The sequence below is a fragment of the Methyloceanibacter superfactus genome, from assembly GCF_001723305.1.
In the GTDB taxonomy this organism is placed as follows: domain Bacteria; phylum Pseudomonadota; class Alphaproteobacteria; order Rhizobiales; family Methyloligellaceae; genus Methyloceanibacter; species Methyloceanibacter superfactus.
This window is the reverse complement of record NZ_LPWF01000006.1, coordinates 1-54,065: the sequence shown is the minus strand read 5'-3', so window position 1 is coordinate 54,065 and position 54,065 is coordinate 1. Positions and strand designations below refer to the sequence as shown.

47 protein-coding genes, 1 tRNA gene and 8 pseudogenes are annotated in these 54,065 nt (G+C 64.9%); 43 read left to right on the top strand and 13 right to left on the bottom strand.

All coding sequences use genetic code 11. The features are described from left to right. Nucleotides 1-696 precede the first annotated feature (696 nt). The 9 genes from AUC69_RS02755 to AUC69_RS02715 all read left to right on the top strand — a co-directional run bounded on the left by AUC69_RS02755 (nucleotide 697) and on the right by AUC69_RS02715 (nucleotide 10,117). A complete protein-coding gene (locus AUC69_RS02755; protein WP_069440802.1) occupies nucleotides 697-2,280 on the top strand; it encodes a 2-isopropylmalate synthase in 1,584 nt (527 codons plus the stop codon). 406 nt (nucleotides 2,281-2,686) lie between these two features. Next, nucleotides 2,687-3,724 carry a rod shape-determining protein gene (mreB, locus tag AUC69_RS02750; protein ID WP_069440801.1) on the top strand — a complete coding sequence of 346 codons (1,038 nt, stop codon included), beginning with the start codon at nucleotides 2,687-2,689 and terminating at the stop codon, nucleotides 3,722-3,724. 93 nt (nucleotides 3,725-3,817) lie between these two features. Continuing rightward, complete coding sequence (gene mreC, locus AUC69_RS02745) at nucleotides 3,818-4,825, top strand: rod shape-determining protein MreC (protein ID WP_083239028.1); 1,008 nt, start codon at nucleotides 3,818-3,820, stop codon at nucleotides 4,823-4,825. A gap of 210 nt (nucleotides 4,826-5,035) precedes the next feature. Beyond that, nucleotides 5,036-5,329 (top strand): hypothetical protein, encoded by a 294-nt coding sequence (locus tag AUC69_RS02740; RefSeq protein ID WP_069440799.1) that lies wholly within the window; start codon nucleotides 5,036-5,038, stop codon nucleotides 5,327-5,329. Beyond that, on the top strand, nucleotides 5,326-7,194 hold the full coding sequence (gene mrdA / locus AUC69_RS02735; RefSeq protein ID WP_069440798.1) for a penicillin-binding protein 2: 1,869 nt from the start codon (nucleotides 5,326-5,328) through the stop codon (nucleotides 7,192-7,194). The genes AUC69_RS02740 and mrdA overlap by 4 nt, the downstream gene beginning before the upstream one ends. After that, nucleotides 7,191-8,345 carry a rod shape-determining protein RodA gene (rodA, locus tag AUC69_RS02730; RefSeq protein WP_069440797.1) on the top strand — a complete coding sequence of 385 codons (1,155 nt, stop codon included), beginning with the start codon at nucleotides 7,191-7,193 and terminating at the stop codon, nucleotides 8,343-8,345. The genes mrdA and rodA overlap by 4 nt, the downstream gene beginning before the upstream one ends. Before the next feature lie 131 nt (nucleotides 8,346-8,476). Continuing rightward, nucleotides 8,477-8,552: transfer RNA gene (locus AUC69_RS02725), tRNA-Lys, on the top strand. A gap of 373 nt (nucleotides 8,553-8,925) precedes the next feature. After that, the gene (gene lpxD, locus AUC69_RS02720; RefSeq protein ID WP_244500053.1) at nucleotides 8,926-9,795 is read left to right on the top strand and encodes a UDP-3-O-(3-hydroxymyristoyl)glucosamine N-acyltransferase; all 870 of its coding nucleotides are present in this window, start codon (nucleotides 8,926-8,928) and stop codon (nucleotides 9,793-9,795) included. A 37-nt stretch (nucleotides 9,796-9,832) separates the two neighbouring features. Then, the gene (locus tag AUC69_RS02715; protein ID WP_069440796.1) at nucleotides 9,833-10,117 is read left to right on the top strand and encodes a hypothetical protein; all 285 of its coding nucleotides are present in this window, start codon (nucleotides 9,833-9,835) and stop codon (nucleotides 10,115-10,117) included. 30 nt (nucleotides 10,118-10,147) lie between these two features. Here the strand turns inward: AUC69_RS02715 and AUC69_RS02710 are convergent, their stop codons facing one another. After that, nucleotides 10,148-10,972, bottom strand: a complete 825-nt coding sequence (locus AUC69_RS02710; RefSeq protein ID WP_069440795.1) for a quinoprotein dehydrogenase-associated SoxYZ-like carrier — start codon at nucleotides 10,970-10,972, stop codon at nucleotides 10,148-10,150. A 38-nt stretch (nucleotides 10,973-11,010) separates the two neighbouring features. After that, the gene (locus tag AUC69_RS02705; protein ID WP_069440794.1) at nucleotides 11,011-11,964 is read right to left on the bottom strand and encodes a quinoprotein relay system zinc metallohydrolase 2; all 954 of its coding nucleotides are present in this window, start codon (nucleotides 11,962-11,964) and stop codon (nucleotides 11,011-11,013) included. Nucleotides 11,965-12,128: 164 nt separating this feature from the next. Between AUC69_RS02705 and AUC69_RS02700 the strand changes: the two genes are divergently transcribed. From AUC69_RS02700 to AUC69_RS02665, 8 genes and pseudogenes are all read left to right on the top strand, one after another. Continuing rightward, nucleotides 12,129-12,341 carry a hypothetical protein gene (locus AUC69_RS02700; protein ID WP_069440793.1) on the top strand — a complete coding sequence of 71 codons (213 nt, stop codon included), beginning with the start codon at nucleotides 12,129-12,131 and terminating at the stop codon, nucleotides 12,339-12,341. A gap of 264 nt (nucleotides 12,342-12,605) precedes the next feature. Next, nucleotides 12,606-12,959, top strand: a complete 354-nt coding sequence (locus AUC69_RS18905) for a PAS domain-containing protein (RefSeq protein ID WP_069440792.1) — start codon at nucleotides 12,606-12,608, stop codon at nucleotides 12,957-12,959. Beyond that, on the top strand, nucleotides 12,956-14,461 hold the full coding sequence (locus AUC69_RS18900) for a PAS domain-containing protein (protein WP_069440791.1): 1,506 nt from the start codon (nucleotides 12,956-12,958) through the stop codon (nucleotides 14,459-14,461). The genes AUC69_RS18905 and AUC69_RS18900 overlap by 4 nt, the downstream gene beginning before the upstream one ends. Before the next feature lie 10 nt (nucleotides 14,462-14,471). Then, nucleotides 14,472-14,732: pseudogene (locus AUC69_RS18895) on the top strand (SpoIIE family protein phosphatase); the annotation flags it as partial. Beyond that, nucleotides 14,732-15,067, top strand: coding sequence for a SpoIIE family protein phosphatase (locus AUC69_RS18890; RefSeq protein ID WP_158007987.1), 336 nt, complete (start codon nucleotides 14,732-14,734; stop codon nucleotides 15,065-15,067). The pseudogene AUC69_RS18895 and the gene AUC69_RS18890, both read left to right, overlap by 1 nt. Before the next feature lie 9 nt (nucleotides 15,068-15,076). Then, entirely contained in the window at nucleotides 15,077-15,646 is a 570-nt protein-coding gene (locus AUC69_RS02675) for a SiaB family protein kinase (RefSeq protein ID WP_069440788.1), read from the top strand. A 102-nt stretch (nucleotides 15,647-15,748) separates the two neighbouring features. Then, nucleotides 15,749-16,042 (top strand): annotated as a pseudogene (locus tag AUC69_RS02670) (DUF1987 domain-containing protein); the annotation flags it as partial. Beyond that, nucleotides 16,042-17,019: an adenylate/guanylate cyclase domain-containing protein gene (locus AUC69_RS02665; RefSeq protein ID WP_069440787.1), complete on the top strand. Its 978-nt coding sequence runs from the start codon at nucleotides 16,042-16,044 to the stop codon at nucleotides 17,017-17,019. The pseudogene AUC69_RS02670 and the gene AUC69_RS02665, both read left to right, overlap by 1 nt. Nucleotides 17,020-17,097: 78 nt before the next feature. Here AUC69_RS02665 and AUC69_RS02660 read toward each other — a convergent pair whose 3' ends face one another. Together AUC69_RS02660 and AUC69_RS02655 are read right to left on the bottom strand one after the other, a co-directional pair. Then, nucleotides 17,098-17,343 carry a ribbon-helix-helix domain-containing protein gene (locus AUC69_RS02660; RefSeq protein WP_069440786.1) on the bottom strand — a complete coding sequence of 82 codons (246 nt, stop codon included), beginning with the start codon at nucleotides 17,341-17,343 and terminating at the stop codon, nucleotides 17,098-17,100. A gap of 109 nt (nucleotides 17,344-17,452) precedes the next feature. After that, nucleotides 17,453-18,298: pseudogene (locus tag AUC69_RS02655) on the bottom strand (D-amino-acid transaminase). A gap of 403 nt (nucleotides 18,299-18,701) precedes the next feature. Between AUC69_RS02655 and AUC69_RS02650 the strand changes: the two are divergent. Further along, entirely contained in the window at nucleotides 18,702-18,899 is a 198-nt protein-coding gene (locus tag AUC69_RS02650; protein ID WP_069440785.1) for a hypothetical protein, read from the top strand. On the opposite strand, the gene bioB is transcribed toward AUC69_RS02650, so the two are convergent. Then, nucleotides 18,900-19,910: a biotin synthase BioB gene (gene bioB, locus AUC69_RS02645; protein ID WP_069440807.1), complete on the bottom strand. Its 1,011-nt coding sequence runs from the start codon at nucleotides 19,908-19,910 to the stop codon at nucleotides 18,900-18,902. A 398-nt stretch (nucleotides 19,911-20,308) separates the two neighbouring features. Between bioB and AUC69_RS15910 the strand changes: the two genes are divergently transcribed. Next, nucleotides 20,309-21,574, top strand: a complete 1,266-nt coding sequence (locus tag AUC69_RS15910; protein WP_204377243.1) for an aminotransferase class I/II-fold pyridoxal phosphate-dependent enzyme — start codon at nucleotides 20,309-20,311, stop codon at nucleotides 21,572-21,574. 200 nt (nucleotides 21,575-21,774) lie between these two features. Then, a pseudogene (locus AUC69_RS19565) lies at nucleotides 21,775-22,257 on the top strand (methyltransferase); the annotation flags it as partial. A gap of 255 nt (nucleotides 22,258-22,512) precedes the next feature. Here the strand turns inward: AUC69_RS19565 and bioA are convergent. Next, entirely contained in the window at nucleotides 22,513-23,871 is a 1,359-nt protein-coding gene (bioA, locus tag AUC69_RS02625; RefSeq protein ID WP_244500052.1) for an adenosylmethionine--8-amino-7-oxononanoate transaminase, read from the bottom strand. After that, nucleotides 23,868-24,502, bottom strand: a pseudogene (bioD, locus tag AUC69_RS02620) (dethiobiotin synthase). The gene bioA and the pseudogene bioD overlap by 4 nt, the downstream one beginning before the upstream one ends. A 115-nt stretch (nucleotides 24,503-24,617) precedes the next feature. Between bioD and AUC69_RS02615 the strand changes: the two are divergent. The 14 genes and pseudogenes from AUC69_RS02615 (at nucleotide 24,618) to thiD (ending at nucleotide 38,967) form a co-directional block, all read left to right on the top strand. Continuing rightward, complete coding sequence (locus AUC69_RS02615) at nucleotides 24,618-26,171, top strand: ABC transporter substrate-binding protein (RefSeq protein ID WP_069440781.1); 1,554 nt, start codon at nucleotides 24,618-24,620, stop codon at nucleotides 26,169-26,171. 31 nt (nucleotides 26,172-26,202) lie between these two features. Beyond that, nucleotides 26,203-26,736, top strand: coding sequence for an SRPBCC family protein (locus tag AUC69_RS02610; RefSeq protein ID WP_069440780.1), 534 nt, complete (start codon nucleotides 26,203-26,205; stop codon nucleotides 26,734-26,736). A 192-nt stretch (nucleotides 26,737-26,928) separates the two neighbouring features. Further along, the gene (locus AUC69_RS02605) at nucleotides 26,929-27,555 is read left to right on the top strand and encodes a hypothetical protein (protein ID WP_069440779.1); all 627 of its coding nucleotides are present in this window, start codon (nucleotides 26,929-26,931) and stop codon (nucleotides 27,553-27,555) included. Between the two features lie 7 nt (nucleotides 27,556-27,562). Further along, nucleotides 27,563-28,555 carry an ABC transporter permease gene (locus AUC69_RS02600; protein ID WP_069440778.1) on the top strand — a complete coding sequence of 331 codons (993 nt, stop codon included), beginning with the start codon at nucleotides 27,563-27,565 and terminating at the stop codon, nucleotides 28,553-28,555. After that, a complete protein-coding gene (locus tag AUC69_RS02595) occupies nucleotides 28,552-29,472 on the top strand; it encodes an ABC transporter permease (RefSeq protein WP_069440777.1) in 921 nt (306 codons plus the stop codon). Before AUC69_RS02600 ends, AUC69_RS02595 begins: the two co-directional genes overlap by 4 nt. Nucleotides 29,473-29,617: 145 nt before the next feature. Beyond that, nucleotides 29,618-30,613, top strand: coding sequence for a class II fructose-bisphosphatase (gene glpX / locus AUC69_RS02590; RefSeq protein WP_069440776.1), 996 nt, complete (start codon nucleotides 29,618-29,620; stop codon nucleotides 30,611-30,613). Nucleotides 30,614-30,650: 37 nt separating this feature from the next. Next, nucleotides 30,651-31,580 carry a phosphoribulokinase gene (locus AUC69_RS02585; RefSeq protein WP_069440775.1) on the top strand — a complete coding sequence of 310 codons (930 nt, stop codon included), beginning with the start codon at nucleotides 30,651-30,653 and terminating at the stop codon, nucleotides 31,578-31,580. A gap of 73 nt (nucleotides 31,581-31,653) precedes the next feature. Beyond that, the gene (gene tkt / locus AUC69_RS02580; RefSeq protein ID WP_425283499.1) at nucleotides 31,654-33,618 is read left to right on the top strand and encodes a transketolase; all 1,965 of its coding nucleotides are present in this window, start codon (nucleotides 31,654-31,656) and stop codon (nucleotides 33,616-33,618) included. Nucleotides 33,619-33,632: 14 nt separating this feature from the next. Next, nucleotides 33,633-34,640, top strand: coding sequence for a type I glyceraldehyde-3-phosphate dehydrogenase (gap, locus tag AUC69_RS02575; protein ID WP_069440773.1), 1,008 nt, complete (start codon nucleotides 33,633-33,635; stop codon nucleotides 34,638-34,640). Nucleotides 34,641-34,654: 14 nt separating this feature from the next. Beyond that, nucleotides 34,655-35,905, top strand: a complete 1,251-nt coding sequence (locus AUC69_RS02570; RefSeq protein WP_141700547.1) for a phosphoglycerate kinase — start codon at nucleotides 34,655-34,657, stop codon at nucleotides 35,903-35,905. A 75-nt stretch (nucleotides 35,906-35,980) separates the two neighbouring features. Further along, nucleotides 35,981-36,658: a ribulose-phosphate 3-epimerase gene (rpe, locus tag AUC69_RS02565; RefSeq protein WP_069440804.1), complete on the top strand. Its 678-nt coding sequence runs from the start codon at nucleotides 35,981-35,983 to the stop codon at nucleotides 36,656-36,658. 328 nt (nucleotides 36,659-36,986) lie between these two features. After that, nucleotides 36,987-37,361, top strand: a complete 375-nt coding sequence (locus AUC69_RS18885; protein ID WP_083239023.1) for an HAD family hydrolase — start codon at nucleotides 36,987-36,989, stop codon at nucleotides 37,359-37,361. A 9-nt stretch (nucleotides 37,362-37,370) separates the two neighbouring features. Then, nucleotides 37,371-38,102, top strand: coding sequence for a cytochrome c biogenesis CcdA family protein (locus AUC69_RS02555; RefSeq protein ID WP_069440772.1), 732 nt, complete (start codon nucleotides 37,371-37,373; stop codon nucleotides 38,100-38,102). A gap of 57 nt (nucleotides 38,103-38,159) precedes the next feature. Further along, nucleotides 38,160-38,967 (top strand): annotated as a pseudogene (gene thiD / locus AUC69_RS02550) (bifunctional hydroxymethylpyrimidine kinase/phosphomethylpyrimidine kinase). Nucleotides 38,968-38,973: 6 nt separating this feature from the next. Here thiD and AUC69_RS02545 read toward each other — a convergent pair. After that, on the bottom strand, nucleotides 38,974-39,819 hold the full coding sequence (locus AUC69_RS02545) for a fumarylacetoacetate hydrolase family protein (protein WP_069440803.1): 846 nt from the start codon (nucleotides 39,817-39,819) through the stop codon (nucleotides 38,974-38,976). Nucleotides 39,820-40,073: 254 nt separating this feature from the next. Between AUC69_RS02545 and AUC69_RS02540 the strand changes: the two genes are divergently transcribed. Further along, entirely contained in the window at nucleotides 40,074-40,436 is a 363-nt protein-coding gene (locus AUC69_RS02540) for a hypothetical protein (protein WP_069440771.1), read from the top strand. A 560-nt stretch (nucleotides 40,437-40,996) separates the two neighbouring features. Here the strand turns inward: AUC69_RS02540 and AUC69_RS02535 are convergent. Continuing rightward, a complete protein-coding gene (locus AUC69_RS02535) occupies nucleotides 40,997-41,863 on the bottom strand; it encodes a fructosamine kinase family protein (protein ID WP_069440770.1) in 867 nt (288 codons plus the stop codon). 115 nt (nucleotides 41,864-41,978) lie between these two features. On the opposite strand from AUC69_RS02535, the gene AUC69_RS02530 reads away from it, so the two are divergent. Continuing rightward, nucleotides 41,979-42,767 carry a UDP-2,3-diacylglucosamine diphosphatase gene (locus tag AUC69_RS02530; protein WP_193427394.1) on the top strand — a complete coding sequence of 263 codons (789 nt, stop codon included), beginning with the start codon at nucleotides 41,979-41,981 and terminating at the stop codon, nucleotides 42,765-42,767. Next, complete coding sequence (locus tag AUC69_RS02525) at nucleotides 42,767-43,930, top strand: glycosyltransferase family 4 protein (protein ID WP_069440768.1); 1,164 nt, start codon at nucleotides 42,767-42,769, stop codon at nucleotides 43,928-43,930. The genes AUC69_RS02530 and AUC69_RS02525 overlap by 1 nt, the downstream gene beginning before the upstream one ends. 70 nt (nucleotides 43,931-44,000) lie before the next feature. On the opposite strand, the gene AUC69_RS02520 is transcribed toward AUC69_RS02525, so the two are convergent. Beyond that, nucleotides 44,001-44,753 carry a protein phosphatase CheZ gene (locus AUC69_RS02520; RefSeq protein WP_141700544.1) on the bottom strand — a complete coding sequence of 251 codons (753 nt, stop codon included), beginning with the start codon at nucleotides 44,751-44,753 and terminating at the stop codon, nucleotides 44,001-44,003. A 190-nt stretch (nucleotides 44,754-44,943) separates the two neighbouring features. Between AUC69_RS02520 and AUC69_RS16830 the strand changes: the two are divergent. Next, nucleotides 44,944-46,861: pseudogene (locus AUC69_RS16830) on the top strand (MFS transporter). A gap of 60 nt (nucleotides 46,862-46,921) precedes the next feature. Beyond that, nucleotides 46,922-47,259 (top strand): annotated as a pseudogene (locus AUC69_RS02510) (DUF302 domain-containing protein). 3 nt (nucleotides 47,260-47,262) lie between these two features. Here AUC69_RS02510 and dgcA read toward each other — a convergent pair. Further along, the gene (gene dgcA / locus AUC69_RS02505; RefSeq protein ID WP_069440766.1) at nucleotides 47,263-48,282 is read right to left on the bottom strand and encodes an N-acetyl-D-Glu racemase DgcA; all 1,020 of its coding nucleotides are present in this window, start codon (nucleotides 48,280-48,282) and stop codon (nucleotides 47,263-47,265) included. Between the two features lie 205 nt (nucleotides 48,283-48,487). On the opposite strand from dgcA, the gene AUC69_RS02500 reads away from it, so the two are divergent. From AUC69_RS02500 to AUC69_RS02485, 4 genes are read left to right on the top strand one after another with little or no spacing between them, the layout of a single operon-like run. Next, complete coding sequence (locus AUC69_RS02500) at nucleotides 48,488-49,555, top strand: MlaE family ABC transporter permease (RefSeq protein WP_069440765.1); 1,068 nt, start codon at nucleotides 48,488-48,490, stop codon at nucleotides 49,553-49,555. After that, entirely contained in the window at nucleotides 49,552-50,352 is an 801-nt protein-coding gene (locus AUC69_RS02495; protein ID WP_069440764.1) for an ABC transporter ATP-binding protein, read from the top strand. Before AUC69_RS02500 ends, AUC69_RS02495 begins: the two co-directional genes overlap by 4 nt. A gap of 24 nt (nucleotides 50,353-50,376) precedes the next feature. Then, nucleotides 50,377-51,213 (top strand): MlaD family protein, encoded by an 837-nt coding sequence (locus AUC69_RS02490; RefSeq protein ID WP_069440763.1) that lies wholly within the window; start codon nucleotides 50,377-50,379, stop codon nucleotides 51,211-51,213. 49 nt (nucleotides 51,214-51,262) lie between these two features. After that, nucleotides 51,263-51,853, top strand: a complete 591-nt coding sequence (locus AUC69_RS02485; RefSeq protein WP_069440762.1) for an ABC-type transport auxiliary lipoprotein family protein — start codon at nucleotides 51,263-51,265, stop codon at nucleotides 51,851-51,853. 144 nt (nucleotides 51,854-51,997) lie between these two features. Here AUC69_RS02485 and AUC69_RS02480 read toward each other — a convergent pair whose 3' ends face one another. After that, on the bottom strand, nucleotides 51,998-52,435 hold the full coding sequence (locus AUC69_RS02480; protein ID WP_069440761.1) for a hypothetical protein: 438 nt from the start codon (nucleotides 52,433-52,435) through the stop codon (nucleotides 51,998-52,000). 75 nt (nucleotides 52,436-52,510) lie between these two features. Continuing rightward, nucleotides 52,511-54,065 (bottom strand): hypothetical protein (locus AUC69_RS17250; protein ID WP_158007985.1); only part of this gene is annotated, 1,555 nt, incomplete at its 5' end.

Genomic DNA, 54,065 nt, shown 5'->3' with positions numbered 1-54,065 from the left:
CCCGCCCGGCCCGGACCCCCGCGCCAGGAAGACGCGTTCCGGCCTCGGGGGTCCCCGCTCCGCCCACCTGCGCTGGAACGCGTGGGTCGTCGGGTGAGGCGCGCGAACGATCTGCGCGCCTGTGCCACTGGTGAGAAGCCGTGCGGAAGGGGGCCTGATATCGCCGGATGTGGCGCGCCGTGACGGCGCCCGCCGCGGGTCTCGCAAAGCCCGCGGATACCTAAAGGATCTGCGCCAAGCGGCGCGCCACCCCCCTCATCGCGAGGGGATTTCATGGGAGCCACGGGGAGGTGCGCTCAAAGGCCGGAAGCGCAAACGCGCTCAAGTAGGCCGGAGGCCGGTAGCGCAAAAATGAAGCCCGGGCGCCCTGCGTCGCGGCAACACAACCGCTTGCCCTTGCCCCCACGGCGGGTTCGCACTATTTTCCTGGAAACGCGGCGCTCTCGGGCCCGCGCAAGAGGTGAGACATGCAGCGCCTGAACGACCAGATGTGGCTGAAAACCGGCGGTTTCCCGCTGGCCGCGTCTGCGTGCGCGCTTCCCCTCAAGCTCCTCCTCCTTAGCCGCCCCTGAGCTCCGGCGGTCTTGGTTTCGGCCGAGGCGGGCGTTCAGGGGATGAAAGCAGCAGCCGAGCAACGGAACATTAGCGGCTGCCGATCATGATAGATTGGCGCCCAGAAGCCTAAGGACGAGACATATGGGATCCGACGAGAATCAAGCCCCGCAGGCCGCGCCGCGCGATGAGAAGGACCGCGTGGTCATCTTCGACACGACCTTGCGCGACGGCGAGCAATGCCCCGGCGCCACCATGACCTTCGACGAGAAGCTGGAGGTCGCCGAGCTTCTCGACGAGATGGGCGTCGATATCATCGAGGCGGGATTCCCGATCGCCTCTCAGGGCGATTTCGAGAGCGTGCAGGAGATTGCCCGCCGCGCCGAAAATTCGGTGATTTGCGGCCTGGCGCGCGCGCAGATGAAGGACATCGACGTCTGCGCCGAGGCGATCAAGCCCGCCAAGCGCGGCCGCATCCACACCTTCATCGGCACCTCGCCGCTCCATCGCAAATATCAGATGGGCATCGAGAAGGCGGAGGTGCTGGAGCGGGTGACCGCGTCGGTGACCCGTGCGCGCGGCCATACCGACGATGTCGAGTGGTCGGCCATGGATGCGACCCGCACCGAGGCCGATTTCCTGTGCGCGTGCGTCGAGGCGGCCATCAAGGCCGGCGCCACCACCGTCAATATTCCCGACACCGTGGGCTACGCCACGCCCGACGAGTTCGCGGGCCTGATCCGCATGCTGATGGAGCGGGTGCCGGGTGCCGACGAAATCGTCTTCTCCACCCATTGCCATAACGATCTCGGCCTGGCCGTCGCCAACTCCTTGTCCGGCGTCGGCGCCGGGGCCCGTCAGGTGGAATGCGCCGTCAACGGGCTGGGCGAGCGCGCCGGCAATGCGGCGCTCGAAGAGATTGTCATGGCGATTCACACCCGCGCTGACGCCATGCGGGTATGGACCGGCATTGACACCACCATGCTGACCCGGGCCTCGAAGCTTGTCTCCCGCGTGACCGCGTTCCCGGTGCAATACAACAAGGCCATCGTCGGCCGGAACGCCTTTGCCCATGAAAGCGGCATCCACCAGGACGGCATGCTGAAACATGCCGGCACCTTCGAGATCATGACGCCGGAAAGCGTCGGCCTGAAGGAGTCCTCCCTGGTCATGGGCAAGCATTCCGGGCGCCACGCCTTCCGCGAGAAGCTGAAGGAACTCGGCTACGAGCTGGGCGGCAATGCCTTCGAGGACGCCTTCGTGCGCTTCAAGGCTTTGGCCGATGCCAAGAAGCATGTCTATGACGAGGACATCGAGGCTTTGGTGGATCAGGAGATCGCCTCCGCCCATGACCGCATCAAGGTCGTGGCGCTGACCGTGATCGCCGGCACCGGCGGGCCGCAGAAGGCGACCATCACGCTGGACGTGGACGGCAAGCAGCACACCCACGAGGCCGTGGGCGATGGCCCTGTCGACGCCACCTTCCGGGCCATCCGCGCCTGGTGCCCAGAGGCACGGCTGGCGCTCTATCAGGTGAGTGCGGTGACCGAGGGCACCGACGCCCAGGCCGAGGTCATGGTGCGCCTCGAGGCCGACGGCAAGATCGCCACCGGCAGGGGCTCCGACACCGACACCATGGTCGCCTCGGCACGGGCCTATGTCAGCGCCCTGAACAAGCTCATGGCCCGCGGCGCGCGGCGGAAGCCGGAGACCATGCTCGCCTCGTAATGCGCGCGTCATGCGCATCTGCCATATGGCGGGGCAAGATCGGCGGCGGCCGCTCCCGACCGGGGCGGCCCCACCGCCACAATTTCGGATTTGGTCGGCTGACGGCGGACGACTCTTCGCCCGCGTCTTAACGGGCCGCACTAAGCCGCTCATTGGCAAAGCGCCTCTCGCGTTTCGCCTAAATTCGCTGCTCGGCCGGTGCTGACCGCCTCGGCTGTCCGTCAAGCGAAGAGTTTTTTCAAAACGGGCGCATCACGCATTGCCCGTCACTAAGATTTGACGCAACATGTGCTCGCGCGCGGCTGCGGGCGGAACCCGTTGGAACTGCCTTATTTTCTGCCTCGCGCGAGTATCCGTGGCGTTTTAAGGGCTCCCGTGATGCGGCGAGCCGATTGGGGCGGGTTGCATGTTCTCGTGGGTCTTGGGCTCTGTCTCTGCGGACATGGCCATCGACCTTGGCACGGCGAACACGGTCGTCTACGTGCCGGGACGGGGGATCGTTCTTGACGAGCCTTCCGTGGTCGCCATTGAGCTGCGGGGCGAGGACCGGAAGGTCATCGCCGCCGGCCATGAGGCCAAAACCATGCTTGGGCGGACGCCCACCAAGATCGAGACGGTCCAACCGCTGCGCGACGGCGTGATCGCCGACTTCAACGCAGCGGAGGAGATGATCAAATATTTCATCCGCCGGGTGAACAAGCGGCGGCTGTTCGGCAGCCCGCGCATTATGATCTGCGTGCCGGCAAGCGCGACCTCGGTCGAACGTCGCGCCGTGCATGAGGCGGGTCTCTCGGCCGGCGCGCGGCGCGTCTATCTCATCGAGGAGCCGGTGGCGGCGGCGATCGGCGCCGGCCTGCCGATCAAGGAGCCCCGCGGTTCCATGATCGTCGATATCGGCGGCGGCACCACCGACATCTGCGTGATGTCCATGGGCAGCGTCATCTATTCGAAGTCGATCCGCACCGCCGGCAATTCCATGGACGAGGCGATCGTCAATTACGCGCGCTTCAAGCATCACCTGCTGATCGGCGCCACCAATGCCGAGGCCATCAAGAAAGAGGCCGGCTCCGCCGTTGCCAAAGCGAACGGCACCCATGTGGCCATTACGATTAAGGGGCGCGACCTGCAGCGCGGCTTTCCCACCGAGATCACGCTGGGGCCGCACGAGATCGCCGATGCGCTCACCTTGCCGATCCAGCAGATCGTCGGCGGCATCCGTCAGGCCTTGGCGGATGTGCCGCCCGAGCTCACCGCGGATATTTGCGACGCCGGCATCTATCTGACCGGAGGTGGCGCGCTTCTCGACAAGCTCGATGTCAGGCTCCAGCAAGAGACAGGAGTGAAGTTCAAAATTGCCGAAGATCCGCTGCGCTGTGTGGTCCGGGGGACCGGCATGGCTCTGGAGCGGCTGGATGAGATGACCGAACTGCTGATCAAGCCCTAACGGGCGGCCAGAAGAAGCGGCTGTCGGCTCTGTGGCCGGCGGCCAAGAGGGGGGTGGAACGCCGTCGGGGCGTTCCCACGAAGTGAACGCAAGATGCGCGAGCGCGGCTCACCACTGTTTCGCAGGCACCGGCCCTCTTGGCAGGCTCCGGTCGAACTGCTCAGTTTTGGGCTCTATTTCCTGTGTGCCGTTCTGCTTGTGTTGAGCCGTATCGGCCACGGCGTCATCGCCGATACACGCGACGAACTGGTCGACTTGACCGCGCCGTTGCTCGAGGTTGCATCCGTCCCAGCGATCGAGGCGCGCCGGGCCATCGACCGCGCCGAGCTCTATATGTCCTCCTTTGAAGAGGTCGATCGTCTCAAGAAGGAGAATGAGGAGCTCAAGCAATGGGAATGGCGCACGAAGCTCCTCGAGCGCAAAGTCGCTCACTTACGGGCGCTGCTGAATGCCGTGGAGGAGCCCGGCCTGATGTTCGCCACGGGCCGCGTCATTGCCGATGCGCGGGGACCCTTCGTGCGCAGCGCCCTGATCAATCTCGGACGCGAGGACGGATTGCGGATCGGCTATGCGGTCATCAACGGTGATGGTCTCGTCGGCCGTACCGTCGACGCCGGCGAGTCCGTGGCGCGCGTCCTCCTGCTCAACGACCTCAACAGCCGCATTCCGGTTCTGGTGGGACCGGCCGGCGTGCGCGGCCTCGCCTCGGGCGCAAACAGCGCCGAGCTGCAGCTCGATTTCCTTCCCGATGGCGCGGCCCTCTATGCCGGCGACGAGGTGTACACGTCCGGCAGCGACGGTGTGTTGCCGCGCGGGCTTAGGGTCGGCGTGGTGAGCGGCGCGGAAGGCGCCTTCAAGGTGCGCCCCTATGCCGAGCTGAACTCGCTCGATGCTGTCAGTGTGCTGTTCTTCGACACACCGGCCCTGACGCGCTCCGATCCGACGAGTGTCGGCGGCGCAGGTGCACTGTCGGCGATTCCCGACACCAAAACCAACGCGGCCCCGGCAACCGCGGCGGCGCTACCCGTCGCCACCGTGGTCAAGCACGCCGGCGCGGCCGCCGGCTTCTCACCAGGGGGGCGGGCGCAGGCTGAGCGATGACGAAGTTCCTCCCGGCACTGTCTGTTTTGTTTGCGGTGGTTGCGACCGCGGTGCGTGGGGATTGCCAGCCGATGCAACCTTCATCCTGCCCCTCATCGTCGTGATGATGGTGTTTTGCTGGCGCGCGATTCCCGGTGCGGCGCTGCCGCCGGCCGCCGCTGCGGGGCTTGGACTCTTGGCCGATCTGATGAGCGGCGGACCGCTCGGCTATTGGGCCCTCATGAGCTTGATCGCGCGACCGTCGGCGGCCGCACCGGCTCACTCGGCGAGGGCCGCGATTTCGTCACCCATTGGCTCATCTGGATCGTGCTGGTCAGCCTGCTGGGGTGTTTCGGCTGGCTGCTCGCCTCGCTCTATTACTTCCGGTGGATCGACTGGTGGCCGATTGCCTTCGGTGCGCTTGCCTCCATCGCGCTGTTCCCCGTGGTGCTGCACGGACTACTGTGGGTGAGGCATGGCCGCTTGGGTCCCGAGCGCAACGCGATCTTCCGAGGCGGCTCATGACCAAGAAGCGTCCCGACTATGCGCGCCGCCAGCGCCACCGCTTCTCCCGCCGGGCGCTGCTCGTCGGCGTGGGCCAGGCGGGCCTCTTCGGGCTGCTCGGCTGGCGGCTGCATCAACTCCAGATCCTCGACTCCTCCGACTATCGTCTGTTGTCCGACGAGAACCGGATGACGATGCAGCTCGTCGCGCCGTCGCGCGGCGCCATCTACGACCGCTACGGCACGGTCATCGCCCAGGACCGTGAGAATCTGCGCGTTCTCGTGCTGCCGGCGTTCTGCAAGAGCCTGTCCGGCACGCTCGACGCGCTGGCCACTGTCGTACCCGTCACGGACGCCACGCGGGATCGCATCGCCCGGGCCGCGCGCCGCCAGAGCGGCTATTACCCCGTGCTCGTCGCGGAGGGGCTGTCGTGGCGCCAGTTCGCGCTGCTCAACGTCCTGGCGCCGCAGATCCCGGGCATGCGGACGGATCGTTCCGCCTATCGCCTCTACAACCACTCCCGCCCCATGGCCCACGTGGTCGGCTATGTCGGCATGGCCGGCAAGGACGAGGTCAACGACGACCCGGTGATGCGGCTTCCGGGCTTCCGCACGGGCCGCACCGGCGTTGAGAAGACCTTCGACCGCGAGCTCAGAGGAAGCCCGGGTTCCATCAAATACGAGGTCGACGTGCGCGGCCGCGTCGTCCGCGAGCTCGGCTCGAAGCCGAGCACGAAGGGGAGGGACCTCGTCCTCACCATCGACCACCATCTCCAGACCGTGGCGCTCGATCGAATCAAGGAGCATCGGGTGGCGTCGATCGTCGTCATGGACGTGGTCACCGGCGGCATTCTCGTCATGGCCTCGACGCCGACCTTCGATCCTAACGATATCGCCTTCAAGGTCGATATGGAGAAGTGGAAGGAGCTGGCGCGTAATGGCGACCATCCGATGCACAATCGCGCCGTGCGCGGGCAATACCCGCCGGGTTCGACTTTCAAAGTGGTGACCGCGCTCGCCGGTCTTTCCGCCGGCGTCATTGACGCCCATGAGACGATGCGCTGCCCCGGCAGCTATGCGGTGGGCCGCAAGCGCTTCCGCTGCTGGAAGAGCCATGGCGGCGGCATCGACGTGCATCAGGCGCTCAAGCAGTCCTGCGACGTCTATTTCTACGAGACGGCCAAGCGCATGGGTATCGACCATCTCGCCAAGGTGGCCCGCGAGCTTGGCCTGGGCCAGACCTATGACTGCGGCTTGTCGGGCCAGAAGCCGGGCCTCATTCCCGACCAGGCCTGGAAACGGGCCAATCTGTACGACGCTTGGTATACCGGCGAGACCGTGATCGCCGGTATCGGCCAGGGTTTCGTTTCGACCACGCCGCTCCAGCTCGCGGTGATGACGACGCGGGTGGCGACCGGACGTGCCGTGCAGCCGAGCCTGGTGATGTCGCCCAAGGCTAGGACCGAGCCCTGGCCGTTGCTCGACCTCGACCCGGTGCATTTGGAGATTGTCCGCAATGGCATGATCGCCGTGGTCAACGAGAAGGGCGGCACGGCCGGCCGTTCGGCCCTGAAGCTTGGCGATGTGCAGATGGCGGGTAAGACCGGCACCTCGCAGGTGGTGAGCTCGCGCAACGAGCACAAGCTGTCGGCCTATGAACGCGAGACCCACGCGCTGTTCATTGCCTTCGCCCCGGCCGATGCGCCGCGCTATGCGGCGGCTTGCGTCGTGGAGCATGGTGGTGGCGGCTCGCGTGCGGCGGCGCCCGTGGTCAGCGACGTGATGATGGAGCTTCTGCTGCGCGATCCGGCCGGACGCCCGGCGTTTGTGAGCGAGAGCGACAGCGAGACGCCGTCCGCGGTTGCCGCTGCGGAGCCGGTCCGATGAAGATGCTCTTTGCCGAAACGCCGGCGCCGAAGCTCAACCTGACCAAGAAGCTCCTGCTGCTCAATTGGCCGTTCCTGCTGTTGGTGACGGCGATTGCGCTGGTCGGCGCCGGAGCGCTCTACTCCGTGGCCGGCGGCGCGCTCGATCCCTGGGCGAGCCGCCACGTGGTCCGCTTCTGCTTCGGGCTGGCGCTGCTCTTCGCCGTCGCCTTTTCGGACATCCGTTGGTGGTTGCGCGGCGCCTATCCGCTCTATCTCGTCGCCTTGTTTTTGATGTTGCTCGTTCCACTGATTGGTGTGGAGAGCGGTGGCGCCCGGCGCTGGCTCGGCTATGGCGAATTCAGTTTCCAGCCCTCGGAGATGATGAAGATCGCGCTGGTCCTGGCGCTGGCCCGTTATTACCAATGGTTGCCGCCGGAGAAGATCTGGCGCCCGGACGCGCTTGTTCCGCCGGTCCTGATGATCGGCTTGCCGTTGTTGCTCGCCCTGGCCCAACCCGATCTCGGCACGGCAATGCTGTTCGCGGTCATCGGCGGCGGCCTGCTGTTCCTCGCCGGGGTGAGTTGGTTCTACTTCGGCGCCGTCATTGTCGGCGTCGTCGTGGCCTTGCCCCATGCCTGGGAGAAGCTGCACGACTACCAGCGCGAGCGGGTGCTGACCTTCATCGATCCCGAGCGCGACCCGCTCGGCTCCGGCTACCACATCCTGCAATCGAAGATCGCCATCGGCTCCGGCGGGTTCGCGGGCAAGGGCTTCATGCAAGGCACGCAAGCGCAGCTCAACTTCCTGCCGGAGAAGCACACCGACTTCATTTTCACCATGTTCGCCGAGGAGATGGGCTTCATCGGCGCGGTGGCGCTGCTCGCCCTCTATCTCCTGACGCTGGTGTTCATCACCTATATGGCGCTCAGATGCCGCAGCACCTTTGCCAGGCTCGTGGCGGCCGGCATGGGGCTGTGCCTGTTCACCTATGTGTTCATCAACGTGGCCATGGTGACCGGGCTCGTGCCGGTGGTGGGCGTGCCGCTGCCGCTCGTCTCCTACGGCGGCACCTCGATGCTGACCATGATCGTTGGCCTCGGCTTTGTGCTCAACGCCCACGTCAACCGCAGGGTCACCTTCCGGCGCGAGGAGGCCGGGACCCTTTGGTGAGCCGCCGGCCAAGTCATTTTCCGACAAAGGCAAACTGGACAGGCCAACCGGGGCAATGCTAAGGGGAGCACCCTTGGGTGTTCACGAACACCCATCCCGGATGCGTCTCGCGAGGGCAGGCCGCATTCTTAGGGCGCATAGCTCAGGTGGTAGAGCAGCTGACTCTTAATCAGCGGGTCCAAGGTTCGAGTCCTTGTGCGCCCACCAATTCCCAAAGCGGTGGTTGTCGGCGGCCGATCTGGCCTCGGCACGCAATCCTTGAGGCCTCCATGTGGCGTGCCGGCGAAGGCCGCCCAGAAAATGCCGCTATAGGAAGGCGCCTCAAGGGTCTATGATCCTCGGCGCCACGCGCCCGATCCCCCACCGCTGGCCAAGCGCGCGGCATCTTCCCGCAAACTGGAGAAAAGAGTGAATCACCCCGGATTCTTCGAGCGTGCACGCCCTATCGCCTTGCAGGTCATCGCAGATGCGGTCGGCGCCGAACTTGTGCTCGCCAGCGACGGGGCGACGGAAATCGACGATTTGCGCCCTCTCAAGGAGGCCGCGGCAACCCATCTCACCTTTTGCACCGGGCCCAAATATGCGGTGGACTTGGCGGCGACGAGCGCGGCCGCCTTGTCTGATCAAGCGCCGCGATGCCGGTCTGGTGCCCGCCGGGGCGGCGGCGGTGATGACCGACGCCCCGCATCGCGCGTTCGCCATGGCTGTCGGCCTGCTTTATCCCTCGGCGCTGGAGCCGTGCGCGGCCGCCGCGTCGGCGCGGGAAAGCGGCGAGCTCATTCACCCCACGGCCGAGATTGCCGAGGGCGTCACCATCGAGCCGGGTGCGATCGTCGGCCGGGAAGCGCGCATCGGTCCCGGTACCACCATCGCCGCCGGCGCCATTGTCGGTTATCGCGTTTTCATGGGAGAGCGCTGCTATGTCGGCCCGGGCGCCTCGGTGACGCACGCCCTCATCGGCGACCGCGTGACCCTCCATGCCGGCTCGCGCATCGGCCAAGATGGTTTCGGCTATGACATGAGCGCCGAGGGACATTTCAAGATTCCGCAGATCGGCCGCGTCGTCATCGACGATGACGTGGAGATCGGCGCCAACTCGACCGTGGACCGCGGCTTCCTGTCGGACACCAAGATCGGCGCCGGCACCAAGATCGATAATCTGGTTCAGATTGCCCACAACGTTGTCATCGGCCGCCATTGCATCATCGTCTCTCAGTCCGGCGTTGCCGGTTCCGCGCAGCTCGGTGACTTCGTGATCATGGGCGCCCACTCGGGTGTGGTGGAGCACGTCAAGATCGGCGACGGCGTGCTGATTGCTGGCATGGCGCACGTCAAGGACGACGTGCCGGCCGGCGCGCGCATGGGCGGCACGCCCGCCCGCCCATTCAAGGAGTGGGCCCGCGAGGTCGCCGCTCTCAGGAAATTGGGCAAGAATGGGCGAGATGCGTAAATTTCCACGGCGTCTGGATGAGCAGACGAGGAAGAGAATGAAGAGGGGCGTCTTCATCGGCCTCGTGGCCGGTGCCGCCATGGTGGGAATCGCCGCCAATCCCGTGTTCGCGGCGGAGACCGCGGAGGGAGAGTTTGACGGGGAGTGCGTCATGGGCCTTGCGCTCGGCAAGGACATCCAGACCGATTGCTCCGTCAACACCGTCTACAAGGGCAAGACCTATTGCTTCGGCAATGAGACGGCGAAAAAGCTCTTCCTCAAGCGCCCCGAGGACTTTTTGCTCCAGGCGCACATCTATTACTCCAGCAAACAGCCGCAGTAGCGCCGCCGAGCGATTGCGCGGTGGAGGGCCTCAAGAGCCCTTCGGATGGGTCTGGCCCTCGAACACCGTCCCGTCTGTATCGACGATCACGACATCAAGGTCGTTCTCCTCGCCGCGACTGAAAGTGAATCGGAAGTTCGGATTGGTCGAGATCGAGAACGTCCCATCCAACTGAAACACCAGCTCGCCGTCGCGTTTCACCGTCATCTCCTTGACGAAGCGCGCCGGGATGAACTTGGCCGTGTTGATATCGAGCTGCATGCCGTTGTGGTTCGGATGCTTGATCATCACTTGCGCCGCCCAGATTGGGTTCGAGTCAAGCGCGGGCGGAAAAGTCCTGACGATCACCTTGCCCATATCCGCCGAGTCGGCATCGGGATCCTTCGCCTGCATGGCGGCACAGCCGCCGGCGGCCGCGAGGAACTTCGTTGTCATGTGCAGGCTACCGTCCGCGGTCTCCAGGATGGCGCGCACATGCGAAAAATTATCGACGCGCACGCGGGTGGAGAAGCTGCGCTCACCGCTGGTGCCGGCCGCGGGGCCGAAGGTGAGGGTGGCCACCTTGGGATCGGGATTCTTGTCGATGAACAGCGTGAGCGACTTGAGCTCACCCTTGACCGACGGCGGCACCCGCACGGTCAACGGAACGATGGCGGCATCCTCCACCTTCGATGGGGTCTCGAGCACCACCATCCCGTCCTCTTCCTGGATCGGCCGGTCGCCGAAAGCCTGCTCCTTGAGGATGGGCCAGACATTCTCTTCGGCGCGTGCGTCCGGCAGGCCGAGGACGAGGAGGGATGCCGCCAGGGCGGCGAGGCCGCAGGCTTTGGCTAGGCTTATGAAAGTGTGAGGCATTGTGCCGTGTTCCTCATTGCATGATTGGGAACAGTATATCATTCCCATTCCAGTTCTGCGAATGCCGCGGTGACGTTGCGGACATGATACTGATCGAACAACTTCCAGGCGTCTTTTTCGGAGAATCCCGCCGTTTTCGTCGCTTCCGCTAGCGTCTTGCCTTCGGCGATCTGACGGCGCACATCGGCTGCGATGGTCGCCAAGTATCGCTGCTCCGGCTCAAGTGCCTCCGGTAGCTCCATGGTCTGGGGGCCGTGGCCGGGAACCACCCGGGCGGCCTTTCGCTTGCCCATCTCATCGAGCAGCGCGAGCCATCCCTTGATGGAGCCGTCGATCGTCGGGACATGCACGGAGAACAGCAGGTCGCCGAGAAACAGCGTGTTGGTCTTCGAATCGGTGACGATGAGATCGTTGTCCGTATGCGCCGTTGGCTGCGGCTCCAGCAGCAGCGTGCGGTCGCCGAGATCGAGGGTCGTGGGTTCCTTGATCGAGAGTGTCGGCAGGATGATCTCGCTGCCTTTGAACGTCGCCTCGCCAAGCATCTGTTTGTTCGCGGTGATATAGCCCTGGCTGCGCGTGCCGAGCGCGCGGGCGAGCTTGTAGTGGCCCACAAAGGTCGGGTTGTCCTGGACGAAGGCCGCATTCCCGAACACGTGATCGGGGTGCATATGGGTGTTGATCACGTATTTGATCGGCTTGTTGGTCACGGCGCGGATGGCGTCACGGAGTTCGCGTCCCATCACGGCGCTTCCAGAGGTGTCGATGACGGCGACCCCCTCGCTCCCGACAACGAAGCTGGCATTGGCCATGTCGCCGCGATTCTCGGGCGACTGAACCTCGTAGCGGCCTTGATGCACGAACACGCCAGGCGCCACCTCGCTCACGTCGGCCGCGGCGGCGTGGGCGGGGACGTAGCGCAGCAGCGGCGTCGCCGCCAGGGCAAGGCTGGCTTTCAGGAATGTCTGACGCGATATGAGCTTAGGTGTGCACATCTGCTTACGGCAATAAATCGAACTGGGACAACAACCTGCACCCCGTCTATCAAGGTCATATCGTGTGACGAATACGTAAAAACAAGAATCGGCGGCAAGCCGCCCCTTTTTGTTTTGGCTCCGTTCGTATAGTTTACGCGGGCGCGAATAGGGAGGGAACGTGCATGCGGATTATTCTCATTCTTATCATTATTGCGGCCATTTTTGCCTTCGTTCAGAGCAAGAGGCATGGTTGCGAGTGGGGCCAAGACGGGTGGTTTGACTGCGTCATCGGCAAGACGGCCAGCGACATGCCGGCGACCACACCGGCCGCGGCGCCAGAAACGCCGGCCGCCGAGGCACCTGCCGACGAGGCGCCTGCAACTGAAACGCCGTAAGCGCTCGCCTACGCGGTACGTGCCCCAGGACGATGGGGCAATCGACCGGCGACCTATGATCGGGCGTCCTCCGCGCTGGCCGTTGGCCGGCGTGGAGCACGACCGGCAGCCTGTTGAGATGACGCGGGGCCGGTAACCTTCCGATGAGTTGTGGGCCGGCGGATCGATGCCTTGGCATTGATTCCCTGTAGCATCCCCGACACTATCGCCTTCATGTCCCCGCACTTAGGCACGTGTCCTCATGTGGACTGAGACCCCCATACGATGACCGCTTCGAAACAGCATGCCCAGCGGGCGGCCGCCGCCTTGGCTAAGCTGCTACGGCCGGACGTCGATGCGGGCGAGGTCACCGCCATCCTTCAGAACATGTTGGATCTGGCGGCGCGGGAGCGCGACAAGAGCGCCAAGGCGAAAGCGCGTGAGCAGGCGGCGCGCCTGTTGGCTGCCTCGCCGGCGGTGATCTACAGCTTCAAGGCACGGGGCGACTTCGCGCCGACTTTTATCAGCGACAATATCGAGACTTTGTTCGGCTACGCCTCGGGCGAGTATCTCGACAACCCGAATTTCTGGCAGGAGCGCGTGCATCCTGACGATCTCGCGCGGGTCGATGCGAGGTGAACCGCCTTTTCGACGTGGGCCGGCAGACCCTCGAATATCGCTTTCGCCGCCGGGATGGCTCTTATTGCTGGGTGAACGACGAGCAGCACCTTGTCCGCGACGATGCGGGGGCGCCTCTCGAAGTCGTCGGCTCGTGGAGCGATATCGGCGCCCGCAAGGCCGCCGAGGATGCCGAGGACGCCGCGCGGGCGCGCCTGTCCGTGTTGCTGGAGACGGCGCCGTCGGTGATTTACAGCTTCAAGGCGCGGGACGACTACGCCCCTACCTTCATCAGCGAGAACATCAAGCGGCTGCTCGGTTACTGCCCCGAGAAATATCTGGAGCATGCCGACTTCTGGCGGTCCCACGTGCACCCCGAGGATCTCGCTGCGGTCGAGGCCGAGCAGGCGCGGCTTTTCGATAAGGGCCGCCACGTCGCCGAGTACCGCTTCCGCAAGCGTAACGGCACCTATATCTGGGTGAGCGACGACCAATATCTGCTGCGCGACGACAAGGGCGAGCCGACCGAGATTGTCGGGTCGTGGAGCAACATCACCGCGCGGAAAGCGGCGGAGGAGGCGAGCAACGCGTCCCGGGCGCGCTTCGATATGATGCTCCACAGCGCGCCCGCCGTGGTCTACAGCTTCGCCGCGACCGGCAATTTCACGCCCACCTTCGTCAGTGACAACATTCAGCGTGTTCTAGGCTACGAGCCCGACGACTATCTGAAGCAGCCCGATTTCTGGCGCGCCCGGGTGCACCCGGAGGACCTGGCCGCGGTGGAGGCGGAGCAGGTGAAACTGTTCGAGGACGGCCGGCACGTGTCCGAATATCGCTTCCGCAAGGCCGACGGCGTTTATTGCTGGGTCAGCGACGAGCAGACGCTCGTGCGGGACCAGAATGGCAGTCCGCTCGAGGTGATCGGCACGTGGAGCGAGGTGACCGCGCGCAAGACCGCCGAGCAGGCGGCCCTCCAGCAGAGTGAGCAGCGTCTGACCGACGCCATCGAGACGATCTCCGAGGGCTTCTCCCTCTACGACGCGGAGGATCGGTTGGTGCTTGCCAATCACAACTATGCCGAGCTGTTCGATTTCGGCGAAGGCCCCCGCGCGGCGTCCACCTATGAGGAGATCATCCGCAAGGCCGTGGCCCACGGTCTCATCGCCGACGCCAAGGGCGGCGGCGAAGGCTGGATCAGGCAACGTCTGGCCGAGCATCGCAATCCGGGCGAGCCGATCCTCCAGCGCCGGTCGGATGGACGCTGGCTGCAGATCAGCGAGCGCCGCACCGAGACCGGCGGCACCGTCGCCGTCTATAGCGATCTCACCGAGGTCAAGGAGAGCGAGCAGCGGGCCGCGGCGGCCAATCAGCTGATCCTGCAAAGCCTGCGCTATGCGAGCCGCATCCAGTCGGCCGTGCTCCCCGCGCGGCGCGAGCTCGAGGCCTTGGCCGCCGATCATTTTCTGATCTGGGACACGCGACATTGTCGGTGGCGACTTCTTTTGGTTCCAGCCGATCAATGACGGCTACGCGGTGATGGTCGGCGACTGCACGGGGCACGGCGTGCCCGGCGCCTTCATGACGCTGATTGCGTGGGGCTTGCTCGACCGCATGCTCATCAGCGCGCCTGGCGACAAGCCGAGCGAGGTGCTGGCCGGATTGCATGAGGGCGTGCAGAGCCTGCTCGGTCAAGATGAGATGCATGGTGAGACCGACGACGGGCTTGAGGCCGGTATCTGCTTCATCGATCCGAAAAAGCAGCTGATGACGTTTGCCGGCGCGCGCTTCTCCTTGTGGCGGGCGAACCAAGAAGGCGTCATCGAGATCAAGGGCGATCGCGAAGGGCTCGGCTATCGCCGCTATCCGCGCGCACGCGCTTCAGCAACTACACCTTTCCGTTCGATGCCCGCGACTCGTTCTATCTCACCACGGACGGCTTGATCGACCAAATCGGCGGTCCGCGCGGCCGCTCCTTCGGCAAGCGGCGATTTAAGGATCTCTTGCGCAAGCTCGGCGATGCGCCCATGAGGGAGCAGGAGGTATCGCTGCGCAAGGCACTTGAGAAATACCAGGGCGATCAGCTTCGCCGCGACGATCTCACCGTCTTGGGCTTCATCCCCCACGCCTAGGAGGATCCGATGCTTGCCGGCCAACTCATGGATTTGCGGTCGATGCTGCACACGCAAGGCGTGATCTTCGCCTATAGCGGCTACGTGACCGAGCCTGTGCTGAGCGGCGTGGGCGAGGCGTTGAAGCAAAAGCTCACCATCGATGATGCCGACACCAAGACGCTGCGCAGCGTGTTCGCCATTTTCGTCGAGCAGATGCAGAACATCATTCGCTACTCCGCCGAGATGCAGCACCTTCCGCCGCCACCTGCTTCCGACGCCGGTGCGCTCAAGGAAATCCGCTACGGCATCCTCACCATCGGCAGGGAAGGGGTCGATTACATCGTTTGTGCCGGCAACCTGGTTCGCCAAGCCGATGTCGAACGCCTCAGGGAGCGGCTGGAGAGAATCAGGGGTATGAACAAGGAGCAGCTGAAAGCTCTCTATAAGGAGAAGCTCAGGGCGGACCCGGAGGAAGGCAGCAAGGGCGCTGGCCTTGGCTTCATGGAGATCGCACGGCGCGCCACCAAGCCCATCGAGTTCGATTTCGCCGAGATCGATTCCGACCATTCGTTTTTTGCGCTCAAAGCGACGATCTGAGGGAGTAATGCGAGACAAGCTGGATATTGAGCCGACCTCCCGCACGCCGGCCGTGGTGTTCGATTTCGCCAACAACCATCTGAGGATCTCGGGCGAGTCTATCCCGAGGACGTGACCGAGTTCTACCGGCCCGTGTTCACCGCGCTGGACGAGTATCTCGGCGCGCTCGGCCAGGGTAGTTGCCGGTTCGACTTCGAGCTCATCTATCTCAATAGCTCGAGCGCCAAGGCGGTGATGATGCTCATGGACAAGCTCGAAGCCGCCGCCGCAGGCGGCGCGACGGTCGACATCTATTGGCTCTACGACAAAGAAGACGACACCATGCAGGAATTGGGCGAGGAGTTCGGCGAGGATCTCGAAGCCGCCAAGTTCCATCTCGAGAAGATGGCCGGCTAATGCCGTCGCACGACCTCTTCGGCGCGGAGGAGCAGACCCTCGCATCGGCGCAGGAGCTCATCGAAAGTGGCCGCTTCGCCGACCTTGCGGACGGCAAGCTCTATGCGGCGCTGGTCAAGGACTATCAGAAGCTGCTGCGCGCCACGCGCCGGCTCATGCGGCTGAGCGACCGCAACGAGGAGCAGCTCAATGCGTTGACACAGGAGCAGCGCCGCGCCAACGAGATCATCGCCGAGAAGAACAAAGAGCTGGAATCGCTTTCCAAGAAGCTCTCGAAATATCTGTCGCCGCAGATTTACCAATCGATCTTCACCGGCGCTCAGAACGTCGAGATCACGTCCAACCGCAAGAAGCTGACGATCTTCTTCTCCGACGTGGTGAACTTCACCGAGACCACGGACAAGATGGAGTCCGAAGATCTCACCAATCTGCTCAATCGCTATTTGACCGAGATGACCAATATCGCGCTGGAGCATGGCGCGACGATCGACAAATATATTGGCGATGCCATCATGGTGTTCTTCGGCGATCCCGAGTCGCGGGGGGTGAAGGAAGACGCGCGCTGTTGCGTGCGCATGGCCATCGCCATGCTGAAGCGCTTGCGCGAGTTGCAGACCGAATGGCTGGAGCTCGGCGCCGAGCAGCCGTTCCACCTGCGCATCGGCATCAATACCGGCTACGTCACCGTGGGCAATTTCGGCAGCAACGACCGCATGGACTACACGATCATCGGCAGCTGCGTGAATGCGACGGCGCGGCTGGAATTCCATGCTGAAACCGACGGCATCCTCATCGGCCACGAGACCTATGCGCTGGTGAAGGACGAGGTGAATACGGAGGAGCACGAGCCGATCAAGGTGAAGGCTTTGCCGAACCCTTGCGCTGTTACAAGGTGCTGGGGCTGTACGACGACCTGGTTGGCGAGGGATCCGTCATCCGCGAGGAGCAGGACGGCTTCAAGCTGCTACTGGATCTGAACAAGCGCGACCGGGCCGAGGCCATCGCCGCGCTCGAGTCCGTCGTCGCCCGCCTCAAGAAATAGCTCTGAGCAAAACCTAGGTGCCGTGCCGTTTTGGCGGGCTATCGTCGTTAGCCGGCAAGCGGCGCGCGCTCTCGCGCAAGGCCTCTTTCAGCGAGGTCGGCCGGTGATATTTGCGCAAGAGATCGAGGAACGCCTCGTCGGCCAGCGACTGCACGCTCCTGCCGCTGTCGAGTGCCAACAGCTCGAGCGCTTGCCAGATCTCGGGCGCGAACGCGATGAGCTTGCGCCGGATGTCGGCCTTTTGTGAGGGCAGGGACATGTTGCCGAATCATAGCTGATTCGCGGTGGACGCGGCACGGCCAAGCGGAAGACGACCTCGCGCAAAAGGATGACGGGATGACGGAGCCTGTTAGCGGCTCCGGCCAGCCCTAAGCCTTCCGCGCTTCGTCGATATAGAGCTGGCGAAAGGCGCGCGCGACCGGTCCCGGCGTTCCATCGCCGACCGGGCGACCATCGATCTCGACGATCGGCAATACGAAGGCGGACGCCGCGGTGAGAAAGGCTTCGCGCGCCGCGTAAGCCTCTTCGACGCTGAACGGACGTTCCTCCACGCGCAAGCCTTCTTGGCTCGCCAGCCGCAGCACCGCGCGGCGCGTGACGCCGGGGAGGATGTGCGGTCCGAGCGGCTGGGTTCGCAGCGCGCCGCCGGCGCGAGAATGAAGGCCGACGACGAGGTGCCCTCGGTCACGAACCCGTCCTCCACCATCCACGCCTCGTAGGCGCCTTGTCGCTTGGCCGCCTGCTTGCCCATGGCCTGGGCCAGCATCGCCGTCGATTTGATATCCCGGCGCTCCAGCGAATGTCGGGGATGGTGACCACCTTGATCCCGCGAGAGACATAAGGGTTGTCGAGCAGGGCGCGCGTTTGGGTGAAAGCGACGACGGTCGGCTCCGGCGCTCGGGATAGACGAAGTCGCGGTCCGCAGGGCCCCGGCTGATCTCGAGATAGACGATGCCCTCGTCGACCTTATTCAGCGCGATCAGCTCCTCATGCACTTCGAGCAAGCCCTCATGGCCAACCTGGGGATCGAGATCGATCTCCCTGAGCGACCGGTCGAGGCGCGAAAGATGGGCGTCGAAATCCACGAGCCGTCCGCCGAGCACCGCCGTCACCTCGTAGACGGCGTCCCCGAACAGGAAAGCCCGGTCGAAGATGGAGACCTTGGCCTCCTCCTCGGGCACATAGACGCCGTTCACATAGACGGTGCGGGACAGGGTAAGGGCACTCCGGGCAGGGCGTTTGGCAGGACGGTGCGGTGTGGGTAGCGCCGGCTCAGGCCGAACGCAAGGCGGCAGGCTAGCTCGCTTTCCGAGGGGTGGCTTGCTTTCCATGCCATGGCCCCTGCGTCATACTCAACCCTCTGGAGAATCGAATCGGCTCCACAAGCAGAGCCATCGAAAATGGGAGGCACAACATGACATCGGCAAGCCTGTTGATCGTTCTTTTCGTGGGAACGGTGGTCGGCGCGTTGACCGGCATGGTGGTGGGGGGCAGCTTCGGCGCCGACCCTCTCGCTATTCTCGCGGGGTTCCTCGGCGCCGTTGCCGGCGTCATCATCCGCAACCTCATCATCGCCAAGGGCGCGGGCGTGGCCGGCACGATTCGAAGACGCCCGTCTTGGTGGCGGTCTACGCGATCATCGCGTCGCTGGCCGGCAGCCTGGCGGCCAAGGAAGTCCTCGATGTCAGCGATCTCACCGCGCCGGTTGGCGTCGGCGCTTTGGCGGGTTTGTTCTCGGCCGTGCTGCTGGCGATGCTGATGATCACCTACCATACCAACCCGGGCGAGCCGCCGAAGCTCCACAAAAAGCGCTGATCAAGCGCTGCACGCCTTCACCCGCAAGCCGGCCTGCTCGATGAGGGCGAGGTCGTCGTCCGCGTCGTTGTTCTCGGTGGTGAGCAGCTTGTCCCCGTAGAAAATCGAGTTGGCCCCGGCGAGGAAGCAGAGGATCTGCGCCTCGCGGGTCAGGGACGAGCGCCCGGCCGAGAGCCGCACGAAGGTCGTCGGCATAAGGATGCGCGCGGTCGCCACCATACGCACGAGATCGAGCGGATCGACCGGCGTCTGATCCTCGAGCGGCGTGCCCGCGACCGGCACGAGCGCGTTGATCGGCACGCTCTCGGGATGAGGGTCGAGGGTGGCGAGGGTCCGGAGCAGGCTCGCGCGATCCTCGATGGTCTCGCCCATGCCGATGATCCCGCCGCAGCAGATCTGCATGCCGGCGCTGCGCACGTTGGCAAGCGTATCGAGGCGGTCCTGATAGGTCCGCGTGGTGATGATCTCGCTATAGAATTCGGGCGAGGTATCGAGGTTGTGGTTATAGGCGGTGAGCCCGGCGTCGGCCAAGCGCGCGGCCTGGGTCTCGCTCAGCATGCCGAGGGTGACGCACGCCTCCATGTCGAGCGCCCGCACGCCCCGCACCATGTCCAGAACGCTGTCGAAAGCGTCCCCGTCCTTCACCTCGCGCCAGGCCGCGCCCATGCAGAAGCGGGTGGCGCCGGCGTCCTTGGCGATCTTGGCCTTGGCCAGCACATCGTCCACGTCCAGCAGGGCCTCGCGCTCGAGTCCGGTCTTCTTGGCGTAATGGGCCGATTGCGGGCAGTATTTGCAGTCCTCTGGGCAGGCCCCGGTCTTGATCGACAGCAGGCTCGCGAGCTGCACCTGGCCGTCCGCGTGGAAGCGGCGGTGCACGGCCCGCGCCTCGTCCACCAACTCGAGCAGGGGCGCTTGCAGCAGCCCCACGATCTCGTCCAGGCGCCAATCGTGGCGGCTCTCGACCGAGGAATTCGTGCGCGGCGTCTCCGCCCGGCGGGCGTTGCCGTTGATAGGATTCACGCTTTCAAAGGTTTCTGACACGGGATTCCAAGCGATTGATTGCTGGGGATAAGGCCCTTCGCTAAATACAGGATCATGGTTGGAAGCGAAAGCCGGTACCGGGCCTTTCTCGATGCCCTGGGCCAGGATCGCCTGCGGCGGGACCTGACCTCGGTTGTGGCGCGGGACGCGCGCACCCTCGAGACCGGCGGCCGCTCCTACCTCAATCTGGCGAGCAACGACTATCTGGCCTTGCGCTTCCATCCGGCGCTCATCGAGCGGGCAGCCGAATGGGCGGCGCGCTACGGCACGGGCTCGGGCGCCTCGCGTCTCGTCACCGGCAATCTCGACGTCTTTGCCGGCATCGAAGCCAAGGTGGCGCGGCTCAAGCAGAAGCCGCAGGCCTGGTCATGGCGTCCGGCTTCCAGGCCAACGCCGCGGTGCTGCAAGCGCTGTTCGATCGCACCGTGCTCGGCGCCGAGCCGCTGGTTTTCGCCGACCGCCTCAACCACGCCAGCATGCATTTCGGCTGCAAGGCGGCGGGCGTGCGCCAGCAGCGTTACCGCCACGGGGACGCCGATCACCTCGCCGAGCTTCTGACTCAGTTTCAAGGCGATAGCCGCCCGAAATTCATCCTTACCGAGAGCGTGTTCTCCATGGATGGCGACGTGGCGCCGGTCCCGGAGATCGCGCGTCTGGCCCGCGCCCATGACGCGACGCTGATCGTCGACGATGCCCATGCGACGGGCATCCTGGGCGAGGGGGGAGGCGGGCTCTCGGACGGCGCCGAAATCGTCATCGGCACCTTCTCCAAGGCCCTCGGCAGCTTCGGCGCCTATGTCGCCTGCTCGGATCTCTTGCGCGATTACCTCGTCAACCGCTGCAGCGGCTTCATCTACTCGACGGCGCTGCCGCCGCCCGTGCTCGGCGCCATCGACGCGAGCCTCGATCTCGTGCCGGACATGAACGCCGAGCGTTCGCACGTGGCGGGGCTTGCCGCAGGCTTTCGCGCCACCGCCAAGGAGCGGGGCTACGATACCGGGGCCTCGGCCACGCAGATTGTGCCACTCATCGTTGGCACGGCGGACGCCGCGCTATGCTTGAGTGCCGCGCTGCGCGAGGCGGGATTCTGGGCCACCGCCATCAGGCCGCCGACGGTGCCGCAAGGCACGGCGCGCGTGCGGCTCGCCTTCACCGCCGCGCATGACGAGGCCGACATTGGCCGCCTGCTTGCGGCCATGGGCCAGGCGGCGGTGCCGGAGCCTGCCAAGCGCCTCCCTCTGAGATGCATGTGGTGCTCGTTCATGGCTGGGGTTTCACGCGCGGATCTGGGCCGAACTCGTCCCTCATCTCGGCGGGGCCGATATCACCCTGGTCGATCTCGGCTTCGTCACCGGTGGGCCGAAAGGCCAGGAGGCGTGGCCGGAGGATGCCATCGCCGTCGGCCACTCTCTCGGCGTGCTGTGGCTCCTGAAGCAGGAAGCACACCGCTTCAAAGGCCTGGTCAGCATCCAAGGGTTCGACCGCTTCTGTCCCCATGTGGCGCCGGCCCGGGTTGCCGCGCTGAAGCGGGGCCTGGCCCGCGATCCGGGCGGCACGATGCGTGCGTTTTGGCGGTCCTGCGGCGCCCCCGACTACGCGGATCCCGAGGCGCTCAATGTCGCCCGGCTCGATGAGGGGCTCGATTGGCTGATGCATTGGGACGCGGGGGACGCTAAAGCAGACCTTCAATGCCCCGTTCTTGCTCTTGCCGCCCGCGACGACGCCGTCGTTCCCCCGGCCATGACCGAGGCCGTATGGCAGGGGAAAAATATTCTCTGGTCGCCGGATGGCGGCCATGTCCTGCCGATGAGGCACTCAGCCTGGTGCGCCCGCAATGTCCTTGAATTCGCCCATACTCTCCCGTCGTAGCGCCCGGATCGCCGCCGGTTTCGGCGCCCGCGCGGGCAGCTACGAGGGCCATGCGGACTTGCAAGGCGCCGTGGCGAACCGGCTTGCGGACCTGTTGCCGGATCTCGACAGCCCCCGCGTGCTCGAACTCGGCTGCGGCACGGGCCTCCTGAGCCGTCATCTGGTCAGGCGCTACCCGCGTGGCCACTTCGTCCTCACCGACGCTGCCCCGGAGATGATCGCCCAATGCCGCCGCAACCTCACGCAGGCGAGCAGGCCGAGAGAGAACGCACCGCATATCAGCTATGAGGTGATGGACGCGGGCGAGGCGGGCGGCCATGTCGGCCTCGACCTGATCGCCACCAGCATGACGCTGCATTGGTTGCCCGATCCCGCCGCGGCGCTGGCACGGCTCAGCCGTCTGCTCGCGCCAAATGGCGTGCTGCTCTACGCCACGCTGGGACCCGACAGTTTCGCCGAGTGGCGGAGCGTGCTCGACGCGGAAGGCTTGCCCAGCGGGATCGTTGGCCTCCCGGCGCTTCCGGCGTTGTCGAGGAAGAGCGCCTACGCCCGACAACGACTCACATTCCTTCCTGCGCCGCATGAAGGTGGTCGGCGGCCTCACGCCGCGGGAAGGCTACGCGCCTGTATCACCGGGGGCGCTCCGCCGCGCGCTCCGTGCCACCGACGACCGCTTCGGCGGCCGCGTCACCTGGCACATCGTCTATGGGCGGCTGAGTGCGCCCGACGACAGCCGGTCGAGCCCCTCGATCATGCCCGCATAGGCGCGGGTCAACTCGTCGTCGGTGATGCAGTAGGGCGGCAAGAGATAGACTGTCGATCCCATCGGCCGGATGTTGAATCCCTGCGACAGATACCACGCCCGCAGCAGCCGGCTCGGCTCCGACTGATATTGCCCACCTTCCTTCACTTCGAAGGCGAGCACCGAGCCGAGCACGCGAGGCTTCACCACGTCCGGCCGCGCCGCTAACACGTCCAGCATGGCGCGGTGGCGCGACTCGATATGAGCGATGCGCGCCATCGTCTGCTCTTCCTCGTAAAGGTTGAGAGCGGCATGGGCCACGGCACAGGCGAGCGGGTTGGCGGTGAAGGAATGGCCATGAGGGAGGGCGCGATCGAAATTGTGGCCGAGGAACATGTCGAACAGACCGTCGCGGGCAACCGTGGCCGAGAGCGGCATATAGCCGGCGGTGAGCCCTTTGGAGAGGCACACGAGATCCGGGACGACGCCCGCCTGCTCGAGCGCGAACATGGTTCCGGTGCGCCCGAAGCCGGTTGCCACCTCGTCAAAAATAACTAGGACTCCAGAGCGTTGCGCTCTCTCGACGAGACGCTTTAGGAAGCTCGGCCGGCAGAACCGCATACCGGCGGCGCCCTGCATCATCGGCTCGATGATCAGGGCCGCGATCGTCTGCCCGCGTCCGGTGAGGAGCGCGTCCAGGGCCGACAAGGCGCCGGCCTCGCGCTCATCGGCGGCATCGTCGCCCTCGAAGGTCGCAGGATAGGGCAGCACGCAGACCTGGCACATGAGCTTGCGAAAGGCGCCGAACATCTGCGAGCCGCGACCGACCGACATGGCCCCCAACGTGTCGCCGTGATAGCCGCCGTCGAAGGCGAGCAGGATGCGCCGCCTCGTCTCGCCGCGATTGACCCAAGACTGGTAGGCGATCTTGATCGCCACCTCGACTGCGGTGGAGCCGTTGTCGGAGAAGAACACGCGATTGAGGTCGCCGGGCAGCAGCCCCGCGAGGCGCTCCGCCAGGTCCACGGCCGGCGCGTGGGTAAAGCCGGCGAACATCACATGCTCGAGCTCGCTCGCCTGGCGCGCCAGCGCCGCGTTGATCTTGGGGTGCGAATGCCCATGGGTGCAGGTCCACCAGGACGAGATGAGATCGAGGATCTCGCGGCCTTCGGCATACGAGAGGACGCGCCTCGCGCCGGCGATCACGGTTGGCTCGCCTTCCGTGCCGTGCTGCGTATAGGGATGCCAGACATAGCGGCGGTCGCGCGCGATCAGGTCCTCGGCGGCTGCTATCTGGTCGGTTGTCCGGCTGTCGTTCACGGTTTCACCGTCGCAAGCTTCATGAGGTCGAACTCAGGGGGAATGGCCTTGAGCGCCGCGCGATCGATGGGCTGCTCGAGCCAAGGAATCTCGGCAAGCACTTCGATCTGGCCGTAGCGCTCGATTGCGGCGCGATTATGCGGCGTCTCCGGGCCGGTGATGACGACGCCGGCCAACGGCAGCCCGCGCCGCCGGATGGCCTCGATCGACAGCAGCGTGTGATTGATGGTGCCGAGCGTCGACCGCGCGACGAGCACGATGGGCAGATCGAGGTCGGCAGCGAGGTCGACCATGTAGGCGTTATCGGTGAGCGGCACATGAGACCGCCCGCGCCCTCGACCACGATCAGCCCCTCATGTGCGGGCACATCAAGCGTATCCAAGTCGATGGTGATGCCTGCCCGCCGCGCCGCCTCATGGGGTGCCAGTGGGTCAGGGAGAACATAGGCCTCCGGCAGGACGCGCGCCGCCGGCAGCTCGGCCAGACGCTGCACCGTGGCGGAGTCCGTCTCGGGCTCGGTCCCCGCTTGCACCGGCTTCCAATAGGACGCGCCAAGCTGCGTGACGAGCCATGCGGCGACGAGGGTCTTGCCGACATCGGTATCGGTTCCGGTGACGAAAAATCCATGCACGATGAACGGGTCTCCAGCGGGACCTCAGATAGGGAGGGGCGACTTTTACCGGCCAGAGGTTTCGAGGCAAGAGGCTGGACGAGCCCCTTGGTTTCAGGCGACAAAGTCTCCGCCCATGCGTCTTCTTCCAATCCTATCGCTCTTCACGGTCCTGATATGCGGCCCGGTTCTCGCGGCCGGGGGCAAGACGCTGCGCATGGCCTATGACGCCGATCCCGCCTCGCTCGATCCTCATGAGCAGCTTTCCGGCGCCACGCTGCAACTCTCCCATCTCGTGTTCGATCCGCTTGTGCGGTTTCGCAAGGATCTGAGCTTGGAGCCGCGGCTTGCCACGCGCTGGGAGCAGATCGATGAGCGCACCACGCGATTTCATTTGCGCGACGATGTGCGCTTCCATTCGGGACGCCTGATGACGGCCGAGGACGTGGCCTGGACCTTCAATCGCCTGAAGCAGAGCCCTGACTTCAAGGCGCTGTTCGAGCCGTTCGAGGCGGCCAAGGTCATCGACGAGCAGACCATCGACCTCGTCACCAAGGGGCCGTATCCGCTGGTCCTCAACCTCGCCACCTACATCTTTCCCATGGACCGCGAATTCTACACCGGCACCGATGCGCGCGGCGCGCCGAAGGATGCGGTGGTCAAGCACGGCTCCTCTTTCGCCTCGGCCAATATGAGCGGGACCGGCCCCTTCATCGTCACCGGTCGCGAGCAGGGGATCAGGCTCGAGCTCAAGCGGTTCGACGGTTATTGGGACAAGGACTCGCCCGGCAATGTGGACGAGATCGTCCTCACGCCCATCAAGGAGCCGGCGACCCGGGTGGCGGCGCTGCTCGCCGGTGACGTCGACTTCATCGGCCCCGTGCCGCCAACGGATCTCAACCGCGTCCAGTCGGCGGCATGTTGCGACCTGGTGGCCATCCCGTCGAATCGCGTCCTCACTTTCGAGCTGAATCAAAAGCGCGTCGCCGCCTTCAAGGATCCGCGTGTCCGCCGGGCCATGAGCTACGTCATCAACCGCGAGGCATCGCCAAGAAGATCATGCGCGGGCAAGCCACCGCCGCCGGCCAACCTGAGCCCGCCCGGCTACGCCGGACACGATCCGGCGCTTCAGCCGCCATACGACCTTGCCAAGGCCAAGGCGCTGATGAAGGAGGCCGGCTACGAGGATGGGTTCTCGGCGACCATGATCGCGCCGAACAACCGCTATGTGGGGGATGCGCGTATCGCCGAGGCGGTCGCCGTGATGCTCGCCAAGATCAACATCAAGGTCGATCTCCAGACTTTGCCCAAGGCGCAATACTGGCAGCGCTTCGATGCGCGCGACGCCGACATCATGATGATCGGGTGGCAATCGGACACGCAAGACTCGGCAAATTTCTACGAGTTCCTGGCGATGACGCCGGACCCCAAGACCGGCTACGGGCAATACAATGCCGGCAATTATTCGAACCCCGAGGTCGACCGTCTGACGCTCCAGACCCAGACGATGACGGACCCGGACGCCCGCGCCGAGGTCCTCAAGAAGATCGAGCGCATTCTCTACGAGGACGCGGCCTTGCTGCCACTCCAATGGCAGCATCTCGCCTGGGCGGCACGGAAGAACGTGAAGATCGAGCCCGTGGTCAATGTCATCGACATGCCGTATCTCGGTGATCTGGTCATCGAATAAGGCCAAAGGCTTTCCCGGGGAGGGACGAAAAATGCTGAAGAAAATCCTGTTGGTGCTGGTTGCGCTTATTCTCGTCTTCGTCGTCGTCGTGGCTTTGCAGCCATCGGAGTTCCACGTCGAGCGTTCGGTGGCCGTGAACGCGGCGCCGGCCGACGTCTTTGCCGAGGTCAACGACTTCCACAAATGGGATGCGTGGTCGCCCTGGGCGAAGCTCGACCCCAATGCCAAGGTGACTTTCGAGGGTCCGGAAGCGGGTGAGGGGCAGGTGATGACTTGGGCCGGCAATAGCGAGGTCGGCGCCGGCAAGATGACTCTGGTCGAGAGCAAGCCCGACGAGCTGGTGAAGACGAAGGTCGATTTCACCGAGCCCTTCGAGGGCACCAGCATGTCTCAGTTCACCTTCGCGCCCAAGGGGGACCAGACGGAGGTCACCTGGAGCATGGATGACGAGCACAGCTTCATCGAGAAGGCCATGTGCCTGGTCATGAACGGCAAGAAGATGGTGGGCGAGCAAATGGAAAAGGGCTTGGCTCAGTTGAAGGAGCTTGCCGAGGCGACGAACTAAGGTCGCTTGGCCCCAAACGTCGGTTTCCTCTTCCCCTTCGCATTGGTCAGCCTGACGCTGGTCAGCTATAGTGCCTCATAGGGTCGCCGCCATCATGGCGGCGCTCGGGGGACGGGCAGCGCGCGGCCTTGCGCCGATGCGAACGACAATCGAGGGGGGCGGCAGCGCAATTGGAATTGCCCGCTATCGGGGATGAAGTGGGATTTCCTCAAGGCCGATACGTTGCCCCGGCCACCGCCGGGCGCGCATGCCGTTGCCATCGTGGCTGGGGTGGGCGTCCTCACCGGATTGATTTCCAGCATCCCGTCTCCCTTGCCAGACATGAATTTGGAGGATGCCGGGTTCGTCCTGAACGCGACGGGGATTCCGCTCCATGCGGGGATCGCCTTCGGGATCGGCGTGGCCGGCATGATGTGGCTTTGGGCCGACCGCGATCCCGCCAAATGCCTGCTGACCTTGGCCCTGGTGCTGATCGGCTGGCTTGCCGCCATCAACACGGCGAACGACGTGTTTTCGGCAGTTATCGGCTCGGACCTGTTCGGCACCGTCACAGGCGCCAAGGCCAGCCGCGAGGTTGTCGGATTGCTGGCGGCGGGCTTGAGCGGAGGAGCGGTCGGCGCTGGCCTTACCGCGTTCGGTTGCGGCATTCCTGCCGAACCCATCCGGCGGCCAAAGTCCTGGATCCTCATCGTGATTGTCGGCGCCGGGCTCGGCCCCTTGCTCTACCCGGCGGTCGATCTCGACGCCATGGCCATCCTCTTCGTACCGTGGCAGGCCCTTGTCGCGACCAGCATCGCCTACGGCCTGATCCGGACCTGACGCGTCCATGAAAGCGTTGGCCGCAGGCGCCGGCTTCTTCGCGCGCCGCCTCTTCCAAGCCCTGCTCGTCATGCTGGCGATCCTCGTCATCGCCTTTGCCGTGCGCACCAGTCTCGGCGATCCGTTGCGCGAGATCATGGGGCAGGCGGTGCCGGAATCCGAACGCGCCGAGCTTCGCCATGAACTCGGTCTCGATGCCCCTTGGCCGTTGCAGCTCGTCCGCTATCTGGGTCGGGCCGCCACCGGCGATCTCGGCACTTCCATCATCTACAAGCGTCCCACGGTCGAGGTCGTGCTCGCTAAGTTCCCCGCAAGTTTCGAGTTGGTGCTCGGCGCAAGCCTGATCGTGCTGCTCCTGTCGGTGCCCGGCGGCGTCTATGCCGCGGTACGGCCGGGAACGCTCGGCGCCAGGCTGATCCTCGGCCTGAGCGTGCTCGGCATCTCCGTGCCGGTCTTCGTCACCGGCATCCTTCTGATCACCGTCTTCTCGGTGTGGCTCGGCTGGCTTCCCGCCTTCGGCCGCGGCGAGACGGTCGATCTCGGGGTTTGGCAGACGGGTCTCCTCACGCTTGACGGGCTCGAGCATCTGTTGCTGCCAGCGCTGACGCTCTCCTCCATCATGCTGCCGCTGTTCATCCGCCTGGTGCGCGGCGCCATGCTCGACGAGCTCGACCACGACTATGTTCGCACTGCTCGCGCCAAGGGTGCCGCGCCGCTGCGGGTCTGGCTCGTTCATGCGTTGCGCAATGCGCTCCTGCCGCTCGTCGCCGTAGGCGGACTGCAGGTCGGCACGCTCATCGCCTACACGCTGCTCACCGAGACGGTCTTTCAATGGCCGGGCATGGGCTTCCTTTTTCTCGAGGCGGTGACCCGTGCCGACATCCCGCTCATCACCACCTATCTGGTGCTGGTCGGCCTGCTCTTCGTCATCACCAACACCATCGTCGACCTCGTCAGTCTCATGCTCGATCCGCGCATCAGCCTGGAGGCGACGCCATGAGCGCGCGGACAGTGGACAAAATCTCTCGCGCCTATGGTGGTCTCATCGCGGCGCGGCCCGGCGCTGCACTCGCGGCGCTGCTGCTCGCCACCGTGGCGCTCGCCTGTCTGTTCGCACCCCTGATCGCGCCGCAAGATCCGTTCGACCTTTCGAGTTTCGATCTGCTCGATTCCGAGCTACCGCCAATTTGGCAGGAGGGCAGCGACCCGCGCTTCCTGCTCGGCACCGATGCCCAAGGCCGCGACCTGTTCAGCGCCATCCTCTATGGCACGCGCATCTCGCTCTTGGTCGGGATCCTGGCCGTGGTCATCCAGGCGGCAATCGGCGTGCCCTTGGGCCTGTTCGCCGGCTATTTCCGGGGGAGGGTGGATGGCCTCGTCAGCCGCGTGGCGGACATCCAGCTCTCCCTGTCGACACTGATGATGGCCATCATCGTCATGGCGCTGGTCCGGGCCGGATTCGGCGGCGAGGTCTTGAGCCGCTTCGCCGTGCCGCTGCTGGTGCTCGTGATCGGGCTGGCGGAGTGGCCGGTTTTTGCCCGGACCGCGCGGGCGTCCACTTTGGTCGAGACGGCCAAGGACTATGTGCGGGCGACCCGGGCCCTGGGCAGCAGCGATCGCGCCATTGTACAGCGCCACATTCTGCCGAACATCCTATCGCCCCTGGTCGTGGTCGCCACCACGCAGGTCGCCGGCGCCATCATGGCGGAAGCCGCACTTTCCTTTCTCGGCCTGGGGATGCCGGTCACCAAGCCGTCCCTCGGCACTTTGATCCGCTCGGGCTACGACCTCATGTTCGCCGGCGCCTGGTGGGTGACGGTCCTGCCCGGCCTGGTTCTTATTGCCGTGCTGATCTCGGTCAATGTGCTGGGGGACGCTTTGCGCGATTGGCTCGATCCGCGGCGTCGCACCCGCTAGACCGCGACGATAGCGCGGGTTAATCAGCCTCCAGCCTTGATAATTGGGGCCGCGTCGACCCATAAGGTATAGTGAGCCAAGGCCTTTTCAGGCCGGATGAAGAATATCGGCGGTTCTCGAGCGGGGCCGCCGGGGAGGAGATGTCATGGAGACCCCGGGGCCGGTCAATCCGGAACTCGTCTATTCCTTGCGCCGCGTCACCGAGGGCGCCGCCTGCGCCGCCTTCAACTGGATCGGCCGCGGCGATGCGGATGACGGTGGCCGCGCCGCGCTCGACGCCATGCGGAACGAGATCTCCAAGATCGATCTCGATGCGGTCGTCGTCATCGGCGAGACGTCCGCGGGCGAGGCGCCGCAGCCGCAGCGCGGCGAGCATCTCGGCCGTCCCGGTGCTGCCTTCAAGGCCGACATCGCCGTCGATCCGGTGGAGGGCACAAGCTATCTGGTTCGCGGGCTCACCAACGCGCTCGCCGTGCTTGCCGTCGCGCCGCGTGGCGCCATGATGAATCCGGGACCTGCGTTCTACATGGAGAAGTTCGTCGCCAGTGCGCCGGCGCGGGGCCAGATCGATCCGTCCTGGCCCACGGCAACCAAGCTCGAGGCGCTCGCCAAGGTGCTCAACAAGGACGTTTCCGATCTGAACGTCTTCGTGCTGGAGAAGCCCGGTCACCGTGACCTCGTCAGCCAGATCCTGGCGGCAGGCGCCCGTGTGGCCATGTATCCCGCGGGCGACGTCGCCGGGGCGCTCATGGCCGCCGTGCCGGGTTCCGGCATCGATGCGCTGATGGGAACCGGTGGCACGCCGGAAGGCGTCATGTCGGCCTGCGCCATCCGGGCGATCGGCGGCGAATTCTTCGCTCGTCTCGACCCCCAGCTTCAGACCGAGGCCAAGGCCGTCAAGGACGCAGGCATCGATACTTCGCGGTGGTTCGGGCGCGACGAGCTCATCACCTCGGACGATGTGTTTTTCTGCGCCACGGGAATTACCACCGGCCTCATGCTGGAAGGGGTGGACCGTACCAAGTCGCACTATAAGGTGCAGACAATGATGATAACCGGAGCGACGGGCGAACGGCAGATCATGACGAGCTATGTGCCGACGGAACGTCTAGCGAGCGTGGCGGCTCGCGATGTCGCTTAACTAAGCCGCAGGGACTGGAACGCCTGGGAGCGGGCTAATGCCCAAACGCGTTGATCATCCGATCATCCTCGGCATCGTGGGTGACTCGGCATCGGGTAAGACGACCTTGTCGGCCGGAGTCGCTCAGATTCTGGGCGAGGAGCATTGCTCGGTCTTCTGCACGGACGACTACCATCGGTACGACCGTAGAGAGCGGACCGATGCCGGTCTGTCTGCGCTCGATCCGCGTGCGAACTACATCGATATCCTCGAGCAGCATCTTCGCCTGTTGCGCCGTGGCGAGCCGGTGCTGAAGCCGAACTATTGTCACGCTCACGGGACCCTGGGGCGCCCGAAATATTTCCAGCCGACGGAGTTCGTCATTGCCGAGGGGTTGCTGGGCTACACCACCAGGGCCATGCGCGACTGCTACGACGTAAAGATCTTTCTCGATCCCGAAGACGATCTCAGGGTGAAGTGGAAGATCCATCGCGATACGAGCAAGCGCGGCTATCGGCTGGAGGAGGTGGTGGCCTCGCTCGAGCGCCGCAAGCAGGACAGCCCGAACTTTATCCATCCGCAGCGGACCTTCGCCGACATCGTGATCCGCTTCCAGTCGCCCAAGGGAGCCAATGGCTCCGATACGCAGCTCGATGTCCGTCACCTTCTGCGGCCAACCCTGCCGCATCCCGACTTCACGCCGCTCTTCGATGGCTCCAGCAATGCCGGGCTGCATCTGGAGCTGGCTCGGGACCGGGACGGAAAACCTGTAGATGTGCTTGAGATCAACGGCAATATCTCCGACAAGAGGGCCGAGCGGATCGAGGATCTGCTGTGGAACCTCATTCCGGAGGCGGGCCATCTGCGCGACCAGGTCGGTCGCATCGATGTCGCCAATGGTGCCCGCACAAGCCACCCGCTGGCCCTAACCCAGCTTCTCGTCGGCTATCACGCAGTCAAAGCGGCCATGGGTGTCCGCGCCTACTAATCGGATTTGGGGGAATACAGATGGCCGAAGCCTGATGCAGGATCAGGCAGCAGCTGAAGCGTCCCATAAGGATATGGCGAACGCCATTCGGGCGCTCGCCATGGACGCGGTCCAGAAGGCCGAATCCGGCCATCCCGGCATGCCCATGGGCATGGCCGATGTGGCCACCGTCTTGTTCACCCGGTTCTTGAAATACGATGCCAGCCATCCCGAATGGCCGGACCGCGACCGCTTTGTGCTCTCGGCCGGCCACGGCTCGATGCTGATCTATGCGCTGCTGTATCTCACCGGCTATCCGGAGATGGATATCGAGGAGATCAAGAATTTCCGGCAGCTCGGCGCGCGCACGGCCGGGCATCCGGAATACGGCCACGCCCCGGGCATCGAGACGACCACCGGACCTCTTGGCCAGGGCATCGGCAACGCGGTGGGCATGGCGCTTGCCGAGCGGCTGCTCAGTCAGCGCTACGGCAGCGACATCGTCAATCACCACACCTATTGTCTGGCGGGTGACGGCTGCCTCATGGAAGGCATCAGCCAGGAGGCCATCTCGCTTGCCGGCCACTACAAGCTCGGCCGGCTGATCGTGCTGTTCGACGACAATCAGATCTCCATCGACGGGCCCACGAGCCTCACCATCTCCGACGACCAGCTCGAGCGGTTTCGGGCCTCGAATTGGCACACCGCGGCCGTGGACGGGCACGACCCGGAAGCCATCGCGCTCGCCATCGAGAATGCCAAGGCCGTCACCGACCGGCCGTCGATCATCGCTTGCCGCACGGTCATCGGCTATGGCGCACCGAAAAAGGCGGGCACCGCCTCGACCCACGGGTCGCCGCTCGGGGCGGAGGAGATCGCCGGTGCGCGCGAGAAGCTCGGCTGGTCCTACCCGCCGTTCGTGGTGCCTGAGGGAATCCTGAAGAGCTGGCGCGCGGCCGGTGCTCGGCATCGTTCGGACTTCGAGACCTGGATCGAGGCCGCTGGCCGGCTCGACGCCTCTTCGCGGGCCCGCCTCACCGATCCCGTGGACGAAGAGGTGCGCCAGGGCATTCAGCGCGCCATTGCCGCGATCAAGATCGATTTCGCCGCCGAGGGCGCCAAGCTCGCCACGCGCCAGTCCTCGCAGAAGGTGCTGGAGAAGCTGCTGCCGGTGGTCCCGGGCCTGATCGGCGGATCGGCCGATCTCACCGGCTCGGTCGGCACGCTCACCAAGCAGCACGGCATCATCAAGCCGGACGACTTTGCCGGCAACTACATCCATTACGGCGTCCGCGAGCACGGTATGGCTGCCGCTATGAACGGGCTGGCGCTGCATGGCGGCATCGTGCCTTACGGCGGAACCTTCCTTGTCTTCTCCGACTATTGCCGGCCTTCGATCCGGCTCTCGGCGCTCATGGGTCAGCGGGTCGTCTATGTAATGACCCATGATTCCATCGGCCTCGGCGAGGACGGGCCGACCCATCAGCCGGTCGAGCAGTTGGCGGCGCTCCGCGCCATCCCGGGGCTCTATGTGATGCGGCCGGCCGACTCGGTCGAATGCGCCGAATGCTGGGAAATCGCGCTCCTCGCCAGCGACACGCCCACCATCCTCACCCTGACCCGCCAGGGTCTGCCGGTCCTCCGCAATGCGCCGACGGACGAGAATTTGTCCGCCAAGGGCGCCTATGTGCTGCTGGAGCCGGAAGGCGGCCGCGACGTGACCCTGCTCGCCACGGGCTCGGAGGTCACCATGGCGCTGGATGCCGCAAAAATGCTGCAAGGCGAGGGCATCAAGGCCGCCGTCGTGTCCATGCCCTGCTGGGAGCTTTTCGAGGCACAAGACGAGAGCTATCGGGACGCGTCCTCGGCACGGCACCCCGGGTCGGGATCGGAGGCGGCTGTCGAGTTCGGCTGGCAGAAATGGCTGGGTCCCAAGGGCGCATTTATCGGCATGCGCGGATTCGGCGCTTCTGCCCCGGCGCAGGAGCTTTATAAGCATTTCGGCATCACGCCTGAGGCCGCCGCGGCCGCCGCGCGTGATCTGATCGTCAGAAAGTAGAGGTAGGGGAGGACATGGCTAAAACGCGCGTCGCCATCAACGGATTTGGCCGCATCGGCAGGCTCACCTTCAGGGCCTTCTTGGAGTCTGGCCGCGACGATCTCAAGTTCGTGGCGATCAACGACCTCGGTTCGGCAGATATGAATGCGCTTCTGCTCGAGTTCGACAGTGTGCATGGACGGTTCCCTGGCAAGGTCGCCGTGGTGGACGGCCGCCTCAAGGCGGACGGTCAAGATGTCGCCGTTCTGTCGGAAGCCAACCCGGAGAAGCTGCCCTGGGGTGACCTCGGCGTCGATATCGTCATGGAATGTACCGGCCGCTTCACCAAGCGTGAGACGGCGGCCGAGCATCTCAAGGCAGGCGCCAAGCGGGTGCTGGTCTCGGCGCCCTGCTCGGCGGACCTGACCGTTGTCTATGGCGTCAACAGCGACAAGCTGACTGGGAAGGATCACGTCGTCTCCAATGCGTCGTGCACCACCAACTGCCTCGCGCCCGTCGCGCAGGTGCTGCAGCAGACGGTCGGCGTCGAGCGCGGCTACATGACCACGATCCACGCCTATACCGGCGATCAGCGGACCGTGGACACCTTGCACAAGGATCCGCGCCGGGCGCGGGCGAGCGCCGTGAACCTGATCCCGACCTCGACCGGCGCCGCCAAGGCGTTGGGCCTCGTGCTGCCCGAACTCGAAGGCAAGCTCGACGGCGCCTCGATCCGGGTGCCGGTGCCCAATGTCAGTCTGGTCGATCTTACGTTTGATTCATCGCGCCCGACCACGGCCGACGAGATCAACGAGGCTATGGTCAAGGCGGCTAACGGCCCGCTTGCGGGCGTTCTTGGGGTCAGCGATAAGCCGCTGGTTTCATCGGACTTCAATCATGATCCCCTAAGTTCGATCTTCGATCTGACCGGCACGCAGGTCATCGACGGCACATTCTGCCGCGTGGTGGCTTGGTATGACAACGAATGGGGTTTCTCTAACAGGATGAGCGACACGGCTGTCGCCATGGGACGATTGATATGAGTTCTGAACTGAGTATGTCTGAAATCGATCTGTCGAACATCAAGACGATCGACGATCTCGATGTGAACGGTAAGCGGGTTCTCGTGCGCGCCGATCTCAATGTTCCGATTGAGGATGGTGAGGTCGCCGACGACACGCGCATCAAGCGTGTGCTTCCGACAATTTCGAAGCTCAAGCAAGGGGGTGCCAAGGTCATCCTCATGTCCCACCTGGGGCGTCCGAAAGGCGAGCGTTCGCCGGAGACCTCGTTGCGCCCAGTCGCCGAGCGCGTGGAAAAGTTGCTGAATGGCGGACCGGTGTTGTTCCTAGACGACTGTGTGGGTCCCGATGTCGAGAAGGGGCTCGAGACGCTGGCGACGGGCGATGTCGCCGTGCTGGAGAATCTTCGCTACCACAAGGGCGAGGAGAGCAATGACCTCGGCTTTGCCAGGCAGCTCGCTGCTTTGGGCGACATCTATGTGGACGACGCCTTCTCCTCGGCGCACCGCGCCCATGCTTCGGTCGAGGCGATCGCGCATCTCATGCCGGCTTACGCCGGCAAGCTGATGATGGCGGAGATCAGCGCGCTCAGAACCGCGCTCGCGGATCCCGAGCGGCCCGTCATGGCCATCGTCGGCGGCGCCAAGGTCTCGACCAAGATCGACGTCCTGAAGAATCTCGCCACGCGCGTGGACGTGCTGGTGGTCGGCGGCGGCATGGCCAACACGCTGCTCAACGCCCAGGGCGTGAATGTCGGCAACTCGCTCTACGAGCCCGATTTCGTCGAGACGGTGAAGGACGTCCTGGCCTCGGCCAAACGCGCGGGCTGCGAGATCTTCTTGCCGGTCGACGAGGTGGTGGCCAAGGAACTGGCGCCGGGCACCGAGTGGGCTGTGTGCGACGTCAACGCGATCCCGAGCGACATGATGGTTCTCGACCAGGGCCCGAAAAGCATCGAGCGCCTGAAGGCCCGTCTCGGCGAGATGCGCACGCTTCTGTGGAACGGCCCGCTCGGCGCGTTCGAGGTTGCGCCGTTCGGCAAGGGCACGTTGGCGCTTGCCGAGGAGTCGGGACGCCTGTCGAAAGAGGGCAAGCTCATCAGCATTGCCGGTGGCGGCGATACCGTGCGCGCCTTGAATATGGTCGGTGCGACCCCGGACTTCACCTATGTGTCCACCGCGGGTGGCGCGTTCCTCGAGTGGCTGGCGGGGCGTCAACTGCCGGCGGTCATCGCCCTCGCCAGCGGCCAAGTCAACGCGAAGCACGAAGCCGTCGCGGCCGGATAAGAGGAAGGTCCCGGGCTCCGCGTCAGCGGACGCGGGCCCGAACAGGAGGTTGAGATGACCGAGCGGGCGAAGGCCATGACTCAGGACATCGTCATCGCGCCGTCGATCCTGTCGGCCGACTTCGCCAAGCTCGGCGAGGATGTTCGCGCCATCGATGACGCCGGTTGCGACTGGATCCATGTCGATGTCATGGACGGTCACTTCGTGCCCAACATCACCATCGGCCCCGATGTGGTGAAGGCGCTCAGGCCGCACTCGGACAAAGTGTTCGACGTGCATTTGATGATCGCGCCCTGCGATCCCTATATCGAGGCCTTCGCGGCAGCCGGCGCCGACATCATCACCGTTCATGCCGAGGCCGGACCGCATCTCGACCGGACCCTTCAGCACATCAGAAGCCTGGGCAAGAAAGCGGGTGTCAGCCTCACGCCTTCGACGCCGGAGACGGCGATCGAATATGTGCTCGACAAGACCGACCTCGTCCTCGTGATGACGGTGAACCCGGGATTCGGCGGTCAAGCTTTCATCCCGGAGCAGCTCGGGAAGATCCGTGCCATCCGTGAGATGATCGGCAGCCGTCCCATCGACCTGGAGGTGGATGGCGGCATCAATGTCGAGACCGCGCCGCTGGTGGCCGAAGCCGGCGCCAATGTGATCGTCGCCGGCTCTGCCGTCTTCAAGGACGGCGCATTAGCCGAGAACATTGCCGCCATTCGCGCCGCAGCCACGCGCGCCCGCGCAGCCGCGGCTTGATGGTGCAAGGAATTTGGGAGCAGGGGCGTGGTTTCCGCGCCGTCGTCTTCGATCTCGATGGCACGATGGTGGATACGATCGGCGACCTCACCGCGGCGCTCAATCGAACCCTGTCCGACCTCGACCTTCCGCCCCATTCCGAGAGCGCCGTGAAGGACATGGTCGGCGGTGGCCTTGCCAAGCTGTTGGAGCGTGGCCTTGCCGCCCATGGCGCGTCTCTCACAGGCGCTGACCACGACGAGGCGGTCGCGCGGCTCCTCGACCATTACGCGGCGAGCCCCGCGGACCGGTCCCGGCTCTATCCGGGCGGCGCGCAGGCTCGGAGCGCCTGCGGGACGCAGGACTCGCATGCGGTCTCTGCACCAACAAGCCCGAGCCGATTGCCCGGGATCTCCTCCAAGCGTTGGGCATCGCCGACGCCTTTGGCCACATTCAGGGCAGTGAGGCGGGCTTCCCCAAGAAACCGGACCCCGCCGGTCTCGCCCATGTCGTCCGCGCCCTGGGCGCCACGCCGGACACCGCGCTCATGGTGGGCGATAGCGTCGTCGATGTGGAGACCGCCCGGGCGGCCGGACTCTCCGGGGTCGTTCTCGTCTCTTATGGTTACTCCGTGACCCCGGTCACTGAGCTCAAGGCGGATGCCGTTATCAATCATCTTCACGAACTGGTTCCGGCCCTTGCTCTTGCCGAGCAAGCACAATAGCTAGACGCCATGGATGTCACCTATTTCGGCGCGTTGATCGCGGGACTGCTGAGCTTTCTGAGCCCTTGCGTGCTACCGCTCGTGCCTCCTTATCTCTGCTTCCTCGGCGGCACGACCTTCGATCAGCTCACCGGCGAGGACGAGACGCGAGCCACGTCTACCAGACCGTGGTGTTGTCGTCGGTCGTTCGTGCTCGGCTTCACCACGGTCTTCGTCATCCTCGGCGCATCGGCGACGGCCATGGGTCAACTCGTGGCCGAGAACCTGCCGCTGCTCGCCAAGATCGCCGGCGTCCTGATCATCATCGCGGGCCTGCACTTTCTCGGCGTGCTCCACATCCCGATCCTCCACCGCGAGGCGCGCTATCACGCCGATACCCGCCCCGCCGGCCTGCTCGGCGCCTATCTGATCGGCCTGGCTTTCGCCTTCGGCTGGACGCCTTGCATCGGACCGGTGCTCGGCTCGATCCTCGCCGTCGCGGCGGGCGAGGACTCGGTCAGCCAAGGTGTCAGCCTGCTTCTGGTCTATTCGCTCGGGCTGGGTATTCCCTTCATCATGGCCGCCGTCGCCATCAAGCCATTCATGCGGGCAATGCAGCGCTTCAGGGGCCATCTGGCGATCATGGAAAAGGTGCTCGGCGGCTTTCTCGTGCTCACCGGGATTTTGTTCCTCACGGATTCCATGACGCTGATTGCCGGCTGGATCCTGCAAACATTCCCGGGGCTTGCCACCATCGGCTAACCATACCGCTTGCGCTCGCCGCGAAGCGGTGAATAGTGGCGCCCCATGACCGACACCATGACAGCCATCGCGCTGACGATCGCCGGCTCCGATTCATCCGGCGGAGCCGGCATCCAAGCCGACCTCAAGACCTTCTCCGCGCTCGGCGTCTACGGCGCGAGCGCCATCACCGCGCTCACAGCGCAGAACACCCAGGGCGTCGACGACGTCATGGTGGTGCCGCCTGAATTCGTGCTGGCGCAGATGCGGTCCGTGGCGAACGACCTCAGGGTCAGCGCCATCAAGATCGGCATGTTGGGCACCGGCGATATCATCGAGGCGGTTCTCGAGGGCCTCGACGCCTTCCCCTCGGTGCCCGTGGTGCTGGACCCGGTGATGGTGTCGACGAGCGGCGATCCCTTGCTCGACGAGAATGCGCTCGATCTGCTGCGCACCAAGCTCCTGCCGCGCGCGGATTTGATCACGCCAAACTTGAAGGAAGCGGCGGCCTTGCTCGGTGAGCCCGACGAGAGCCGGGAGAAATGGATGGAGGGACGGGCCGAGCGCTTGCGCGAGATGGGTGCCCGGTCCGTGCTGCTCACGGGTGGCGAATCGATGGCCGAAACGGCGCTCGACATCTTCGTCACCGGCGAGGGCGCGCAGCGCATCGAGGCGCCGCGCGTGATGACCGAGAATACGCATGGGACCGGCTGCACCTTATCGTCAGCCATCGCCGCCGAGCTGGCCAAGGGAGAGACCTTGGACAAGGCGGTGAAGATCGCCAAGCTCTACGTGACCGCGGCGATCATCGCCGCCGAACGAGCTTGCGGTGGGCAAGGGCAGAGGCCCCGTCCACCACTTCCATGCATTGTGGGAGACGCCGTAAGCCGGCCTAGTCCAGGGCCACGACTTTCGCGTGCTGCTCGCCGAGGCCCGCGACCTTCAACACCAGCTCATCGCCAGGCTTGAGAAACACGCGGGGCTTGCGCGCCATGCCGACGCCTGGCGGCGTGCCGGTCGTGATGACGTCGCCGGGAACCAGCGTCATATATGTGCTGATATAGCTCACCAGCTCCGCCACGGTGAAGATCATGGTCGCGGTGTTCCCCGTCTGCATCCGCTCCCCATTGAGGTCGAGCGTCAGGTCGAGATTTTGCGGATCGGGAATTTCGTCCGTGGTCACGAGCCAAGGGCCGAGCGGCCCGAAGCTGTCATGACTCTTGGCCTTGATCCATTCGCCGGGACCGCCTTTTTGCAGGCTACGCTCGGAGACGTCGTTGCCGATGCAGTAGCCGGCGACGTAATCGAGCGCATTCTCGACGGCGACATTCCGCGCCCGGCTGCCGATGACAACCGCAAGCTCCACCTCGAAATCCATGCGCTGGAAGTCCTTGGGCGCAAGGATCGGGTCGTCGGGTCCCGAGACGCAGGATGTCGCCTTGGCGAAGACGATTGGCACTTCCGGAATCGGCATGCCGGTCTCTTCGGCGTGGTCGCGGTAGTTGAGCCCGATGCCGAGAAATTTCGGCACGAGGCCGATCGGCGCTCCGAGACGGGGACTGCCTTCAACTAGGGGCAGCGTTCCAACGTCGAGCGCCTTGAGACGACTCAGGCTTTCCCGGCCGAGCGTCTCGCCGGCAAGCTCGCCGACAATTCCCGACAAGTCCCGGATTTGGCCCTGGCCATCTAGAATTCCGGGCTTCTCCAGCCCATGTTCGCCATAACGCAGCAGCTTCATCATCTTTCCCCGGTCATGATTTTTTTGCATGTTGCACGCGAGCGCCAGGGGCGCAACGGGCCACGACGGCGCCCGGCCTGGCCTGGATCATCCGAGAACCTAAGGGAACCCGCTCTCATGAGACTTCGCCTCCATTCGGTCCTGGTCGGCAGCTGCTTGCCCTGGCAGTGCTTGCGGTTGGCGCACCGCCAGCCCGTTCTGCTTCCTCCAATCCGTACGGGAAGCTGAACGGTTACTGGTCGGGGGGTGGAACGGTGACGCCGCTCAAGGGCAATGCCGAGAAGGTCAGTTGCCGCGCCACCTACAAGACCGAAGGGGCGGCGGTGACGCAGAACATCCGCTGCGCCGGCGTCGACCATAAATTCGCCGCTAGCTTCAACCTGACCTACAAGGGCGGGCGGGTCAGCGGCTCGTGGAGCGAGGCGTTATACGCCGCCTCCGGCGCCGTCAGTGGGACGGCGAGCGGCAACTCCGTGCGCGTGCGCTTGAGCGGCGACAAATTTGCCGGTCGCATGAGCATCAGTCTGTCGGGCTCGCGGCACGCCATCACTATCGTTCAGCTCGACAAGGGCTCGGGCGCTTACCGCCCCGTCGCCAACCTTTCCCTGCATCGTTAGCGCTGCGGGGATTCGGCCTTTTGTCGCGATTTGACACGGCCTGTGGCTGGTCTGCCCGGCCCGTTGCTCAACTGCAACAGGGCCCCGTAAAGTTTGCTCTCGAGCCAGTGTGCGCATGCGCGTGACGCGTGTGATAGCGGTCGCGCCGGGGCCGGACTCAACTGCAGTTTATATTGAGCAACTTCTTGATATATCTGAATAAAATGCCGCCCTGTCAAGGTGCCCGCCGGCCCTTTTGCATTTCCGCAACAGTGCCCAAGCGTTTTGCATTTCCGGCCTCGCGGAATGTTGAAGCCTGCCGCGAGACTGCGCTAGCTTTGCATCACAAACACGGGGGACGGGGCTGGGGGGCCTACTTCTTCCAAGACGACGGACGGGGACCAAGACTGAGAATACGGGGAACTCGAGGGACCTGAAGCAAGAGCAAAAACGACGGCTCAGGAACAAAATGGGGGGGCGAGTCGAAGCCCGCTGAAAAGGTGCAAGCCTTTCGCGTTCGGCTCGTTTCGCAGGGAAGACCGGCCCGGCTTTGCCCGGGCCGGTTCTTTTTTTGCCATCCGCTAGAGCCCAAGCGCGGTCAGCGTGTCGTCAATCCCCGCCAGATAGCTCGTTCCGAACAGCCGCACATGAACCAGTGTCGGGTAGAGGTTATAGAGGCCTCGCCGCACCTGATGGAACCCCGGCTCAAGCGGTGAGAGGCTCTCATAGGCCTCGAAAAACGGCTTCCCGAACGTCCCGAACATGGTGGTGAAGGCGAGCTCGATCTCCGGGTGGCCGCAAGAGATGGCCGGATCGACGAAGCCGGCGATTCGGCTGCCTTTGACGAGGACGTTGCCGGTCCACAGATCGCCATGCAGCAGGCTGGGGAAGGGCGGTTCGATCAAATAATCGTCGAGGCGCTCGGCCAGGCGCTCCAGCCGCCCAAAGAACGCAGGCGGCAGGCGGCCTTCCGTCCGTGCGGCCTTCGCCATGTGCATCAGCCGGTGGTCACGGAAGAAGGGGATCCAGCGCGGAGAGGGCGGATTGGGCTGGGCAAGCGGGCCGATCAGCGTGTCCCGCGCGTAGCCGAAATCCTCTCGCGGTGTCGCATGCAGCGCGGCGATCAACTCGCCCGCATGGCGTTCGACGGCGTCCGTGATGGGCCCACCGTCATTGTCGATGAAATCCATGACCAGGAGGCTCGGTGTGGCCACATGGACATGCGGAACGGGCAGGGCCGAAAGCCGCGTAAGCTCGCCGAGCATATAGCCCTCGACCTCGAGATTTGCCCCGGCTTCTCCGCCGCGCGCCTTCACCGCCAGCCGGCGCCCGTCCGCCAGCCGCACCGCGAGGCCGTTAAGGCCGAAGCCCACGGGCAACGATGCGGTCTCGGCGATCGGCGACCCGAGCGCCGCCTCCAGGCGGTTCTTGAGTTGGCTATTGTTCATGGCGCGGCGTTAACCAACCTGCATCGCCGATGTCACAAGCCTGATACAAAATCACCTTAACTCGCAACCTACCGTGCTAGACACTCCGACCGCAGATGACGCGCCGAACGATGCCGTGACACGGCGGTTCAGAGCGCTTTTTATCTCCGACATCCATCTCGGAACCAAGGCCTGTCAGGCCGAAGCCTTCCTCGATTTCATACGCTGCCACGACGCGCCGAAGATCTATTTGATCGGCGACATTGTCGACTTCTGGCGCATCAGGCGCGGCATCTATTGGCCGCAGCCCCACAACGACGTGCTGCAAAAGCTCCTGCGCAAAGTCCGCAAAGGTACCGACCTCGTCTACATCCCGGGCAATCACGATGAGGCCATGCGCGATTATTGCGGCTCGCAATTCGGCGGCGTCGCCATCGAGCGCCAGACGATTCACGTTGGCGCCGACGGCAGGCGCTACCTGATCATGCATGGCGATGAGTTCGACGTGGTCGTGCGCTACGCCAAGTGGCTCGCCTTCCTCGGGGACTGGAGCTACACGATGGCGCTCTGGTTCAACACGCATCTCAATGTGGTGCGCCGCTGGTTCGGCATGCCGTATTGGTCGCTATCGGCCTATCTCAAACACAGGGTCAAACGCGCCGTGAATTATATCGGCGAGTTTGAAACCGCGCTGTCGCAGGAGGCGCGCCGGCATGGGGCGCAAGGCGTGATCTGCGGCCACATCCATCACGCCGCCATGCGCCAGGTTGGCGACGTGATCTACATCAACACCGGCGATTGGGTCGAGAGCTGCACTGCCGTCGCCGAGACCGAGGAAGGGATCTTCGAGATCATCCGCTGGAATCCGCATACAGGCATGAGCACGCCGGTTGACCGCGTCGAGGAGCTTGAGGCCGCCGCCTGATGCGCATCCTTGTCGCGACCGATGCCTGGCATCCCCAGGTGAATGGCGTGGTCCGCACCTATGAGCGGCTTGCCCAAGAAGCGCCGAAGCTCGGCGCGGAGATTTGTTTCCTCACGCCCGCCGATTTCCTAACACTTCCCTGCCCGACCTATCCTGAGATCAGGTTGTCGCTTGCCACCCCGGGCATGATCGCGCGCCGGGTGGAAGCGCCGCGCCCCGACTTCATCCATATCGCCACCGAGGGCCCGATAGGGCTGATGACGCGGCAGCATTGTCGCAAGACGAAGCGCCCCTTCACCACGAGCTACCACACGCGATTTCCGGAATATGTCAGCGCGCGGCTGCCCATTCCCGAGTCCTGGTGCTACGGCTTCCAGAAGCGCTTTCACAATAGCGGCGCCGGTCTGTTCGTGGCCACGGCCTCCGTGGAGGACGACCTGAGGGCGCGCGGCTTCGAGCGCATGATGCGCTGGTCGCGCGGGGTCGACTTGGAGCTTTATCACCCGAGACCGCTTCGACTGTTCGGCGACGGTCCTGTGTTTCTCTATGTCGGCCGCATCGCCGTGGAGAAGAACATCAAGGCGTTTCTCGATCTCGATCTCCCCGGCCGCAAGGTGGTCGTCGGCAGCGGCCCGCAATTGGCGGAGCTGCGGCGTGTCTATCCCGAGGTCTTGTTCACGGGCCCCAAGCAGGGCGAGGACTTGGCGCAAGCCTATTGCTCGGCGGACGTGTTCGTCTTCCCGAGCCTTACCGACACATTCGGGCTCGTGCTGCTGGAGGCGCTGGCCTGCGGCGTGCCCGTGGCCGCCTTTCCAGTCAGCGGCCCGAAGGATGTGCTGACCGACCCGGCCTGCGGCGTGCTCGATACCGATTTGCGGGCGGCCGCCATGACCGCGCTTGGCCTCGACCGCAAGGCGGCCCGGGCTCATGCCCTGCAATACAGCTGGGAGAATTCGGCTAGGGAATTCATTGATAACGTGCTCACAGCCCATCATCTGGGCCTTCCGGAGCGGCGCCGGCTGCTGCCCCGATGGCGCGGGCGGCGCCCCGCGCAAAAGAAAACGGCCCGGTTGGGGGGAAACCGGGCCGTCTCATTCATGCGTCAGTTTGGGGGACGCTTTGGGGGACATTGCGTCCACCCAGAGATGGTTAGCAGCCCCTAAGTTTTCAAGGGCAGGGGTGCCAACTTGTCGCACTTTTCCGCTAAGCCTCTGATTTCGCGTCCAAAAAAAGTTATCCGAATAGGGCGGCACGCTTGACCGCGTGGAGCTTGTCGAGCGTCAGGGGCTCGGGCCGCTCGAAACCGGCGCGGTCTTCTTCGGCGTCATGGGCTGGCGCCATCGCTGGAGCGCCCAGCATCTGGTCCACGTCATCCTGCTTTAGGCCTTCACCGTGGGCCTTGGGACCGTCCAGCAGCGCGGCCTCCTGTTGCGCGAACCGCTCCAACCGTTGCGCCGCATCGCCAGCCCTTTGGGCAATCTCATCGACCCCCCAAATCTCGATCATGGCGTTGATACGCTGCTCGATGAGGTGGAGCGCCCGCACGACCTTCGCGGTGCGCTGGCCGGTGATGTCCTGGAACGAGCAGGCGGTGTAGATGTCGATCGCCCGTTGATCGATCCTCTCGCATAGCTCGGTCGCGACGCCTTGCTCCCGCAGCGTCCAGGCCACCTCCTGGATGTCCTCCGCCGCCGATAGGATCTCCGAGGTGGCTCTCTCGGTGGCCTCGGCGATCTGGTCGAGCTCCTCGGTGGCATTGGTCAACTGTTGGTCGAACTGATGGGGTGGCCGGATCTGGGCGATCTCCCGCCGGGTCCGCGCGATGGCGTCGCTCATTCCCACGAGCTCGGACAGCACGGGCGCCAAGCCGGCCTGGCGTTGCGGCTTGAGCACCGCCGCTTCCAGCCTGGCGATGGCATCGAGCATCAATTGGGTCTCGGGCGTCCGGTTCCGGCGGGCATATTCGGCCAGGAACCATCGGCCCACCGGCGTTGCCGCGCGCGTTGCCTCAAGCGCAGCATATTCCTCTGCCAGTCCGCGTTTGTGCGGCACCGGATTTGACTGCAAAGGATCGGCGCGGTCTGGGGCTCGTTCCGGCATGGTGGTGGCGAGGCTAGCCTGATTCGGGGTATGGGGCCGAGCGTACCGCCGTTAGGGCAAGGGATTCGTTAACTCAATGGCAAACCACGCCTCAGCGAGTGCCGCGCCGAAGTCGTTCGCCTTGCGCCTCGGCTTCTTATACGCCGCGCTCTTTCTGGTGATCGGCTGCTATCTGCCCTATCTCCCGGTCTGGCTGAAATGGCGCGAGCTCAACGCCGATCAGATCGCCGTGCTGTTGGCGGCGACGCTCTATACGCGCATCTTTTTCGCCCCGGCCATCAGCTTCGTCGCCGACCGTATCGGCGACCGCCGCGCCATCCTCATCGTCCTGGCTTGGGGGGCGTTGCTCTCCTTCGTCCTTCTGTGGATCTCGGACGGCTTCTGGCAGATGCTGTTGTCGATCACGCTGCTGGCGATCAACTGGACGTCGATCATGCCGTTGATCGAGACCGTGGCGGCAGGCGGCATCCGCAGCGGCGGTCTCGACTACGGCAGGGTGCGGCTCTGGGGCTCCATCACGTTCATCGTGGCGAGCCTCGGCTCCGGCTCCATCATCCAAGTCTTCGGGCCGCAGACCGTGCTACCGCTCTTGCTTGGCGCCACGGCGTTGATGGTGTTGGCGACCCACCTGATGCCGCGGCAGCCTGACAAGCGAAAGAGTCAGCCTGCCGGTGCCCCGCCGGCGCTCCGCCGTCTCAAGCTCCGCGATGCCTTTGCGCTGGCCCGCGCGCCGCTATTCTTGCTGTTCCTGCTGGCGGCGAGCCTGATCCAGGCAAGTCACGCGCTCATGTATGCCTTCGGCACGCTGCACTGGCAGGCGCAAGGCTTGTCCGCCGGCGTCATCGGTGCGCTGTGGTCTGTCGGCGTCGTCGCCGAGGTGGCGCTGTTCGCCGTTTCGGGCCGGGTGATCGCGGCTTGCGGTACGGTGAGGTTATTGGGGCTGGCGGGCGCGGCATCCGTGCTGCGTTGGGGGTTCATGGCCGTCGATCCGCCTCTGCTGGTGACCGGGTTGCTGCAGACCCTTCACGCCATGAGCTTCGGCGCCGCCCATCTCGCCGCCATTCATTTCCTCACCCATGCGGTGCCCGAGGACCGAGCGGCCACCGCGCAAGGGCTCTACGCCGCCGTGGTCGCCGGTCTCGTCATGGGGTCGGTGACGCTCGCCTGCGGTCCGCTCTATCGGACGCTCGGCGGCGAGGCCTACGGGGTCATGGCGGCGTGGCTCTCTTTGGAACGGTCGCGGCCGTTCTGCTGCGCCGGCGCTGGCATGGTGGTCCCGTTGTCGGCGCGGTCGACGATCTGGATCGCTAGATTGGCGCGCCTATGGGCGACGAATGGCCACGTGCGGCAACCGTTAAACCTCCCCATTTTGGGTGTTGTTGATCGGTCTCAACGACAGGGTCCACCGGACAGCTACGATTCCGGCTTAGCCAAGGAGAAGGATGTCATGAACAAGCTCGGCATGTTTCTGTGTGCGGCCAGCATGGGGGTGGCGATCGCCATGTCCCCGGCCACAGCGCAACAAAGTGGTCAAGGCGGTATGATGGGCCAGGGAGGTCCCGGCCAGGGCAAAGGCGCGATGCAAGGCGGTATGAAGGGCCAGGGCAAAGCCAACTGCCCCAAGATGGGCGGCATGATGGGCAAGGGCATGATGCAAGGCGGCATGATGCATTCGCGCCCGATGATGGAAGGCCGTCTTGCCTACATCAAAGCTGATCTTGAGATCACCGACGCACAGACGGACGCCTGGAACGCTTACGCCGAAGCGATCAGGCACGCCATGCCTCCATGGAGGCATGCATGCCGACATGATGAAAGCCAAGGAGAGCGGGAACGCCGTGGAGCGCATGGACGCGCGTATCAAGGCGACCGAAGCCAAGCTTGAGAGCCTCAAGGCGCTCAAGCCGGCGACCGAGGGCCTCTATGCCGTGCTCACGGACGCGCAGAAGGAAAAGGCCGACAAGCTCTTGGGCGGCGGCTGCGGGATGATGTAAGGAGCGCACCGGAATGAGCTACCATTCTCAAAGACGCTCGATGTCCCCTTCGACCAGGCGATCGCGCGTGTGAACGAGGCGTGAAGGGAGAGGGCTTCGGCGTGCTCACCGATATCGATGTGGCCGCCACCATGAAGGCGAAGCTCGGCGAGGACTTCCGCCCCTACAGGATCCTCGGCGCCTGCAACCCGCAACTCGCCCATCGCGCGCTCCAGCTCGAGGACAAGATCGGCACCATGCTGCCGTGCAACGTGATCGTGCAGCAGCATGCAAACGGGGACGTCGAAGTGTCGGCGGTCGACCCGGCCGCCTCCATGCAGGCCATCGACAATCCGGGTCTCGCCGAGGTCGCCCAGAATGTCCGCGACCGGCTGAAGCGTGTCGTCGACAGCCTCTGAGCGTCAGCCCCACAGCTCCGGCGCCGGCGGAAGGACCATGTCCGCCTCGTAGATAAGGCCAGGCGTGCGGTCGGCCGCCAGCAAGAGCGGGCCGTCGAGATCCACCCAGTCGGCGTTTTGCGCCACCAGCAGGGCGGGGGCCATCGACAGCGATGTCGCCACCATGCTGCCCACCATGATCTTGAGGCCAAGCGTGCGGGCACGCTCGGCGGTGAGCAGCGCTTCGGTGAGGCCACCGGTCTTGTCGAGCTTGATGTTCACCGCGTCATAGCGCCGGGACAACGCATCGAGCGAGGCGCGGTCATGCACGGATTCGTCGGCGCAGACCGGCACCGCATGCGCGATCTGCTCCAGCAGCCCGTCCGCACCGGCGGGCAGCGGCTGCTCGACAAGCTCGACGCCGGTATCTGCCGCTGCGGCGAGAAGCGACTCGGTTTCATGCGGTTGCCAGGCCTCGTTGGCATCGGCGATGAGGCGTGTATGCGGCACGGCTGCGCGGACGGCCGCAAGACGGTCTCGATCGCCGGCGCCCCCCAGTTTCAGTTTGAGCAGCGAATGCCGAGCCGCCGCCTTCGCCTGCGCCGCCATGGTCTGAGGATCGCCGAGCGAGATGGTGAAGGCCGTCGCCACCGCGTGCGGGGGTGGGAGCCCGGCGAGTGCCGCCGCGCGGCGCCCTGACCGCTTTGCCTCCAGATCCCACATGGCGCAGTCGAGCGCATTGCGCGCCGCTCCGGCCGGGAGAAGAGCGTTGAGCCCGGCACGGTCCAGGCCCTGCGCGAGGGTCCCGCGGGCGGATTCGATCGCGGCGACCACGCTCTCGACGCTCTCGCCGTAGCGGGCGTAGGGCACGCATTCGCCGCGCCCGACATGAGTGCCGTCGCCGATCTCGGCCACTACCACCTGCGCCTCGCGTTTGGCGCCGCGGGCGATGGTAAAGGCCCCGCGGATGGGCCAGCGTTCCACCCGGAGCGCGAGCCGCAAACCGGCGCCCGCGCCGTTAAGGTCAAGCCGAGAACCCGCCATAACGCCTTTCTTTCTCCCGTGTTATCATTCAAATACAGAGAAATTCTCACGGTGCCGGCTAAAAGCGTAGACCACGAGCCAAGTTAAGCCCTTCCATGCTCAAGCGCGATCACCAGCTCGTCCTGCCGACGCAAGCCCGCGCCCCGGGCTTCCGCGTCGAGCTTAGTGGCACCACGTTCCGGCTGGTGGCGACCGGCGCTGGACGGTGGCCGAGGCCGCGCGGCTCGACAAGGCCTTGAAGCGCCTCAGAGTGCCGATCCCGCCCACGCCGGACTTCACCGGCGAGATGGACATCGCCGGGATCGCCGAGATCGACACGGCGGGCGCCTGGCTGCTCCAGCGCACGGCCAATGCTTGGCAGAAGGGCGGATTGCGGACCCATTACGCCGGCGCCACCGAAGGCTTCCGCATCCTCATCGAGGAGGTGCATCGCCGCGGCAACGCCCAGCGGCCCGAGGTCGAGAAGCGCGGACTGCTCACGCAAGCCATCGAGGACACCACCAAGACGCTGACCGGCGTGTGGCGCGACGGGATCGAGCTCACGACGTTTCTCGGCGAGGTGACGGCGGCCTTCTTGCGCCTGTTCAAGCAGCCTTGGCGCTTTCGGCCGATCTCCTTCTTCCATCATCTCGACCACGCGGGCCTGCGGGCCGTGCCGATCATCGCCTTGATCTGCTTCTTGATCGGCGCCGTGGTCATGCAGCAAGGCGTGGTGCAGTTGCGCCCCTTCGGCGCCGAGCCCTTCGCCGTCAACATGGTCGCCATCCTGGCCTTGCGCGAGGTGGGCATCCTGCTTACCGCCATCATGGTGGCCGGCCGCTCGGGCTCGGCCTTCACCGCCGAGATCGGCTCCATGAAGATGCGGGAGGAGATCGACGCCATGCGGACGCTCGGCATTGATCCTATGGACACGCTGGTGCTGCCGCGCGTGCTGGCGCTGGTCGTGGCGCTGCCGCTGCTCACCTTCCTCGGCGACATCATGGGGCTCGCCGGCGGCGGCGTGATGGCCTTCGGCGTGCTCGGGCTCGATATGTCGACCTATCTCGACAAGCTGCACGAAGCGGTAGACGTCCAGCATTTCATGGCCGGCATGATCAAGGCGCCGTTCGCCGCTGTTATCATTGGCCTTGTCGGCTGCCTCGAAGGCTTACGCGTGGAGGGCAGCGCGGAGTCCCTCGGCACCCATGTCACCAGCGCCGTGGTCAAGGCGATCTTCCTGGTCATCATTTTGGACGCCGTCTTCGCCATGTTCTTGTCGGGGATCGGGGTGTGATCGTCGACAACGGACGAGAGGTGGTCATCCGCGTGCGCGGGCTCGCCAAGAGCTTCGGCAGCCATCAGATTTGGGACGGGCTCAATCTCGACGTCTATCGCGGCGAGATCCTCGCCATTGTCGGCGGCTCCGGCCAGGGCAAGTCGGTTCTGATGCGAGTGATCACCGGGTTGGTGACGCCGGACAAGGGCGATGTCGGGCTGTTCGGACAGGATGCCAAGACGCTCACGCCGGAAGCCCGCCTCGAGATCGAGAAGCGCTGGGGCCTCTTGTTTCAGGACGGCGCGCTGTTCTCCTCGCTGACCGTGCTGCAAAACATCCAGGTACCGATGCGTGAGCATCTCGACCTGCCGCAGTCCATGATGGACGACCTCGCCTTCCTCAAGCTCACCATGGTCGGCCTGCCGCCGGTCGCCGCGCACAAGTTTCCCTCCGAGCTCTCGGGCGGCATGCGGAAGCGCGCCGGCTTGGCCAGGGCGCTCGCGCTGGACCCCGAGATCGTGTTCCTGGATGAGCCTACGGCCGGTCTCGACCCTATTGGCGCCACCGACTTTGACCACCTAATTCGCAAGTTACAACAGACACTTGGGCTGACTGTCTATATGGTGACCCACGACCTTGATACCATTTTTACGGTGTGTGACCGGGTGGCGGTGCTGGCCGACAAACAGATCGTGCGGACTGGATCGCCGGCCGAACTGCAGCGCCAGCCCAATCACCCTTGGATCAAGGAATATTTCTGCGGCGAGCGTGCGCGTGCCGCGAGCCCGACCGAGCAGCGACGGCTCATCGTCTAATGGCGCGTGTTTGTTGAGGGTCCAATGGAAACCAAAGCGAACTACTTGATGATCGGCGGCTTCGTGCTGGGCGTGCTCGCCTTTGCCTTCATCTTCATTTTCTGGATCAGCAATTTCGCCGGCGGTGGCACGCGCTACCTCATCGTGTTCGAGACTTCGGTAGCCGGGCTCACTTCGGGCTCGAGTGTCGGCTTCAACGGCATCAAGGTCGGCGAGGTGCAGTCCTTCGCCCTCGATCCCGACGACGGCCGCAAAGTGCAGGTTCTGATCAGCGTGAACGACGGAACGCCGGTGCGCGAGAACTCCCGCGCCAGCATCCAATCGCTCGGCCTGACCGGTGGCAGCGGTATCCAGATCACGCCCGGCACGCCGGACTCGCCCCTGCTGGTGGCGACGGGAGAAGACCCGGTGCCGACGATCCAGGCAGATCGCGGGGCCGGGCAGGGCTTGTTCGATGCCGCGCCGGCGGCTTTGAACAACGCCAATGTGTTTATCAAGCGTCTCGACGACCTCGTTGCCGCCAATGAGAAGGCGATCACCACGACCTTGGGCAATCTCCAGCAGTTCACTTCCATGCTGAACGAGAAGAATGCCGAGATCGGCCAGATGATCGACGATGTCGGTCAGGGCGCACAGTCGTTCAAGAGCTTGAGTAGTAAGCTCGAAGTCTCTCTTGGGGATAACATGGACGGACTGACCCGGCAGGCCAAGGAAAGCATGCAGGAGTTCAGTGCGACCATGCGCGAAGGGCGCCGTGCGGCAGCAACTCTGAACCGAGTTCTTGAGAAGTTGGAGGCTGACCCCCGCGGCTTTTTGCTTGGTGGATCACAAGTGCCGGAATACACTCCACGTGGTCAATAAGGCACTTCAAAAGGCCGTTGGAGTGCCGCGTAACAGGGGGCGATCGGACATGTCTCGGTCGGCGCCGATTCTTGCCGCGGGCTTGATTTGCCTGGGCCTAGCGGGCTGCGCGCTCGCGGGCGGCGGTGGTGGCCACGCACCGGATACCTACGACCTCGTCGCGCTCGACTTCGCCGGCAGCGCCCGCCGGGCACCCTGGCAGCTCGTCGTCTATGAACCCGTGGCCGTGCATGCGCTCGAGACCAACCGCTTGATGGTGCGTCCCCGGGCCGATCAGGTGTCTTATTACAAGGGCGTTGCCTGGAGCGACCGCCTGCCGCGGCTGGTGCAGGCCCGCATGATCGAGAGCTTCCAGAATTCCGGCGCGGTCAAGGCGGTGAGCGCCACGTCCGGGCAATTCGGTCTCGCCACGGAGCTGCGTGCCTTCCAGGTCGACGTGTCGAGCGGCAAGGCCGCCGCCGAGGTCGACATCTTCGCCAAGCTGATCAACACCAGCTCGGGCAGGGTGGTAGCCACCAGAGGCTTCAGCTCGCGCGTGCCCGCCACCACCGATAACCCCGAAGACGTCATCGCCGCGCTGAACCAGGCCTTCACCGAGGTGCTGCAGGACATCACCGGCTGGGTCTCCGCCCGCCGCTAAGGTCTTCCCGATTTTCACGAATTGCCACCGGCTTGTCAGCCGCGCGGCCCATTGCGCTGAAACGACTCCAAAAAAAAAGGCCCCCTCGCTCCCGGTCTGGGAGGAGGGGGCCAATCTTTGGGGGAGCCTAAAACGTGCGAGGCTCTAGCGCAGGCGGCCGCTCGCGTGAGAGAGCAGCAGATAAACGCGCCCGGTCTCCGACGTCAGATAGTTCTGCAACATGTTGCCCGTCGGGTCGGACTGCTCGGCTTCCGCGAGCAGGCGCTCGAAGTCGCCGATATAGCGGTCGACAGTGTTGCGGAACTCGCCGTCGCGATCGTAGCGGCCGGAGATCTCCTCGAAGGTCACCTGGCCGTCATAGGTGTAGATGTGACGTCCGAGCACGCCGTGCTCGCCGGCCCGCATGCGGTGCCAGACATCCGCCGCCGTGCGATGGTCGATCGCCCGGGCCAATTCCTCGATACGGAGCTGACCGGCGCCGGCAGGAGCCGGGCGGCCGCCGCCATAGGCAGGAGCCGGGGCAGGGGCGTTGCCGTAGCCCTGTCCGCCATACGGATCGGGTTGGGAGAGCAACTCGCCCATGGACCGGTTGCCACGGCTACCGGCGCAGCAAGCTGGTGCGCGAGGCCGCCCGCGGCCTGGTCGAGATCGGCCGCTTCATGCGGGGCGGACACCTGACGTCCGCGCGCATCGAACCGCGGCAGCGGCGGCAGGCCGTAGTCGCCGCCTGAACGGCCATCGTCCTGCGGCGCGAAGGCCTGGGGCCTCGGCTGCGGCTGGGGCTGCGGCGACTGGCGGTAAGGATCGGCTCCGCTGCCCATGGTCGCGGCGGAAGCGCTCGCCCGCGACAGGGTCGGGGTGGAGGGCTTCGATCTCGCGGAACTGGTCGGTGAGCGCCTTGCGGATCGCGGCGGTCGCCTGCGCGGTCTGCTCGGGCAGGGTGTCCATCCGCTTCTGCATCTCTTGGCGCAAGCTGTCGAGATCGGTCGCGGTCTGCCGCGCCGCCTCACGCATGCCGCGCGAGGTATGATCGAACTGCCCGCGCATCTGCTCGAGCTGCTTGCCGATCTGCGTGATGACCGTCTCGAAGCTGCCCTTGAGGTCGGTGACCGCGCGGGCTGTGTGGGCTTGCGCCTCTTCGCGCAGCTTCTCGATCTGGGCGAGGGCCTGCTGGGCTTGGCTCGCGGTATCGCGGCCGAGGGCCGTGGTCACCTGCTTGGCCCGCGACTCGGCTTGCGTCAGCGCGCCTTCGACGATGCCCGCGTAGTTGCCCATCATGCCGTCGAGCTCCTTGGCCTTGGTGTTGACCGTGTGGAGCAGGCCGATAATGGACTGATGGCGGCCCTCCAGAATGGAGTCGATCTTGGCGTTGGAGGAATCGAGCGCCTTCGCCGCGGTGAGGATGGCTTGGCCCTGGTTCTCGAAGCGCTGGGTGAGGCCGTGGATCTGCTCGAGCAGCCCGCGTGAGACCTCGCGCAAATTCCCGGTCTGGCTGGTGAGGATGTCGACCGCCTCCTTGGACTGGGCGCCGACCTGTTCCGCCGTCTGCTGCATCATCTGCGAGTTGTTGGCGAGGACCTCATTGAGCTGCGCGGTCTGCTTGCCGAACGTCTCCTCGGCCACGCGCGTGTGCTCGCCGAGCATCTTGTCGGTCTCGGCCGTGCGCTGGCCGAAAGTCGTGTCGATGGACTTGAGCCGCTCGGCGAGGGACGTGATGACCAGCTGCGTCCGCTCGCCCATGGTCTGATCGAGGGCCGCGGTCTGCTGCGTGATGGCCGTCTCCAGCCCCTTCACCTTCTCCAGCAGAGACTTGGTGAAGCTGTCGGCCCGCTCGGCCAACGTCCGGTCGAGGGCGATGGCGCCTTGGTTGACCGCCGAGGTGAACTGGGCCGTGCGATCGGCCAGCGTCTTGTCCACCGCATTGGCCCGCTCGTCGATGGTCGTGGCCAGAGCTTCGGTGCGCTCGGTGAGGGTCTTCTCGAAGGCGATGGCGCCTTCGGCCACCACATTGGTGAAGGCGTCGGTGCGCTCGGACAGCGTCTTGTCGAGCGTGACCGCGCTTTCCGCCACCACGTTGGTGAGAGCGTCCGTGCGCTCGGTGAGCGTCTTATCGAGCGTGACGGCGCTCTCGGCCACCACGTTCGTGAGAGCGTTCGTGCGCTCGGTGAGGGTCTTGTCGAGGCTAGCGGCACCTTCGGCCACTACATGGTGA

Excerpts from the sequence above, each read along its gene's own strand:
- glpX (WP_069440776.1), top strand. The coding sequence starts at position 29,618 with ATGGAGACCCCGGGGCCGGTCAATCCGGAACTCGTCTATTCCTTGCGC.
- AUC69_RS02665 (WP_069440787.1), top strand. The coding sequence starts at position 16,042 with ATGCCGTCGCACGACCTCTTCGGCGCGGAGGAGCAGACCCTCGCATCG.
- AUC69_RS02585 (WP_069440775.1), top strand. The coding sequence starts at position 30,651 with ATGCCCAAACGCGTTGATCATCCGATCATCCTCGGCATCGTGGGTGAC.
- AUC69_RS02715 (WP_069440796.1), top strand. The coding sequence starts at position 9,833 with ATGAAGAGGGGCGTCTTCATCGGCCTCGTGGCCGGTGCCGCCATGGTG.
- AUC69_RS02605 (WP_069440779.1), top strand. The coding sequence starts at position 26,929 with ATGAAGTGGGATTTCCTCAAGGCCGATACGTTGCCCCGGCCACCGCCG.
- AUC69_RS02480 (WP_069440761.1), bottom strand. The coding sequence starts at position 52,435 with ATGGGCGAGTTGCTCTCCCAACCCGATCCGTATGGCGGACAGGGCTAC.
- AUC69_RS02700 (WP_069440793.1), top strand. The coding sequence starts at position 12,129 with ATGCGGATTATTCTCATTCTTATCATTATTGCGGCCATTTTTGCCTTC.
- gap (WP_069440773.1), top strand. The coding sequence starts at position 33,633 with ATGGCTAAAACGCGCGTCGCCATCAACGGATTTGGCCGCATCGGCAGG.
- AUC69_RS02600 (WP_069440778.1), top strand. The coding sequence starts at position 27,563 with ATGAAAGCGTTGGCCGCAGGCGCCGGCTTCTTCGCGCGCCGCCTCTTC.
- AUC69_RS02490 (WP_069440763.1), top strand. The coding sequence starts at position 50,377 with ATGGAAACCAAAGCGAACTACTTGATGATCGGCGGCTTCGTGCTGGGC.
- mreB (WP_069440801.1), top strand. The coding sequence starts at position 2,687 with ATGTTCTCGTGGGTCTTGGGCTCTGTCTCTGCGGACATGGCCATCGAC.
- AUC69_RS02610 (WP_069440780.1), top strand. The coding sequence starts at position 26,203 with ATGCTGAAGAAAATCCTGTTGGTGCTGGTTGCGCTTATTCTCGTCTTC.
- AUC69_RS02535 (WP_069440770.1), bottom strand. The coding sequence starts at position 41,863 with ATGAACAATAGCCAACTCAAGAACCGCCTGGAGGCGGCGCTCGGGTCG.
- mreC (WP_083239028.1), top strand. The coding sequence starts at position 3,818 with ATGCGCGAGCGCGGCTCACCACTGTTTCGCAGGCACCGGCCCTCTTGG.
- AUC69_RS15910 (WP_204377243.1), top strand. The coding sequence starts at position 20,309 with ATGGCGTCCGGCTTCCAGGCCAACGCCGCGGTGCTGCAAGCGCTGTTC.
- mrdA (WP_069440798.1), top strand. The coding sequence starts at position 5,326 with ATGACCAAGAAGCGTCCCGACTATGCGCGCCGCCAGCGCCACCGCTTC.
- AUC69_RS02555 (WP_069440772.1), top strand. The coding sequence starts at position 37,371 with ATGGATGTCACCTATTTCGGCGCGTTGATCGCGGGACTGCTGAGCTTT.
- AUC69_RS02525 (WP_069440768.1), top strand. The coding sequence starts at position 42,767 with ATGCGCATCCTTGTCGCGACCGATGCCTGGCATCCCCAGGTGAATGGC.
- rpe (WP_069440804.1), top strand. The coding sequence starts at position 35,981 with ATGACTCAGGACATCGTCATCGCGCCGTCGATCCTGTCGGCCGACTTC.
- AUC69_RS02675 (WP_069440788.1), top strand. The coding sequence starts at position 15,077 with ATGCTTGCCGGCCAACTCATGGATTTGCGGTCGATGCTGCACACGCAA.
- rodA (WP_069440797.1), top strand. The coding sequence starts at position 7,191 with ATGAAGATGCTCTTTGCCGAAACGCCGGCGCCGAAGCTCAACCTGACC.
- AUC69_RS02705 (WP_069440794.1), bottom strand. The coding sequence starts at position 11,964 with ATGTGCACACCTAAGCTCATATCGCGTCAGACATTCCTGAAAGCCAGC.
- AUC69_RS02755 (WP_069440802.1), top strand. The coding sequence starts at position 697 with ATGGGATCCGACGAGAATCAAGCCCCGCAGGCCGCGCCGCGCGATGAG.
- AUC69_RS18905 (WP_069440792.1), top strand. The coding sequence starts at position 12,606 with ATGACCGCTTCGAAACAGCATGCCCAGCGGGCGGCCGCCGCCTTGGCT.
- AUC69_RS02615 (WP_069440781.1), top strand. The coding sequence starts at position 24,618 with ATGCGTCTTCTTCCAATCCTATCGCTCTTCACGGTCCTGATATGCGGC.
- AUC69_RS02710 (WP_069440795.1), bottom strand. The coding sequence starts at position 10,972 with ATGCCTCACACTTTCATAAGCCTAGCCAAAGCCTGCGGCCTCGCCGCC.
- lpxD (WP_244500053.1), top strand. The coding sequence starts at position 8,926 with ATGCGGTGGACTTGGCGGCGACGAGCGCGGCCGCCTTGTCTGATCAAG.
- AUC69_RS02660 (WP_069440786.1), bottom strand. The coding sequence starts at position 17,343 with ATGTCCCTGCCCTCACAAAAGGCCGACATCCGGCGCAAGCTCATCGCG.
- AUC69_RS02545 (WP_069440803.1), bottom strand. The coding sequence starts at position 39,819 with ATGAAGCTGCTGCGTTATGGCGAACATGGGCTGGAGAAGCCCGGAATT.
- tkt (WP_425283499.1), top strand. The coding sequence starts at position 31,654 with ATGGCGAACGCCATTCGGGCGCTCGCCATGGACGCGGTCCAGAAGGCC.
- AUC69_RS02595 (WP_069440777.1), top strand. The coding sequence starts at position 28,552 with ATGAGCGCGCGGACAGTGGACAAAATCTCTCGCGCCTATGGTGGTCTC.
- AUC69_RS02485 (WP_069440762.1), top strand. The coding sequence starts at position 51,263 with ATGTCTCGGTCGGCGCCGATTCTTGCCGCGGGCTTGATTTGCCTGGGC.
- AUC69_RS02570 (WP_141700547.1), top strand. The coding sequence starts at position 34,655 with ATGTCTGAAATCGATCTGTCGAACATCAAGACGATCGACGATCTCGAT.
- dgcA (WP_069440766.1), bottom strand. The coding sequence starts at position 48,282 with ATGGCGGGTTCTCGGCTTGACCTTAACGGCGCGGGCGCCGGTTTGCGG.